At 46.0% G+C, this 57,671-nt stretch carries 44 protein-coding genes and 1 tRNA gene (1 of these 45 running past the window's edge); 33 read left to right on the forward strand and 12 right to left on the reverse strand.

The genetic code is table 11. The features are described from left to right. Positions 1–168: 168 nt before the first annotated feature. The 5 genes from JWH17_RS12445 to JWH17_RS12465 all read right to left on the reverse strand — a co-directional run bounded on the left by JWH17_RS12445 (position 169) and on the right by JWH17_RS12465 (position 4,718). Complete coding sequence (locus JWH17_RS12445) at positions 169–1,506, reverse strand: aldehyde dehydrogenase family protein (RefSeq protein WP_205222955.1); 1,338 nt, start codon at positions 1,504–1,506, stop codon at positions 169–171. A 38-nt stretch (positions 1,507–1,544) separates the two neighbouring features. Further along, positions 1,545–2,168: a hypothetical protein gene (locus JWH17_RS12450; RefSeq protein ID WP_205222956.1), complete on the reverse strand. Its 624-nt coding sequence runs from the start codon at positions 2,166–2,168 to the stop codon at positions 1,545–1,547. A gap of 97 nt (positions 2,169–2,265) precedes the next feature. Beyond that, positions 2,266–3,420 (reverse strand): radical SAM protein, encoded by a 1,155-nt coding sequence (locus tag JWH17_RS12455; RefSeq protein WP_205222957.1) that lies wholly within the window; start codon positions 3,418–3,420, stop codon positions 2,266–2,268. A 246-nt stretch (positions 3,421–3,666) separates the two neighbouring features. After that, on the reverse strand, positions 3,667–4,230 hold the full coding sequence (locus tag JWH17_RS12460; RefSeq protein WP_205222958.1) for a TetR/AcrR family transcriptional regulator: 564 nt from the start codon (positions 4,228–4,230) through the stop codon (positions 3,667–3,669). A gap of 158 nt (positions 4,231–4,388) precedes the next feature. Further along, entirely contained in the window at positions 4,389–4,718 is a 330-nt protein-coding gene (locus JWH17_RS12465; RefSeq protein WP_205222959.1) for a PilZ domain-containing protein, read from the reverse strand. A 284-nt stretch (positions 4,719–5,002) separates the two neighbouring features. On the opposite strand from JWH17_RS12465, the gene JWH17_RS24370 reads away from it, so the two are divergent. The 9 genes from JWH17_RS24370 to JWH17_RS12510 all read left to right on the forward strand — a co-directional run bounded on the left by JWH17_RS24370 (position 5,003) and on the right by JWH17_RS12510 (position 13,614). Then, positions 5,003–5,707 carry a FadR/GntR family transcriptional regulator gene (locus JWH17_RS24370; RefSeq protein WP_205222960.1) on the forward strand — a complete coding sequence of 235 codons (705 nt, stop codon included), beginning with the start codon at positions 5,003–5,005 and terminating at the stop codon, positions 5,705–5,707. Positions 5,708–5,849: 142 nt separating this feature from the next. Continuing rightward, positions 5,850–6,653: a sulfite exporter TauE/SafE family protein gene (locus JWH17_RS12475; RefSeq protein ID WP_205222961.1), complete on the forward strand. Its 804-nt coding sequence runs from the start codon at positions 5,850–5,852 to the stop codon at positions 6,651–6,653. A gap of 118 nt (positions 6,654–6,771) precedes the next feature. Continuing rightward, positions 6,772–7,710 carry an AEC family transporter gene (locus JWH17_RS12480; RefSeq protein WP_205222962.1) on the forward strand — a complete coding sequence of 313 codons (939 nt, stop codon included), beginning with the start codon at positions 6,772–6,774 and terminating at the stop codon, positions 7,708–7,710. Positions 7,711–7,976: 266 nt separating this feature from the next. Further along, on the forward strand, positions 7,977–9,083 hold the full coding sequence (gene mnmH / locus JWH17_RS12485) for a tRNA 2-selenouridine(34) synthase MnmH (RefSeq protein ID WP_205222963.1): 1,107 nt from the start codon (positions 7,977–7,979) through the stop codon (positions 9,081–9,083). A gap of 93 nt (positions 9,084–9,176) precedes the next feature. Next, on the forward strand, positions 9,177–9,365 hold the full coding sequence (locus tag JWH17_RS12490; protein WP_205222964.1) for a hypothetical protein: 189 nt from the start codon (positions 9,177–9,179) through the stop codon (positions 9,363–9,365). Between the two features lie 16 nt (positions 9,366–9,381). Beyond that, complete coding sequence (locus tag JWH17_RS12495; protein WP_205222965.1) at positions 9,382–11,733, forward strand: fatty acid cis/trans isomerase; 2,352 nt, start codon at positions 9,382–9,384, stop codon at positions 11,731–11,733. Between the two features lie 12 nt (positions 11,734–11,745). Next, positions 11,746–12,189: a thioredoxin TrxC gene (trxC, locus tag JWH17_RS12500; RefSeq protein WP_205222966.1), complete on the forward strand. Its 444-nt coding sequence runs from the start codon at positions 11,746–11,748 to the stop codon at positions 12,187–12,189. A gap of 92 nt (positions 12,190–12,281) precedes the next feature. After that, entirely contained in the window at positions 12,282–12,980 is a 699-nt protein-coding gene (locus JWH17_RS12505) for a hypothetical protein (protein WP_205222967.1), read from the forward strand. Beyond that, positions 12,973–13,614, forward strand: coding sequence for a FlgO family outer membrane protein (locus JWH17_RS12510; RefSeq protein WP_205222968.1), 642 nt, complete (start codon positions 12,973–12,975; stop codon positions 13,612–13,614). Before JWH17_RS12505 ends, JWH17_RS12510 begins: the two co-directional genes overlap by 8 nt. Before the next feature lie 431 nt (positions 13,615–14,045). On the opposite strand, the gene JWH17_RS12515 is transcribed toward JWH17_RS12510, so the two are convergent. Continuing rightward, positions 14,046–14,495, reverse strand: a complete 450-nt coding sequence (locus JWH17_RS12515; protein ID WP_205222969.1) for a CBS domain-containing protein — start codon at positions 14,493–14,495, stop codon at positions 14,046–14,048. A gap of 83 nt (positions 14,496–14,578) precedes the next feature. After that, positions 14,579–14,959: a regulatory protein GemA gene (locus JWH17_RS12520; protein ID WP_205222970.1), complete on the reverse strand. Its 381-nt coding sequence runs from the start codon at positions 14,957–14,959 to the stop codon at positions 14,579–14,581. A 203-nt stretch (positions 14,960–15,162) separates the two neighbouring features. On the opposite strand from JWH17_RS12520, the gene JWH17_RS12525 reads away from it, so the two are divergent. From JWH17_RS12525 to JWH17_RS12540, 4 genes are all read left to right on the forward strand, one after another. Beyond that, on the forward strand, positions 15,163–15,924 hold the full coding sequence (locus JWH17_RS12525) for a protein-L-isoaspartate(D-aspartate) O-methyltransferase (RefSeq protein WP_205222971.1): 762 nt from the start codon (positions 15,163–15,165) through the stop codon (positions 15,922–15,924). Further along, a complete protein-coding gene (locus JWH17_RS12530; protein ID WP_205222972.1) occupies positions 15,921–18,323 on the forward strand; it encodes a hypothetical protein in 2,403 nt (800 codons plus the stop codon). Before JWH17_RS12525 ends, JWH17_RS12530 begins: the two co-directional genes overlap by 4 nt. An 89-nt stretch (positions 18,324–18,412) precedes the next feature. Continuing rightward, a complete protein-coding gene (locus JWH17_RS12535; protein WP_205222973.1) occupies positions 18,413–19,078 on the forward strand; it encodes a DUF2459 domain-containing protein in 666 nt (221 codons plus the stop codon). A gap of 719 nt (positions 19,079–19,797) precedes the next feature. Next, entirely contained in the window at positions 19,798–21,339 is a 1,542-nt protein-coding gene (locus tag JWH17_RS12540; RefSeq protein ID WP_205222974.1) for an FMN-binding glutamate synthase family protein, read from the forward strand. Between the two features lie 100 nt (positions 21,340–21,439). Here the strand turns inward: JWH17_RS12540 and JWH17_RS12545 are convergent, their stop codons facing one another. Both JWH17_RS12545 and JWH17_RS12550 read right to left on the reverse strand, forming a co-directional pair. After that, positions 21,440–22,237, reverse strand: coding sequence for a hypothetical protein (locus JWH17_RS12545; RefSeq protein ID WP_205222975.1), 798 nt, complete (start codon positions 22,235–22,237; stop codon positions 21,440–21,442). Between the two features lie 316 nt (positions 22,238–22,553). Beyond that, positions 22,554–25,385, reverse strand: coding sequence for an FAD-binding and (Fe-S)-binding domain-containing protein (locus JWH17_RS12550; protein ID WP_205222976.1), 2,832 nt, complete (start codon positions 25,383–25,385; stop codon positions 22,554–22,556). An 821-nt stretch (positions 25,386–26,206) separates the two neighbouring features. Between JWH17_RS12550 and JWH17_RS12555 the strand changes: the two genes are divergently transcribed. The 6 genes from JWH17_RS12555 to JWH17_RS12580 all read left to right on the forward strand — a co-directional run bounded on the left by JWH17_RS12555 (position 26,207) and on the right by JWH17_RS12580 (position 36,276). Beyond that, positions 26,207–28,891: a hybrid sensor histidine kinase/response regulator gene (locus JWH17_RS12555; RefSeq protein ID WP_205222977.1), complete on the forward strand. Its 2,685-nt coding sequence runs from the start codon at positions 26,207–26,209 to the stop codon at positions 28,889–28,891. A gap of 87 nt (positions 28,892–28,978) precedes the next feature. Next, positions 28,979–30,421: a sigma-54-dependent transcriptional regulator gene (locus JWH17_RS12560; protein ID WP_205222978.1), complete on the forward strand. Its 1,443-nt coding sequence runs from the start codon at positions 28,979–28,981 to the stop codon at positions 30,419–30,421. A gap of 760 nt (positions 30,422–31,181) precedes the next feature. After that, a complete protein-coding gene (locus JWH17_RS12565) occupies positions 31,182–32,894 on the forward strand; it encodes an L-lactate permease (protein ID WP_205222979.1) in 1,713 nt (570 codons plus the stop codon). Between the two features lie 126 nt (positions 32,895–33,020). Next, the gene (locus JWH17_RS12570; protein WP_205222980.1) at positions 33,021–33,584 is read left to right on the forward strand and encodes a LutC/YkgG family protein; all 564 of its coding nucleotides are present in this window, start codon (positions 33,021–33,023) and stop codon (positions 33,582–33,584) included. Between the two features lie 26 nt (positions 33,585–33,610). After that, positions 33,611–35,788 (forward strand): L-lactate dehydrogenase (quinone) large subunit LdhH, encoded by a 2,178-nt coding sequence (ldhH, locus tag JWH17_RS12575; RefSeq protein ID WP_205222981.1) that lies wholly within the window; start codon positions 33,611–33,613, stop codon positions 35,786–35,788. A gap of 257 nt (positions 35,789–36,045) precedes the next feature. After that, entirely contained in the window at positions 36,046–36,276 is a 231-nt protein-coding gene (locus tag JWH17_RS12580; protein ID WP_205222982.1) for a hypothetical protein, read from the forward strand. Between the two features lie 839 nt (positions 36,277–37,115). Here the strand turns inward: JWH17_RS12580 and JWH17_RS12585 are convergent. Beyond that, positions 37,116–38,336, reverse strand: coding sequence for a TDT family transporter (locus tag JWH17_RS12585; RefSeq protein WP_205222983.1), 1,221 nt, complete (start codon positions 38,334–38,336; stop codon positions 37,116–37,118). 1,112 nt (positions 38,337–39,448) lie between these two features. On the opposite strand from JWH17_RS12585, the gene JWH17_RS12590 reads away from it, so the two are divergent. The 5 genes from JWH17_RS12590 (at position 39,449) to JWH17_RS12610 (ending at position 44,043) form a co-directional block, all read left to right on the forward strand. Continuing rightward, on the forward strand, positions 39,449–41,149 hold the full coding sequence (locus JWH17_RS12590; RefSeq protein WP_205222984.1) for a potassium channel family protein: 1,701 nt from the start codon (positions 39,449–39,451) through the stop codon (positions 41,147–41,149). Between the two features lie 89 nt (positions 41,150–41,238). Beyond that, a complete protein-coding gene (locus JWH17_RS12595; RefSeq protein ID WP_205222985.1) occupies positions 41,239–41,547 on the forward strand; it encodes a hypothetical protein in 309 nt (102 codons plus the stop codon). Between the two features lie 36 nt (positions 41,548–41,583). Further along, positions 41,584–41,814 (forward strand): hypothetical protein, encoded by a 231-nt coding sequence (locus JWH17_RS12600; RefSeq protein WP_205222986.1) that lies wholly within the window; start codon positions 41,584–41,586, stop codon positions 41,812–41,814. Between the two features lie 65 nt (positions 41,815–41,879). Next, positions 41,880–42,782 carry a nucleoside recognition protein gene (locus tag JWH17_RS12605; protein ID WP_232371070.1) on the forward strand — a complete coding sequence of 301 codons (903 nt, stop codon included), beginning with the start codon at positions 41,880–41,882 and terminating at the stop codon, positions 42,780–42,782. A gap of 64 nt (positions 42,783–42,846) precedes the next feature. Continuing rightward, positions 42,847–44,043: an MFS transporter gene (locus JWH17_RS12610; protein WP_332468413.1), complete on the forward strand. Its 1,197-nt coding sequence runs from the start codon at positions 42,847–42,849 to the stop codon at positions 44,041–44,043. A 27-nt stretch (positions 44,044–44,070) separates the two neighbouring features. On the opposite strand, the gene JWH17_RS12615 is transcribed toward JWH17_RS12610, so the two are convergent. Beyond that, the gene (locus tag JWH17_RS12615) at positions 44,071–44,817 is read right to left on the reverse strand and encodes an SDR family oxidoreductase (protein ID WP_205222987.1); all 747 of its coding nucleotides are present in this window, start codon (positions 44,815–44,817) and stop codon (positions 44,071–44,073) included. Positions 44,818–45,050: 233 nt separating this feature from the next. After that, positions 45,051–45,689, reverse strand: coding sequence for a pyridoxamine 5'-phosphate oxidase (gene pdxH, locus JWH17_RS12620; protein WP_205222988.1), 639 nt, complete (start codon positions 45,687–45,689; stop codon positions 45,051–45,053). A 207-nt stretch (positions 45,690–45,896) separates the two neighbouring features. Here pdxH and JWH17_RS12625 point away from each other — a divergent pair, with 207 nt between their 5' ends. From JWH17_RS12625 to lon, 9 genes are all read left to right on the forward strand, one after another. Then, a complete protein-coding gene (locus JWH17_RS12625; RefSeq protein ID WP_205222989.1) occupies positions 45,897–46,502 on the forward strand; it encodes a TetR/AcrR family transcriptional regulator in 606 nt (201 codons plus the stop codon). Positions 46,503–46,519: 17 nt separating this feature from the next. After that, positions 46,520–47,683 carry an efflux RND transporter periplasmic adaptor subunit gene (locus tag JWH17_RS12630; protein WP_205222990.1) on the forward strand — a complete coding sequence of 388 codons (1,164 nt, stop codon included), beginning with the start codon at positions 46,520–46,522 and terminating at the stop codon, positions 47,681–47,683. Then, positions 47,680–50,976 (forward strand): efflux RND transporter permease subunit, encoded by a 3,297-nt coding sequence (locus JWH17_RS12635; protein WP_205222991.1) that lies wholly within the window; start codon positions 47,680–47,682, stop codon positions 50,974–50,976. Before JWH17_RS12630 ends, JWH17_RS12635 begins: the two co-directional genes overlap by 4 nt. 409 nt (positions 50,977–51,385) lie before the next feature. Next, positions 51,386–52,543, forward strand: coding sequence for an MFS transporter (locus JWH17_RS12640; protein WP_205222992.1), 1,158 nt, complete (start codon positions 51,386–51,388; stop codon positions 52,541–52,543). A 389-nt stretch (positions 52,544–52,932) separates the two neighbouring features. After that, positions 52,933–53,018 (forward strand) — tRNA-Leu (locus JWH17_RS12645). An 87-nt stretch (positions 53,019–53,105) separates the two neighbouring features. After that, on the forward strand, positions 53,106–54,446 hold the full coding sequence (gene tig / locus JWH17_RS12650; RefSeq protein ID WP_205222993.1) for a trigger factor: 1,341 nt from the start codon (positions 53,106–53,108) through the stop codon (positions 54,444–54,446). Between the two features lie 202 nt (positions 54,447–54,648). Next, positions 54,649–55,251 (forward strand): ATP-dependent Clp endopeptidase proteolytic subunit ClpP, encoded by a 603-nt coding sequence (gene clpP / locus JWH17_RS12655; RefSeq protein WP_205222994.1) that lies wholly within the window; start codon positions 54,649–54,651, stop codon positions 55,249–55,251. 2 nt (positions 55,252–55,253) lie between these two features. Continuing rightward, positions 55,254–56,525, forward strand: a complete 1,272-nt coding sequence (clpX, locus tag JWH17_RS12660) for an ATP-dependent Clp protease ATP-binding subunit ClpX (RefSeq protein WP_205222995.1) — start codon at positions 55,254–55,256, stop codon at positions 56,523–56,525. 8 nt (positions 56,526–56,533) lie between these two features. Continuing rightward, on the forward strand, positions 56,534–57,671 hold the start of the coding sequence (gene lon, locus JWH17_RS12665; RefSeq protein WP_205222996.1) for an endopeptidase La. It continues 1,280 nt past the right edge of the window; the window shows 1,138 of its 2,418 coding nt (coding positions 1–1,138); its start codon is at positions 56,534–56,536; its stop codon lies beyond the right edge, outside the window.

The following is a 57,671-nucleotide window of genomic DNA, read 5'->3' on the forward strand; positions in this document are numbered from 1 at the left end:
ACCTCCGCCACGGATTGCAGCAGACAAAGCGGCCTGTAAAAAAGCCGTGTAGTGCCGACCTAAAATTGTCGATTATGGAAAAACAGCAAGTTACACGTCCACATGGTCGCGAATTGCGAAAGTCGGGTTAGGTCTGTTCGTTATTAATTTTTAGTTTAATTGTACTTTTTACTTATTTATTACTGTGGTCTGAGCAAACTGCCTATGCCCTTCGGGAGAGCCGTGGAAACCGAACCCGCTTTGCTTGGCGCCAACCCAAGGGGCATCTCCACCACCACCAACCCCTTGATTGATACCGATCATTCCTGCCTCAAATTGATCAGCCACGTGCTGTGCATCTTTGTTGCCGAACACAACCGCACCCAGACCGTAACTGGTATCATTTGCCTGGTGGATAGCCTCGTCAAGGTTGGTGAACCTGCTGATGCAAACCACTGGGCCGAATGTCTCTTCCCGCATGATACGCATTTCCGGCGTCAGGTCAGCAAGTACTGTGGGCGTAATAAAGGGTGCTGTTTGATCGACTGAGCCATAGAGCAGCCTGCAATTTTTCTCTACGGCCTCCTGAATATGTTCCGAAATTTTCTTGTGTTGCCTATGATTGATAATGGGGCCGATATTGACTCCTTCCAGGTTCCAGGGACCAACTTTATAGTGTTTGGCATACTCAACTACCTTCCGTTCAAAGGTATCCGCTATTGCAGCATCAACATATATCCGCTCAGTGGATGTACACATCTGGCCCGCATTCTCAAAGCTGCTCGCCACTGCAAACCTGGCCGCAGCATCGAGATTCGCATCGTGTAAAACGATCATCGGGTCGTTGCCGCCAAGCTCCATAACAAGCCTTTTTAGATCTTTGCCGGCCCTTTGCATAATATCTTTACCAACGATCTGGGAGCCGGTGAAGGCGATCATATCTACATCGCTTTCAACTAACATTAGGCCCTGTTCTCCTGTACCATGGATGAGCTGAAGAACATTTGGTGGCAATTCTTTTTTTATGAGATCAAAAAATGTCTGGGCAACAAGCGGTGTTTCTTCCGATGGCTTCCAGATAACACAGTTTCCTGCAATCAGAGCGGGAATAATAAGGTTATTGGCCATGGCTAGAGGATAATTCCAGGGGGAGATCACCGCCACTGTTCCCAAAGGTCTATATTCCAGGGTGCTTCCGTTGAGGTGCTGTGGCTGTAAAGCCTGCAAGGCGGCTTCAGCAATGTATGGTCCGCCCATAACTGTGCCGTGTACCTCTCCGGTAGAGCGGCGGATGTCCTTGCCCATCTCACGGCTGAGCAGCTCTGCCAGTGTCTCCATTTCCGGCTCAGCAGCGGCATAAGCAGCATGGATGTGATGTAAACGCTTTTCCGGGGTTAGAGCTTGCCACTGTTTTGCCGCGTCATGACTTGCTGCTACAGTGTGCTGCAGCTGCGCAGGAGAGGTAATCGCAACTTCATCAATCAGTTCCCCTGTAAAAGGATCAAAGGACTGTAGCATGGGTGTCATTGGAGACTCCTTTTCCCGGTTGTTGAGTGTGTCTATTATTAATTTGTTAAACTGAGATGAGCCCGCTCAGTGTTACGAAGCGTGTCCACCAGAGAATCAGTATTGGCAGCGGGATCGTCGTTAATGGTGACTGCCTGTATATGGTCAACCAGCCAAGGTCGTGTCTGTAAAAATGTCAACATGGTGGATGCCTTCAACGTTACGCCTTGTCTGAGCATCTCGGCACCCCGATCTCTTGCGATAGAATTAAAGAGTTTGAGGTAAATCGATATTGTTTTTTCGTCGACCTTTGTCGTATCATACTGGTGATGTACTGAGCGAAGGGGCGAGTGGATACTGTTTTTTCTGTAAATGGCACCGGAAAGACCGGGCATGGCAGCTGAAAGAGCGATAACAGTTTCTGTGTCAGTCAATGGAGCATGTACATCATCGATTGCTGTACCATCGAGAAAAATAGTTTGTATCTCGTTGTCAATATACTCTGGGGTAAATCCCGGTATCTTTTCAAGGAATTGTAGGAGCGGTTCCCCGGCGTTGGTTTCGATCTCCACGCCAGACTGGAGAAGCGCGGTGAATTTGTCTATTCCCTCCTCAGAAAGTTGAAGCGTTATGGCTGGCATGGTGTCTTTGGGAATGGCCTTTGTAGCGGGACTGTGAGTCATCGTTTTATCTCTTTCTGTGGGATTTACGAGAAGAACAGTCAAAGAACAGGGGCTGTCCCTTGTTCTTGGACTGTTCTTTGCTGTTGTTAATCTGTTTTTATATAAAACGCTGCATAAGCGCCTCTGTAACTTGATCCATATTGTCGACCGTTACCCCGAACTCAGAGCACATTTTCAGGGCATGGCCACGGAGAACAGGATCATCCAAATCGCTGATACGCGATAGGCGGTGAGTGCGTCTGCCGATGCAAAAAATCATTTGCTGATCACGCTCAAGTGCGAGAAATTTTTGTACCGGTTGCAGCATTTTCTCACGGTCAGTCGGTAGTACGCCATCTACCTCAGGAAACAGGTTCAACACGTGATCACTTTTCACTGTACTGGTAATTCCGTGGAGGTTTTCAAGAAAAAGCAGCAGCTCTTCGGCTGTATCGACCTCTCCCATTTTATCAAAATGACCCTGGCGAAACTGTTCCGTGAGCGGGGTAGATTCGGGTAGTGCGAGGGTTCGCAGCCGTATGTAATCAGGGTTGATTTGATTTAAGGCATCAGCGGTTTCCAGTGCGTTTTCTTTGGACAGGGCCTTGCCGCCTAGACCGGGCATGTAATATTCAGACAACTGGATTCCTGCCTTTTTTACCTTTTTCCCTGCAAGCACCTGCGTTGCCTTGTCGGCACCCTTTTTTACCATCTTCAGTACCTTGTCTGAACCTGATTCCATCCCAATATGGATTCTGTTCAACCCTGCTTCAGCCATTTGCAGCAAGTGATCGTCGCTGATTTTGGCAATGGTTTGGGACCTGCCGTAAGAGGTGATACGTTCCACTTTTGGAAAAGCATCTTTTAGGTGGTTCAGGATGCGGATCATGTCTTCGGGCTTAATGATTAAGCTGTTTCCATCTTGAAGAAAAATTGATTTCATGCCGCCGGCAACAAACGCGTATGCAGCGTGGAGTGCCTGCATGTCGTTTTCGTTTCCATCCTGTGTCAACTCTTTTAATTTGTGATGAGAGAGCTGATCACCAGATTGTCGAGCATGATTGATAGCGTCGACAAATAAACGGACAGTGTCAATATCCTGCAGTACATGTTCAATTGGACGTCTGCTGAACTGAGCACCTTTGTAGACCGGGCAGAAGGTACATTTGTTCCATGGACAATTCCTGGTTATGCGAATCAAAAGACTTTCCGCCTCGCTGGGAGGACGTATGGGGCCTTGTTCAAATCCTTTGTATTGTTCTTTATTAGCCATGATAATTGTTGTTAGTCAGTGTTGATGGCGTCGTAAAAAGTCCGGTCTACGGTGTTGCAGGTTTTGCCCGAGGCTTTGACATACCAAATGTATAGTCAACGCTTCGAGCAAAACACTGCGCCTTGTATATCGAACTTTTGTACCTAGCCATCTTTAGTGTGTGATGGACTTTTTACGAGTCCATCAGTGTTGAGAGTGTGGAAATATATCTGTTACCCTTGGAGCGATTTCATTCCCAAGAGAGTATCATTTTTCAAGCGCGTCTATTATTATTTGTGCAGCTTTGTGGAAAAACTCTGTGCCTCCACACGATCTGGCAACGATCTGGGTGCCGACCAAAAAGGAGAAAAAGGCAAAGGCTGCATCTTCAGCAGTTTCTGTAAACGACAGGGAACATTCTTTTTTTCCCTGAATAAAGACGGTGGCAAATATAGTAACTGTATTTTGAATGCTCTGTTCAAGAATTCTGCAGGAATGCTCCTGAAGGGTGCTGCTGTCTGTACTTATCGACCCAACCAGACAGAGCTTTTGATTGCTCAGCCCATTTTCAAAAACTGTAGCAAGTTTTCTTAACTTTTCCGGAGCAGAGTCACTCCCTCTCACGATATCATTGTAGTATGCACCGTAGGAGAGCTGACAGCGTTTCAGCAACTCATCGACCAAATTTTCTTTTTTAGGGAAATGGTGATGGATAGAGGCCTTACGAATTCCTACCGTATCGCTGATATGCTTGTAGCTCATCGCATTGACACCAACACGTTGTACCAGGTCTTGTGCGGCGTCAAGTATTTTTATTCGTGTGTCTTTCATAATTAAAAACCTACTAGTAGGTAGGGTAGGTGTCAAGCGTGTTTTCACTGTTGGTGCAGTCAGTTGCGTAACTCAAAATGATAATGGAAGAGGCAAGGTGAAGAGAGAAAAAATGGAGAGAAGAGTTTTTGATGTACTATGAACAGCTTAAGGGGAGTTTATGGTTTCATTTTATGAAAATAGATAGGGACCAATGCTATCCATTCCAGTCGATCATCAAAGCGAATGGCCATGCCACTGTTTACATGGCGCACGATTGTTCCTTTCAGCTTATCGATGACCAGACGGCTGCTTGACCCCTGAAGAGCAATCTCCAATTCGCAAACGCTCCCAACTGGGGGAGGATCACTTGCTTCAATAAACACTCCCAATGCACTAATGTCCTTGAGTCTTCCCTGGTAGGCGATACCTGTTTTTTTATCCCGACAAACAACGTCGGCATTGAAGGGCATTCGAAATGCTTTTCTGCGGTCTTCTGGTGCTGTCAATGTGGATACCGGAGTAGGGGCTGAAATGGTGTGTAGTATTTGCCAGATACCCTTCAATAGGGTGGGCTATTTTGCCAACCTGCGAAAACATTGGTTAAAACTTTTAATTCTATCACTTTGCAAAGAGTTTTCAAGCGAAGATTGTTTGTGGCCACCAGAAATATTGTTTTTGTGTAATTGGTCACCCAATTGTAAATGAGAAACATTGTTTTATTTTGGCATACAATGTATGAAACATTTCTTTGTGATATATTGGTTAACCAATTGTTGATTCTGGAGGGATTGTGACCGACCTAGGCAAGCCTGTTGAGAATGTTCAAGGGTATCTTGGTGTTATCGAACAGATCCGTACGCTGGTTGTCGACGGGCAGCTGCGCCCGGGAGATAGATTATTGCCTGAAAGAAAACTAGCAGAATCTCTTGGTGTATCCCGCAGTATCCTTCGCAGGGCTTTGCAGGCCCTTGGCGAAAGAAAAATTATTGAAAGCCGGCAGGGGAACGGGACCTATCTGATAGCTGATAGTGATGCATTCACGCCGGTTGATTCTCTCCTCAGTGCCATTAGCAGGCAGGATCAAAATCTGGGTTACGTCATTGAACTTCGACAATTGATAGAACCGCAAATTGCAGCTCTGGCAGCTCGGAGAGTAACACCCGAGCTTTTAGATAAACTGAAGATACTCGTTTGCGATCAACAGAATGTAATGTTGCAGGGAAAAGATTGCGATGCCCTTGATGCTGAATTCCATCGGTTACTGACAAAATGTTGCGCAAATCCCGTTCTTACCCAAGTGATGAATACTATTCAATCGTTGATGGATGCGACCCGTTCCACCTGGCTGCAAAGCAACGAGCGGACTGTAACATCAGTTAATGGACATCTGCGCATTATCCAGGCCCTTGAGAATAGAGATGCTGGTGCTGCGTATAGGGCAATGCAATCGCACATTACCGATATTGAGGAACATGTTTTAGGAGAAGAGATATAACTACTCACTGGGTTGATAGCATCTTTGACGCATTATACCTAAAACCTTTGACTAGTTGAGAAGAAACATAACCCGTCTGTTATAGGCGTTTCTATTTTTTTATCCGGCTTTTCTTTCAAGCTAGAGTCGGTAAGGAGGACACATGTCAGTAGAAATTGTATTAATGTATTTGCCTGTTGGGCTCATCGCTGGGCTGCTTGCCGGCTTGCTCGGCGTAGGCGGTGGCTTGGTCATTGTTCCGATGTTGGTGTTTTGTTTTATAAAGCAGGATATCGGCTCAGAGGTGATAATGCATTTAGCCCTTGGGACTTCTTTGGCAAGCATTATTTTTACCTCTATTTCCAGTTTTATGTCGCATCACCGAAGAGGAGCGGTAGACTGGTCTATCGTAAAGGAAATTATTCCGGGAATCCTTATCGGTACCTTTATGGGGACGCTTGTAGCCTCACGACTGTCCACCGGCTTTCTTAAAGTTTTTTTCTGTATTTTTCTTTACAGTGTTGCTACCCAGATGATTTTGAGTAAAAAACCCAAAGCTTCGAGGGAGTTACCCCATAAACCAGGCATGTTCGGAGTGGGGAATATCATAGGCGTTGCCTCGAGTCTGGTTGGTATTGGAGGCGGGTCGCTGTCTGTTCCGTTTATGCTCTGGTGTAACGTGCCTGCTCACCGGGCTATCGGCACCTCTGCCGCTATCGGCTTTCCCATTGCCATTGCCGGGGCGTTTGGGTATGTAGTTAATAATCTGCACGCCAGTGGCTTGCCTCCTTACAGTATCGGTTATGTGTACCTGCCGGCACTGGTTTTTATTGTCAGTCTCAGTGTGCTCACCGCACCTCTGGGGGCGAAACTGGCACATTCACTACCGGTGGATAAACTAAAGCGTATCTTTGCTCTTTTCCTTTATGCTGTAGCCACCAAGATGGTTTGGGGGTTGATCAGTTAATCGATTGTAGCCTTTTTCTGTAGCTGTATCAAAGACCTGTCCGGAGAAGACGGTAAAAGAGGATCAACCCACATAGCGGCGTAATGATGAACTTTCTTTTTGTAATAAGGCTCATGTTGTGAGTGTTTTTTTTGTTCTACTGGGGAAGATCCTCCCCCTTTACGCCAATATCGTATTGGGCTACCTGGCCTCCCGTTACCTCCGGGTTAATAAAGAGGCAATAGCCACTGTCTTATTTTATGTTGTTGGTCCCATGGTGGTTTTCAGTGCCACTTTGAGTGTAACTATAAATCCTGCTGTCCTTTTTTTACCTGTTTTTTTCTATCTGCTCGGCTCCTTGCTTGCTTTTATCCATCTCAAACTTTTTGAAAAAACCTGGCCGGATGCTACCAGCAATATCCTTGGCTTTACTGCCGGTACCGGTAATTCAGGATACTACGGAATCGCCCTGGCTCTGGTTTTGTTTGAGCCTGCAATAGCTGATATTTTTATCTTTACGGTATTAGCCTCTTTTTTTTATGAGGCGACAACCGGTTTTTACATCACTGCCAAGGGGACATTTACGGCTCTGGAGAGCTTTAAAAAGGTTTGCAGGCTGCCGACGGTTTATGCATTTTTAGCGGCGCTTGTGTTAAACCTCACTGGAATTGGACTGCCGGAATCCATTACCGCATATGCTGGTCAATTTAAGGTGGTGTTTTCCATCCTCGGCATGATGGTTATCGGGATGGGACTGGATGGCATGCGGAAAGGAGGTGGGGTGGATGTAACGTTTTTAAAAATATCCCTGACTGCCAAACACCTCCTTTGGCCCACATTAGTTTGCCTGGTTATCCTGCTGGATACAACTTTTACCCATCTGCTGTATGGTGAGCTGTATAAGGTAATGTTTGTTTTTTCTATTGTGCCCATGGCAGGCAACACCGTTACCCTGGCAGTATTGTTGAACGCAAAGCCCGAAAAGGCAGCCTTGGCAGTGCTGCTTTCCAATCTGCTTTCCATTGTCTATGTTCCGGTGATGTTAGCGATATATGCGTATGTTTCCGGCTTGTTCTGATCCCCATCGGTGATAGTCTTCGTCCATTTCTTTCTAAGCTGGCTCCAGGATGAGCTGGAATACGTTTCAAAAAACCACTTGAAACTCTCACTCGGAGGCGCTTTTATGTGTGTGCCTAACGAGCAGCACATTCATTTTTAAGGTAGCTCTAAAATTATTTCTTACCTTTATCTATAACGAACAGGTCATTTCCGGATTGAGCAAGAATGTAAAGTCTGTTTCCTTTGCATAATGCTTTTTTTCAGAGTGTCTTGACAAAGGACTCGATGCAAGCAACACAAATTGTAAGTGATTATCAGCAGATTATAGCAACACAACGACCATTGATTGATGTCCGTGCTCCTCTTGAGTATCAAGGCGCCACCTTGCCGGGTGCAGTGAACCTACCTTTGATGGATGATGATGAGAGGCACAAGGTCGGTATTTGTTATAAGAAAAAAGGGAGAGAGGCCGCACTTGAACTGGGGCACGAATTGGTCAATGGAGCTATTAAAAAGAAGAGAATTCAGGCCTGGGCTGATTTTATTGCTGCGCATCCCGATGCTCTGTTGTTTTGCTCCCGTGGCGGACTGCGGTCCCAGATTTCTCAACAGTGGATCAATGACCAAACCGGCCTATCTGTCCCTCGCATAGATGGCGGCTACAAGGCCTTTAGGAGGTATCTCTTAGAACAGTTGGAGCCTGGTAAGCTTACCAGTTTGCCGATTATCCTTAACGGGCGAACCGGAGCGGGAAAAACCATCTTGTTGCAGCACCTTGATAACGCCATAGACCTGGAAAAAATTGCCAATCATCGCGGATCTTCCTTTGGAAATTTTATCGACCCTCAGCCTGGTCAGGCAAATTTTGAGAACCTACTGGCCTTTGCTTTGGTCAAACACGCCAGTGAAGGGCATTCGACCATGGTGCTTGAAGCGGAAGGAACCCATGTCGGCCGTTGTTATCTGCCGGGTCCTTTGGCTGCCCATTTTAACACCTGTCCGCTGGTTTTACTCGAAGCGTCATTGGCACAACGGGTACAAATAACCTTTGATGAGTATGTGGTCAAGGAACAGGCAGATTATAGACAGGCATTTGGCGAGGAAAACGGCTTGGTTCGTTGGTTGGAAAGCATGCAGCATAAGGTGGATAAAATATCCCGGCGTCTTGGTGGGCAACGTGTAGCCGTTGTAAAACAGTTGCAGCTTGAAGCCCACAACAAGCAGTTGGAAGAGGGGCGCCCCGACGGGCACAAGATGTGGATAGAAAAATTGCTTGGTGATTATTATGACCCAATGTATGACTATAAAATAAAAAAGAAGGCCCCATTGCTCCTTTTTTCAGGGGATTATGATGCCGTCCTCTCTTTTTTGCAAGAATATAAAGGGGCGTAAGAAAAGCTGTTAGGGGAAAGAGGCGGGTGAAGTTGTAGGCTGATTGATCACCTAAATTCACCAAAATGAACAACCTGCATAAAAGAGACTCTTATGGCATATGATATTATATCCATCGATATGGAAGATGAGTTCAAGATTTGTCCCAGCTGCGGCTACAAAGACGGCTTTCATTCAATGTTCAAGAAAGAAGAGAGCATAACCCGGTGGCTCTTTATTTGTCCAGCCTGTCATGATGTGTTTGATATCGGCTATACCATTCCAACTATCGGCAAACAGTAGGCAAAAGGAATAGAATATGAACAAATGGCTGCTGTTGCCCTGTTTACTGGTTGTCATCATCGGTGGTTGTGCGCAAAAGCCTTTGCCGCCTGTTGCGATAAGCATCCCCTCACACAAGGTAGACTATCTGCAAGAGGTTAAGCCAATCCTGGACAAGCGATGTGTGGTTTGTCACTCCTGTTATAACTCTCCTTGCCAGTTAAAGTTGAGCTCCTTTGAAGGGGCTGATAGAGGGGCTAGTAAAAAGGCGATTTACGACTCTTCCCGCTTACAGACCATGGATCCGAGCAGACTTTTTATTGATGCGCAAACCACTGAGCAGTGGCGGGAAAAAGAGTTTTTCAGCGTCACACAAAACCGTGCCGCAGATGGATTCAGCGATTCCCTCATGCTGCAGTTGCTTAACCATAAAATGGAGCATCCGAAAAGTACCGGGAGCTATTTTTCAGAAGCCAATGACCTGACCTGTTCTAAAGATAGTGCCGAACTTGGCAGCTATCTGCAAAAACACCCTAACCGCGGAATGCCGTTTGGTTTTCCTCCCCTTAAAAAAGAAGAATATTCGATTATTGCCGGGTGGATTGTTCAAGGGGCCCATGGACCAAGCGTTGCCGAGCAAAGGATTCTTACCGCAATTGATGGTCTGGATAAGCAATTGGTAGAGCAATGGGAAACATTTCTAAACAATCCCAAGCTCAAGTACGTGGTAACGGCCCGTTATTTGTATGAGCATCTGTTCCTGGCCCACATTACATTTAAAACCGGTTCAGATGCTTTTTATGAATTGGTTCGTTCTCGCACACCTTTTGGCCGGCCTGTCGATGTCATTCCAACGGTTCGCCCTTACGACGATCCTGGCACGGCACCGTTTTATTACCGATTTCGAAGGATTCATTCTACCATTGTCCATAAAACCCATATGGTCTTTCCGTTAGACGGAGAGCAATATACCCGGATAAATGCACTCTTTATAGAGCCCAAATGGCTGCAGGAACCGCACGCTGTTAGCTTCGATCCTGTTGTCAGCGCTAATCCTTTTGCAGCTTTTGAGCAGATTCCCCCTCGTTCCCGCTACCAGTTTCTCCTTGATAATGCCAACTACATTATCATGACTTTTATTCGCGGACCTGTGTGCAAGGGACAAGTTGCGCTCAATGTGATTAACGACCATTTCTGGGTCATGTTTCTTGATCCGGATCATGATTTGACCGTACGCCATCCCGGTTTTTTGAAACTGCACAGCAGTGATTTAACAATGCCCTCCGAAGAGGGTAGCGGTTACCGGTTGTTTAATGCTTTGGGCAACAGGTACAGTCAGGGTGCTGTCCGGTTTTATAAGGCGCGTCAGGATTTTTACGCCTCCTATCTGTACCAGGGGCAGGGGATGGATTCTATTTGGAAAGGAAACAGGCCGGCAGATACACCACTGCTCACAGTGTTTCGTCATTTTGACAGTGCTTCAGTCCATAAAGGAGTTCTCGGTGGGCTGCCCCATACTGCATGGGTGATGGATTTTCCGTTACTTGAAAGAATTTATTATTCATTGGTAGCAGGTTTCGATGTTTACGGAACTGTGGGCCACCAGCTGGCAACTCGCTTGTACATGGATAGATTGCGGATAGAAGGGGAAAGTTATTTCCTTGATTTTTTACCGCAAGCAGACCGCGAAGAGCTTATGCGCCAGTGGTACCATGGTGTCAGTTTTGATGAGGTGAACTATTACCCTGCCGGAATGGGAACAACTGTGGAGTATACGACCTCTGACCCTCAGCGAGAGTTTATTGAGCGTCTTGTGTCTAAGCACGTGCTGCCGGAAACCGGTATCGACTTTGACAATAATTATCTCAAGGCTGGTGAAACGTACCCGGCTCTTCCACAAAACTATACAACCACAGAAGACTATCTACGGGGCTTTCATGCTGTTTCCGCGCCTGGAACGGCTTTTTTTCGATTTGTACAGGACCAGAATGTTAATGTAGCACATATGCGCATTCGCATTCCTGATCGCGAAGATGCCGTGGTATCCATTGTCATTCATCGTTGGCATGACAATGTTACTTTTTTGTTCAGTGAAAAAAGGACGTTGAATCCGGAAAAAGACCAGGCTGATTTTATCAGTGGTTTTGTCGGCTCCTATCCCAATAATTATATTGACTTGAGTGTTGAGGAGTTGCCTGCCTTTTTGTCTCTGCTTGCTCATTTTGACGGCAGCGTAGAGGATATACAAAAAATGGAGAAGTTCAGTGTAAATCGTGCAGACGACAACTTTTGGGAAGTGCATGATTGGTTTCAAGAAAGATTTAGCAGAGATAACCCGGAAACGGCAGGATTGTTTGATTTGAACCGTTACTATTATGAAGCCAGATAGGAGGGAGACAGCATGCAAAATACGATTGTAGTATGTTCGGGCTGTGGTGCGAAAAATCGCGTTCCAGTTGCTAAACAGCAGCTTAAAGCAAAATGCGGACGTTGTGGAGAGAGCCTGGAAGGTGCCCCTGTGACCGGCGTGGTTGTTGCCTTGACCGATGATACCTTTACGCAGATTGTGGAAAAATCACCATTGCCGGTTTTGGTAGATTTTTATTCACCTACCTGCGGCCCCTGTCAGATGGTGGCCCCTGTTATAGAGAATATCGCTGCAGCCTATGCCGGCAAGGCTGTGGTCTGTAAACTAAACACTGCTGCCCACAATATGATAGCCTCTCGTTTTCAGATACGGGGAGTGCCGACCATCCTTTATTTTAAAGACGGTAAAATGGTCGACCAGTTAGTGGGTGCGGCACCTCAGGCTGACATCGAGGCTAGACTCAATAACTGCCTGTAGGCAAGCTGTGCAAAAAAGTCCTATATTTTGAAAGGCATACAGCCGACATAGAAATAGAGTCTTCCATTGAGATTGTTTTTTTCGGAGGTGTAATGAGCAGATACGCTCTAGTTGCAGCCCTGCTGGTTGCAGTCACTATGTTTGCTGGATGCCTGCGCATTCCCCAACCCACGGGATATGCCTACACCAAACAGCAGAAAATGCAGGCTGCCCACCATTGGCAAGTATTGGCCAATGATGTTGCCAGTCAAATAAATACGGAGTTGATAAACCGTGAATATCTGGTCACCCCTGTGTATGTTCGCCATTCATGCGGGCTGCCCGATACCTGCGGAAAAGGAGAAACCTTTCCCTTTGATGAAGGGTTCAATGATCTGCTCGTCTCCCAATTAGTCAAGTTTGGAGTACCAACCAGAGCGGCTAAGGAAGAGGATGCACTGGTCGTGGATTATAAGGTGCAGGTCCTCTATCACCAGGCAAACAGGCACCAATGGCTCCAGCCGGGTGTGCTTACTGCGCTGACCGCAGGGATAGTTGTCTTTAGAAATGCGCCAGGGGAAATTTTAGCACTAGCCACCGCCGGTGCGGTCGATGCGGCGCTGGCCACCACTGTGGTTAACGGCCATTACGAGGTTATCATCACCACCTCTATCGTTGATGACAATCGGTACATCATGCGCAGTTCCAATATCTACTACATAAACGATGCTGATTTCTGGCATTATCAGCAGGCTTCTCCTGCCCCGGAACTTGAGTTGACGAGTTCACACTATTCAGGGAGTAATGATTAATATGGGCTTGGTTCGTTTTTTTTTCTTGTTACCCAGTTTGCTTGTTTGCACTCTCCTGTTGAATGGTTGTTCAAGCCTCAACGGAACCAGGCTTGAACCTTTGATGGGAGCAGATGTTAATCTGGTTAAATTAGGCGACAAAATAGCCCAGACATTGATTGAGCAGGCTGTACCACCGTTGTTCCCGCGTCAACCTGAGCAGCCGATTATTGTTACCACTTTGGTGGACAATCAACAGCTTAACCAGACATCTGATTTCGGCCGTAATCTGCAGAATACCATTACCAGTGGGTTTGTGAAAAAAGGATATATTTCCAGGGAAATAAAGCTAAGAGGTAATGTGCTGGTTCAAGCCAATGTCGGCGAATTCATGCTATCGCGAGACTTAAACGAAATAGCAGACAAGCAAAATGCGCAGGCCGTCGTGGTGGGAACCTATACCATGACCAATCGTATGATGTACCTTTCCATACGCCTGGTCACTCCCCAGGACCGTACCATCCGCGCAGCGTATGATGATCGTTTATACCTGGATGAAAATACGCTTCGTATGCTCAACCTTCAGTTTAAAAGCCAGGACAGCAGTATGGTTAAACCGCCGGAGGAATCCTTTATCGACAAGATATTTTATTAAATGTATAAATGAGTCTGTTGATTTACGAGGGTTTTCGTTCAAGGTCAGGTAAGCGAAGACTCCGAGGCATGCCGAAAAAATAAACACAGGCATATAGTTGATATCGGAGTCTTCGCTTACCTCCGAGGATTATTTTTTTCAGCATAACGAGGTAAGCGCTAGACTCCGAGAGATTGGGCGAAAAGACAGTAAATCAACGGGCTCATAAATGTTTCCTGTTTTTTTAAGCTCCTCAAGCTACGGTGACACTCGACTGCAGAGGAAGTGATCTTTTTTGCAGTGTGTGCCACGCCGATCGCAAAAGACTATTTCATTTTCCCTGACACGAACATTCCACACTTGCTCAATCGTATCTTTTTGTGGCAATGCGGTTCTCAGCTATATTGTAGCAGATTGTACTGTTGCTACTGTGTTATAGGCTCCTTCAGTAATTAATCTCGTGTTTTTTGCTCCTGTTCCCGGCTACGTCCTGAAATGGCGGCGAGCATGGATAACTCGTCAGCAAGGAGCTCAATGATATCGTCTACCGTCAAAATACCCTCAAGGCTTCCAGCGTCATTAACAACCGGCATGCGTCGAATGCCTCTACGGCGCATACGTTGCAAGGCGTCCCAGATGCTCTCCGTATCCAGGCCTGTTACCAGCTCGCGACTTATGAGGTCATTGGCAGTTACAGAAGCAAGATCTTGTTCTGCAGCTACGAGTTCTACAACAATATCACGATCAGTAATAACTCCAATCGGTACGACCTTTTCTCCTTGTTTGTCAACAACAACTACATCGCCAACATGATGTTTGCGCATGAGTTGGGCCAATGTAATAATTTCTGTGCTCCGTTCAGCGATCACCACTTCCCTGTTACAAAATGCTCCAGTGGACATGAGTTCCTCCTTTCTTGTAATGATTGCCGATGATCAGCTCTGTAGACAATCGCATAGTGGTAATTCTTCCCCGATTTTTCCGGTCAAGAACTTACAGTACGCTGGTGTATGCTTTTCAGCGCTTCTATCACCTTGCTCGCTTCCTTTTTATTGAGCTGCGTCACGGCAGGTTTTTTAAAGTATTTTGCAATAAAGTTATTGAGGTGCTGCTCTTCCCATCCAAGCTCTGCTGCCAAGTGATTGATATACGCTTTTTGCCTGAAGGTGAGGCCGTATTGGTTGATACGATAATAGCCGCTGCGGGTGAAGTAGCGCATAAGACGTTGGAAGCTTTGCGGGTCGAGATCCTTTGCCGAGCGGACGCCTGTTTCACGCTCAAGAATGTCTCGGTAATCTTCGTCAGAGAGTCCCAGTTCCTTTTTGACGATATGGATAACGGCTAATTTTTTTCTGTCGATCGGCATTGGATGCTCCTTGCTGCGGACACACAAAAATCAGCGAGTCATGGAGGTGTTTTTTTTTAGTTCACTACATTTTTTTTATTTCTCCATCTCTAAAAAGAGTATAATTATTCTAAGAGCATTGTCATCTATATCCTCGGCCCAGCAGGAAAAATACAAGATACAGGGCAAACCTGTTTTTTTTCTATAATCGAAGAGAGGTGAGTATGAATGCCGGGATTGACCTTTTAAATGTGCTGAAAAGCAGAGCCGTAACGGTTGCGTTTCTATGGGCTGTTGCGGCGGTTGTCTTTACGTTGATTGCAGAAATATCACCTTGTAGAAGCGAGCCCGCCAACGGATTCGAGCAGGAACGTCGACACATGGTAACCACCCAGCTGCGCGAACGGGGGGTCGAAGACGTGGCAACGCTTCGCGCGATGGCCACTGTTCCACGTCACCTCTTTGTTCCTGATTCGCTTCAGCGAAGTGCTTATGCAGACACGCCTCTGCCCATTGGTCATGGTCAGACCATTTCTCAACCCTACATTGTTGCCTATATGACAGCTATGCTGGCGCTCGAGCCACACCATAAGGTGCTTGAGATTGGTACTGGTTCCGGGTATCAGGCCGCAGTGCTTGCCGAATTGACCGACCATGTCTATACGATGGAAATTATACCTGAATTGGCTACCTCCGCTGACAACCGTTTGAAAGCTGCTGGATATACCAGCGTGCAGCTGCGGCAGGGGGATGGATATAACGGATGGCCTTCGGCAGCACCTTTTGATGCTGTGATCGTGACCGCTGCCGCTGAATTTATTCCTCCACCGCTGCTCAAGCAATTACGGGAAGGTGGACGCATGATTATACCCGTCGGCTCTCCCTTTTTCGTTCAGCACCTCATGCTGGTAGAGAAAAAAAACGATGAGATCACCACCCGCAGTCTAATGCCGGTCCGCTTTGTCCCGTTTAGGAGAAAAGAGTGAGCAAAAGTATAATCGCACCTGGTATGAGGCTGCATATGGCCCTGGTGCTGATTTCTGCTGCCTTGATCGGGTTTCAACTGGAGCAGATGCAGTTATTGGCCATGATACAATGGCACCACTTCGCTTATTTGGTTATCTCGGTTGCTTTGCTTGGTTTTGGTGCAAGCGGTACATGTATAGCTCTCTTTCGTCCTTTTTTGTTGCGTAACCTGGATTGGCTGCTGCCTGTTTTACTCTTTGTTTGCGCTTTGCTCATGGCTTGTGCGCTACCCTTTTCAAAGGGGATGATTGAGACGTTCGATATTTTTTTTGTTGTGGTGGAACCTGTACAGTCCATCTCTCTTCTGCTCAGCCAGGCTATCTATTTGCTGGTCTTTTTTTTCGGTGCCTTGCCCATAGGCCTGGTTTTTATTGCCCATAGCCACCGGATTAACAGTCTCTATAGTGCGAACCTGGTTGGATCCGGGCTCGGCGGTGTGGGAGCGGTATTTTTCATGGGGTTTCTTTGGCCGCTGGATCTTCCAGCCGTGACAGCCTTCCTGCCCTGGGCGGCGGGGTGCCTGGTGGCTACAGAAGTCAGGCGCATACTCGTCTGCAGTACCGGTTTGCTCAGCTTGGTAGGTATTGTCGTATTGCTCGTTCAGCCCCAGCAAACTCGATTCTCCGAGTACAAGGATATCAGGCGTATTCTGGATATCCCTGGTGCTGCAATAGTGGCTGCGCAGCCCGATCCGCAAGGGCAAGTGCATTTGGTACGCGCTCCGACTCTGCGCTATGCTCCAGGACTAAGCTTGACCTATACCAAAGAAATACCGGAAGTCAGCGGCGTTGTCCTCATCAATGGAGATTGGTTTGGCGTGGTTAACGATGCTCCTCCTCGTTTTTACCAGGCAACCACTACTGCTCTTCCTTACGCCATCTCTATGCGAGAACGAGTACTCCTTTTGCAGGCTGGAACAGGAGCAGAGATTACGCTGGCTCAAGAGAAGGGAGCAACAACGATTACGGCGGTAGAACCGCACCAGAAGGCCGCCAGACTTTCATGGTCGGGTTTTGGGTTGAATAGCCCATTTACGAATCAAGAGCATCAGCAGGAATACGTGTTTGTCCAGCCTCGAACGTGGCTTGCCCGAAACCAGACAAAGTATGATTTAATAACACTGCCCGTCGTAGGCCGTTTTGGAGGGGGATCAGGGGTAATGGCGCTGCAGGAGCAGTACCTCCTTACCAAAGAGGCTATAACAGAAATGTGGCATAGTCTCTCAGTTAAAGGCGTTCTTCAGATATCCACCTGGGTCGATACGCCAAGCCGCAACACACTGCGTTTGGCAGCAACAATCCGCGAAGTGTTGGAAGAACAGGGAGTGAACCCGGCCCTGCATACAGTGGCTCTTCGTAGCTGGAACCTGGTGACGTTTATTGTGAAACGCTCAAAGCTTACCAGCGGTGAGATAGAACAGGTTCGAGTCTTTTGCAATGATCTGCAATTTGATCCAATACTTTTACCCGGTCTGCAGACTGAAGAGCGGCAACGCTATCATACCATTGCGGATCCTGATTTTTTTTCAAACCTGGATATGCTCTCCTCCCCCTCCTTGCGACAGATATTGTATGCGGGGTATGCGTATGATATCCAGCCAACCAGCGATGGAAGGCCGTTTTTTTCCCAGTTTCTTCGCTGGCAATCACTACCGGATCTTACTCGCCTGTTTGGTGAGCGATCAGTCTCTTTTTTAGAACTGGGATATCTCGTAGTGCTCGTCAGCTTCCTCCAGGCGACGGTGGCGGCGATTGTACTGATTCTTTTGCCGTTACTCCATGTCGGAAGACCTGGGGATAGAAGGTTACAGGGATGGGCTGTACTTTATTTCGGCGCCCTGGGGCTGGGGTATATGTTTTTTGAGATTATGTTGATATATAAACTGACCCTGTTTTTCGGTCATCCGCTCTATGCTGCTGCAGCAGGAATCAGCAGTCTTTTAATTTTCTCCGGTGTAGGCAGCCGTCTCTCGTCATGGGTTTCGAGCCAGGGTGTTGGCCTGGCTCCGATTGCTCTGGTCGCCGGCATACTGCTTTTGCTATACAGCCGGATTCTGTCGCCAATACTTTCTTGGGCCATGGTCGGCTCAGCGGTCTGGAAATCTATTGTTTTTTTACTGGTTATTACCCCGCCTGGTATCATCATGGGGATGCCGTTTCCCCTTGGTCTCGCGCAGCTGGCAGGGCAGAGTAAAAGGCAGGCAGCATGGGCCTGGGGGATAAATGGGTGTTCTTCAGTTGTGTCTGCCGGGCTGGCAACCATCGTGGCTGTGGAATTCGGGTTTTCGGTAGTCCTGGTCATGGCCGGTTGTGCATATGTGTTGGCTGCGGTGGCAGCTCTCTTGAAAAGTCAGCCATAATGCGGATTTGTTCAATTTACTATTGTAAGCGAAGTCTGGGTACTATGAATCTATTAAGGCTGCTATTTGCATCATTTCGGAGGAAAGATGTGAGGAAGCTGTTAGCCAAAGTACTGCCTTTCGTTATAGTAATACTGGTAAATGGCTGCGCAGTGCAACCTAATGCATTATTCCCTCCCCAAGAGGATGAGGAGAAAAAGATAATATTTCTGGTCAATCATGGCTGGCACGCAGGGATTGTTGTAAAACGTAGCGATATTATGCACTCAGACTGGCCAAAAACCGATGTATTCGCTGATATGGATTATGTAGAAATCGGCTGGGGAGATAGAGCATATTATACCTCTCCCGACCCCGGATCGGGACTTGCTGCCAAGGCTTTGTTGTTGCCGACCTCAAGTGTTGTGCACCTGGTTGGTTTTCGAGGACAACCTGAGAACTATTTTCCATACAGCGAGATCGTCAAGTTACAGCTTTCCGTACCGGGATTCGAGAAAATGATCCGCTGTATATCAAAAAGCTTCTCGCGTGATAAATCTGGTTCGGCAGTTGCTTTGGGTCATGGAAATTACGGCACCAGTCAGTTCTATGCATCAGAGGAAACCTATCATCTTTTCAAGACATGCAACACCTGGACAGAAACTATCCTGCAGAGCGCTGGGTGCCCTGTCAACTCTTCTATAACGGTGAACGGTCTAATGTCTCAGGTACGCCGATTTGGAGAAGTTATACAGGTAAAATCTGAACCACGGTAAAGAAAATGAATAGATAATAGTCTATGCCTGTTTGGGCAGAAAAATAGAGAATGGTATTGGCATATTTTTCTATGAGTCCACAGAGTAGAGGTGCTTACAGCAGGTTTATCCAGATTCCCATATTTGTGTTTAATAACTGTGATTAGGGGTATCTTGAATCATTCTATTTTTGGCACAAGCTTGAGGCATGCCCAAAAAAATACCGCAAGCATATCATTCATATTGGAGTCTTATTTCGAGGATATTTTTTTTGGGCATAACGAGGGAAGCGCTACACTCCGAGAGATCGGGCGAAAAAGTAATTATGCAAGATGGTCTATAGCTTTCGGCACAATGGGTGCTGTGGGCAGCTCAATGGGGGCAGGCCTGGACGATGGTCCAGGCGGGTGGTTTGGCGAAACTGCCGTTTCACCATAAGTGTGTGTAAGGTGTTTTTTCTCTGGAACTGTTCGTAAATAAATTGAATATTGCGCTCATGTATAGGTTGGATTTTGACGATCTAATTGAACAAAGCCGCAGGTGTAGTTGTGCTAGGTTGAGGATTTTGTGAGTGAAGATCAGTCAAAGATGACCTGAAGATGCGATGTGAGCGATTCAAGTTGTTTCAGCACAACTCCTTAGGCCTGACACCTTGCAAGCAACGTCGCACATGAAATTACGCTGCCCTCTCTATAATCCGTCCGCGATACGTTGTCGCTAATTCGAAAGGATAGACACCCATGTGGTTTTGGATATTTGTTGGCATAGGGCTTTTTCTACTCCTCATAGTCATCTACGACTTGGTGCAAACCAAGCACTCAATTCTTCGCAATTTTCCCATTGTCGGCCATTGCAGGTATTTGCTCGAAACAGTCGGGCCGGAGTTAAGGCAATACATTGTGACCGACAACGATGAAGAACGACCGTTTTCGCGCGATCAGCGGCGCTGGATCTATGCGTCCTCGAAAAACGCCAACAACTATTTTGGATTCGGAACGGATAATGACCTGGAGCAGTCGCCAAATTACCTGATTATCAAACAGGCCATGTTTCCGTTGCCTACTCCTAAGAGTAGTGACCCAGGTTTTGATCCGCAGTATCCGTTACCGTGTGCCAAAGTGATGGGTGGGCGACGTGGAAGAAAACACGCCTTTCGTCCCGCTTCGGTCGTGAATATCTCGGCGATGAGTTTTGGAGCGCTCAGCGCCCCAGCGATCGAAGCGCTGAATCGCGGTGCAAAGATAGTTCAGTGTCTCCATAATACGGGTGAGGGGGGTGTCTCGCCATATCATTTGCATGGAGGGGACTTGATTTGGCAAATCGGTACAGGGTATTTTGGATGTCGTGACTCGCACGGCAATTTTGATCTCAATAGACTGGTGGAGACCGTTCACGCAAGCCCTATCCGTGCGATCGAAATCAAGCTGAGTCAAGGCGCAAAGCCCGGCTTGGGCGGGTTGTTGCCTGCCGCTAAAATTACTCCCGAGATTGCAGCTATTCGCGGCATTCCAATAGGCATCGACTGCGCCAGCCCCAACTACCACAGTGCATTTCAAGATGTTGACAGCATGCTCGATTTTGTGGAATTGATCGCTGACAAGACGGGCCTGCCGGTAGGCATCAAAGCAGCGGTTGGCGAATCGGTTTTCTGGCAAGAGTTGGCTGAGGCTATGTCAACAACTGATCGCGGCGTCGACTTTATCACTATCGATGGTGGCGAAGGGGGCACCGGTGCAGCACCGTTGACATTCAGCGATCACGTCGCGCTACCTTTTAAAATAGGCATGAGCAAGGTTTATAGCGTGTTTGCCGAATCCGATCTCCATCATGACCTTGTGTTCATCGGTTCAGGTAAACTGGGGCTTCCCGAATCGGCACTGTTTGCTTTTGCATTGGGGTGCGACATGATCAACGTTGCCCGCGAAGCAATGCTGTCGATTGGTTGCATACAGGCACAGCGGTGTCATACCGGACATTGTCCTACAGGTATAGCCACCCAAAATCGCTGGTTGATGAGAGGCTTGGAACCGACATCCAAAGCGGCCCGAATGGCGAATTATGTTGTGACACTCCGCAAGGAGCTAACATATCTCTCCCGTGCCTGTGGCATTTGCCATCCCGGCCTGATCACCTGCGACCATTTAGAAATCCTCGATAACAGCTTCAGGTCTACAGCTTTGCAAGAACTCTTTGGATACCAACCCAACTGGGGGCTGCCCGATGAGACAGACACAGAGGCAATTATACGGTTGGTTTTGGATGATGGGCATCGAAGCGCATAAACTAAGACATATGGAAGGAAAAGAATAATCATCTGAAAATATTCTCCTGTGCAGCTTGTTTTGTGCTAGCCTCCAAATATCGGCGTGTTATGGATTAAAATTACTTATGTTCTGACGTTAAGTTACGGTCAACATTTTTTCTTTTTTGCAGCATTAGAAGAATGCTGTAACAGCTGACAGCAGCCAGTAGATGTTTGAGTGAATGACCACTAATAAATCCTTGAGTCATTCGAAATAGTGGTATGTCGTAGAACTCTGCCACTTTGGCCAGGATGTACCAACCAAGAGCGGCAAGCAAAAGCCACTGATGCGAGTATTTCTTCTGAAACAAGGTTATCACCGCTGGAATGGTCAGCAAGGGGACAAGTTGAACCCACAAGTAAGGCCGTAGGTCATCTGTCCAGTGCCAATACATAACAGAGGCAAGACCAATTATTACTGCAGGTGCAAGTGAAAGCGTGGCTAGTCGGTTGTCTATATATTCCCCTAAAAGAGCAACAAATAGCCCCATGAATCCAATGGTCATTAATAATCTATCCCAAGCCAAAGAATCATTGGTAGGGTTCAGGTGATAGTATGCAGAGCCAACGCTCACTAAACCAACGCCAGCAAAAAAAACGGTCCACGCGTGGCGAACTGCACCTGCGTCTTTTTGCATACAAAACCGCAAGCCTAGAATCCCAATGGTTAAAAATGGTAGATTAGACACAACGTTAAAACCGTTTGGTATACCAATGATGTTGCGGGTGTCTGCAAATAAATGGTATTCGGTGTTTTGGGCAATGGGGGGCAAGCTCAACAACCAGAGAAGTGAGCCAAAAATAAGAATTAATAAAATGACATGACGCCAACTAAAATTTCTTGAAACGAGGGGGCGAATAGACTTCGATGAATTCATCGCTTCTCTCCAAGTGGTCTAACAATCCTGATGGATCACTTGTAAATAGAGCAGGGACCTGAGTTAGGTGGTCAATATAATGAAATGAGTAGTGATAGAGCTTTTCTGGATTGGGTACAATTATCTGAAAAAAGGGTTGTCGCTCATTTCGACCGCCCTATTGTGATGAGAGCTATACATTCTGGATATGAAATATTGATTTTGCCCACGCTACCCGAACGTACTTGTTATCAAGCAAAAAGATCTCTGAAATTACTAGAGCACAGCAATGGGCAGACGTAGTCCCCGCTTTCACGGGGACCACGTCTTATACACTTTAATTTTTGCCTGTTGTTACTTCATCTACCAGGTACATGATCGACATGTAGGGGATACCGAGCTCAGATGTGCAGCCGATTTCACACGTACGGCTGTTTGAATACCCGGCCACAGGGCCCTCCTGTTTGATCACCGGAACCGCTTTTCTCAGTCCATGAGCGTTCAGATCAGGGATGTGAAAACCTTTGTCTCCGGCAAATCCGCAACAGTTTACATCAGGAGGTAAAACTACCTTTTCTGCACACATTGAGGCAACATCTTTCAAAAGTGCGGCAATGCCCATTTTTTTTGTTGAGCAGGTTTGGTGGATGGCTACGGTCTCCTTTTTAGGAGTAAAATCTAATTTGTCCAACAGAAATTTATGTACAAATTCGATCGGTTCGTAGAGTTCCAGCTTGCTGTCCATGACTTTACGCATTCGATATAAACAGGGAGATGTGTCACACAGTACTGGATACTTGCCCTGTTCGGAAGCGATAAGCAGTGCCTTTTCAAGTTCGCTGGACTTCATGTCTGCTGTTTCGATAAAGCCCTTAGACTCCCAAGGTGTACCGCAACAGAGGTTTTTCATACCTTCTGGAAAAATGATGCCATAACCCGCTTTTTTGAGTACCCGAATGGTTACCTCGGTCACTGAATCGTTCACCGGGTCATCCTTTGCCGGTCCCATGGAGCGTGTAATACAAGCAGGAAAATAGACGACTTTTTTCTCAGCGTGGGCGTTGATCGGGGTCGCTTTTGGTGCTGATGCGCCTTTAGGCATGGCAGGTGTCCATTGTGGAATGCGATTGCCGCTCACACTACGGGCAGTATCGCATATCTTACCAAAATTTTTGGTACCCAGAAGACTATGCATACCTCCGACCACCCCAAGTGCCAAGGAAGCACTGCTGCAAACCAGGTCAAGATGATCTCCAGTGAATTTGCCGATTTTTTTGCTAAGCTTACTGCGATTGGCAGCCCGTATTTGCTTTATATATTTTCCAGTATCAATAGATACCGGGCATGAAGTTTGGCAAAGTCCGTCACCAGCGCAGCTCTCATCGCCCTCGAAGATAAAACCTTTTTCAAGCTCTGCAAGGCGCTCTGGGTTTTTTCCACTTTTCTTCAGTCTCGTAATCTCTCGCTGGATGACAATACGTTGGCGGGCGGTGAGGCTGAAATTGTTTGACATGCAGTTAACTTCACAAAAACCACATTCAATACATTTATCAATTATTGGATCGCACTGGGGCAGCGGTTTGAAATTTTTTAAATAGCACTCAGGATCATCATTAATGATTACACCCGGATTAAGGATAGTATCCGGATCAAAGAGTTGCTTGATTTCCCGCATCAGTTCGTAGCCTTTCTCGCCCCATTCTTTTTTGACGAATGGTGCCATATTACGACCTGTGCCGTGTTCCGCCTTTAAAGAACCGTCATATTTATCAACAGTCATCTCAATGACTGCGTGCATCATTTTTTCGTAACGTTCTACTTCTTTGGGGTCACTGAAGTCCTGATTGAGGATGAAATGGAAATTTCCCTCGAGAGCGTGGCCATAAATAACTGCGTCAGTGTACCCATATTCAGCGACGATATCCTGCAGCTCTTTAGTTGCCTCGGCCAGGGTATCCATGTGGTAGGCGACGTCTTCAATCAGACAGGTCGTGCCGATTTCACGCATGCCGCCGACAGCAGGAAAGACCCCTTTACGGATATTCCACAACTGTGCGTTTTCAGCGGGGTCAGAAGTGAATTCCACGGGACGAAGTGTTGTAAAGTCGTCCAGAATATTTTTGATTTGGGCAATATTTTCAGCGAGTGTATCGTCATCCAAGGCCATGGTCTCTAAAAGGACCGCAGTGGTTGTTTCATCAAATTGTTTGATGAAATCAGGAATACCCTTTTCGTTCTCCACTGATTTTAATGCCAGTCGGTCAAGTAGCTCTGCGCCATCTACCGGTCCTTCTTTGAGTGCTACTGTTGCCCGGCATGCAGTCATGATGTCTGGAAAATAAACCATGGAACTTGCCTTGCAAGGGTAGTTGGGCACGGAACGCATCACCACTTCAGAGATGAATGCCAATGCTCCTTCTGAGCCGATCATCAGGTTAATGATAATCTGGAAAGGGTCATCGTAGTCGACAAAAGGATTAATGGAAAAGCCGGTGGTGTTCTTGATGGAATATTTTTTGCGTATTCGAGCGGCAAATGCTTCATCTGCACGGACCCTGTCACGAATTTCCTCAATTTTTTCAATAAATCCCGGGCGTGTTCGTCGAAACGATTCACGGCTGTCGGCATCTGCGGTATCAAGAAGGGTGCCGTCTGCGAAAATAATTTTAGCAGATTCAATAGTTTGGTAGGCATTTTCATGGGTGCCGCAGTTCATGCCTGAAGCGTTGTTAATAATGATACCGCCAACCATGGCAGAGTTTATGGAAGCAGGATCCGGACCAAATTTGCGACCATACGGAGCCAGAATGGTGTTCACCTTTGCTCCTATAATCCCTGGTTGTAGACGAATCTTTTGTCCTTCTTCCAATACTTCGTAGTCTTCCCACCCATCACTGGCCATGAGCAAAATAGAATCAGAGATGGTTTGGCCGGAAAGAGAGGTACCCGCTGCTTTGAAGGTTACCGGGAGTTTTCTGGACGATGCTTCGCGTAGACAAAGCTGCATTTCCTTTTCGTTTGCAACTCGTACCACTACCTGTGGTTCCAATCGGTAAAAACCGCCGTCTGTACCATAGGCGAGGCGGTGAAGCGTATCGGTAAAGATTCGTTCTTCAGGAATTTGCGTGGATATTGCCTTTACATATTTTTGATATTCAACGTCGATCATGGCTGCCTCTCCATAAATATTGGATAAATTTCAGCGTGTTGCGGTGTGCTAAATGTATTGATAAATCATCGATTGATAGTCAGATTTTGTAAAAAAAACTTCCATTGTTCGATGAGATCACCCGAATCTGACCTAAATGTTTAATGTGGTAAATACTAAGCACGATGCATGCCAGTGAGGGAAAAATGTTAGTGGTTATGTAAAAAAAAGGAGGTGTAAGGGGAGGGTGGAGATCCGCTAACCCTTTATTATATTTTAATGTAATTCAAGTGGGTTATATTTTTTGCTAAGAAGTTCGGGGTAGAGCGCGATGATTATTGAGGCAATAAAAAAATACTATGGCAGAATGATATGATGTATTTATCCGAAATATCAGACAGCAGTGTTAGCCGCCTTTCCAATACTAAATGATTTGTATGGAAAATAGGACGGCCATTTTTTGGTAATTTGTAGAAAATGTTAATTTTTTACAGTTAGTTATCGTTACTAGTATTAGTGTGCCGGCAAGGAAGATGTCCCTGTTAATCACAAAATCCTAAAAATGAGACACGAGAGCTCGAAATTTTTTTCCTGTAAGCAGGAGCCTATGGACTATGTCAGCTCAACCCCACTTGTATGCACTCAATGATGTCATTGGCCCAAACCTGCAACAACTGAATCTGAGCACCCTTTTTTTTGGGGTGAGTACCGCGTAAGATTGCCAAAATGACATGCAGAGACTAATTTGAGAAGAAGCCGGAGGGCTTTTGGCTTAACATTTGCAAGCTGCTTCCAAGGGATAATATCGTCTGGATTCACTCTATCAACGGAAAAGTGCCTTTATGGGAAAAATTGCTCTTATTACAACGCTCATTCTGCAGATACTTCTCAGTACATGTTTTTTAGCACATGCCAAAGAAAAAAAGCATGTACTGTATCTTAACTCCTATCATTATGGCTATCGTTGGTCGGACAGACTTCTGCAAGGTATCCTTTCCATATTCGATGAAAGTGAATATAAAGTGGACCTTCAGATAGAGTACATGGATGCAAAAAAATATAACTATGAGTATATCAGCAGTCGTTTACTGACTCTGTATCGTGAGAAATTTAAGGACGAAACTTTTGAAGCCATAATCGTCTCGGATAATGATGCCCTTAATTTTATCCAAAGTTATGGTGAAGTTCTGTTTGGCGATGTTCCTGTTGTTTTTTGCGGGATTAATGATATCAGTTCGGTTGAGCTTACCCGTAAAAATATTACGGGTGTTGCAGAGACTTTCGATCTTATTTCAACAATTGACGTTGCTAGGCGCCTTCATCCTGAAAAAAGAAGAATGATTTTTATTGGTGATCAGGCAACTGCAGGCGGCAGAGCCATTAAGCGCCAGATCACAGGCCAGTTGGCCACGTATAATAAAGAACTTCTGGTTGAATTCTGGTCCCACCTTACTCTTGAAGAAACACTGGAGCGCATCGAAAATTTGCCGGAAGACACTTTTTTGTTTTTCACCCCCTGGTATCAGACCGTCCAGGATAAGTTCTATACAACAGAGGAGGTTATGCAGGCGATCTATGCCCACTCTTCGGTTCCCATTTATACCGCCTGGGAGTTCCTGCTCGGGTATGGGGCCATTGGCGGTAAATTGCTTTCAGCTTTTAAACATGGCCAGGATGGTGCCAAGATTGCTCTGCGTATTTTGCAAGGTGAACCGGTTGAGACTATCCCAATTGTTTATGAGTCTCCAAGTGAATATATGTTTGATTACCGTGTCATGCAGCGATTACAGGTAGATATGAGCTTACTCCCAACGTCATCAAAGGTGATAAACAGCCCAAGAGCTTTTTATGAGCTGTCCAAGGAGCTTTTTTGGACAATCATGGTGAGTTTTATTCTCCTGGTCATCGCCTTTATTTTCCTGGGGACAACCATGATCAGCCGGCGAAGGATAGAGCGTAAAGTAATAGAGCAACTCTCTTTTCAGGGAACGCTCATGGATACTCTTCCCCAGCTTGTTTCATGGAAAGATACCAAAGGGAACTATCTTGGCGCGAATAGGACTTTTCTGGAGTTTTTTGGTATTGATGATCTTGAAGACATGGTCGGAAAAACAATCAAAGATGTAGCAGACAATGATGCTTATGTCCAATGGTCAGCCAGTGCAGATACCGCCGTTGTCAGTAACCGGAATGCATTTCTCAAGACTCGAAGGAAAATTATTCAATACAACGGTACCCATAGTTGGCTTGAGGTCCACAAGGTGCCTTTACGTGATCAAGCCGGACGAGTTGTGGGTATCCTCACGACTGCGGAAAATGTAACCAAGGAACACAACCTGGAAAAACAGCTTCTGCAATCACAAAAATTGGAAGCTATCGGTACCCTGGCCGGTGGAATTGCACATGATTTCAACAATATCCTCACCTCTATCATCAATTCCACTGAACTGGCAATTGGCGATGTACCGGCGGATTCCCAAACAGCTAAAGACTTGCGGCGTGTTCTCAAGGCCGCCAGACGCGGGGCTGGGGTGGTAAAACAGATACTTTCTTTCAGTAGACCTTCAAAAGGGAAATTCAGGGCCACCGATATCGGCATGGTGGTTAAAGAGGTCTTAAGTTTGATGGATGTTTCCTTGCCGGCAACAATTTCGGTTAAATCGAAATTAGATACTCCCAATATGTTCGTCAATGCGGATCCAAGCCAGATTCATCAAGTGATCCTTAATCTCTGTACGAATGCATTCCACTCACTTCGCGATAATGGCGGACAGCTCGAGGTGCAGGTGAATGAGGAGGTTATTCATGAGGAAAGAGCAGCAGTTCTAAATGTTACACCAGGAAGATATGTCTCAATCAAAGTAGGAGACAACGGTCCAGGGATCAATCCCGAAATCCTGGATAAAATTTTTGATCCCTTTTTCACTACCAAGGATATCACGGATGGAACAGGGTTGGGACTGTCTGTGGTTCTTGGAATAGTAAAAGGACACCATGGTGGGATTGAGGTACAGAGCGACCTTGGTAAAGGTACTGTTATTACCGTGTATCTTCCTCAGAGTGAAAAACCTTTTGCTTTTGCTGACAGGAATAGAATGTATTCGGCATCTGGTCAACTATCCATTCTTTTTGTGGAGGATGATGAAGATCAGTTGAACACGACGCCCCGGATTTTGACTGACATGGGACATCGGGTCGAGGCTGTTCGCAATCCAATGACCGCCCTGGAGATGGTTAAAAGGGATCCTAACTGGTTTGATTTGATTATTTCTGACTATGATATGCCCAAAATGAGTGGCATTGAACTGGCGAAAGCGCTGCATTATTTACCGGTGATTATTGTTTCCGGAAGAGAGGATGCTGTCAAAGCTGCTGCCACCTGTGACAATATCGTTGCTGTTCTTGTGAAACCCTATGCTAGAAATGATTTGCAAAAAACTATTAGCGCTGTAACCATTCAGGCCCGCCGGCATACTGATGTAGAACTCAACAACCTATTATTGAATATGGGGGACCTTGAACAATAATTTTTTTTGTAGGTAAACCTGTAGGCCTAGTTTTTGGCGGATTTGTTTTTTTTATTGCCTCATACCTTTTACCAGGAATGTTTTGAAATGGAACAGATGCTCATTATCGACGACGATAAGGAAACCTGCGAGACCATGGAGAGTCTGATTTCCAGGCTAGGATACCAGTGCGATATGGCATATGATTTAAAAACAGGCTTGCCTTTGCTGAAGCAGAAAAACTATGCCATTCTTTTTCTCGATGTGTGCCTCCCAGATGGCAATGGTTTGGAGATCTTACCTGATATAATGGCCGGACCAGAACCGCCGGAGGTGGTTATTCTGACGGGAAGAGGAGATCCTGATGGCGCTGAACTCGCCATTAAAGGTGGTGTGTGGGATTATCTGCTTAAACCCTCGAGTGTAAAAGAGATACGGCTTACGCTGGATAGGGCACTCAAGTATCACAAAGAGAAAAAGACACGGGCTGAACAGAGTAAACTGGAATTTAACCAGGTGATCGGGAAAAGTCAGAGAATACAGGCGAGTTTGCAACTGACCGCCAAGGCTGCCCGTTCAGACGCCTACGTCCTTATAACTGGGGAGACCGGGACCGGAAAAGAACTCTTTGCCTCCACCATCCATCAGAACAGTCAAAGGGCATCGGGGCAGTTTGTGGTGGTTGATTGCGCTTCGCTCACTGAATCACTGGTAGAGTCAACATTGTTTGGTTATCGTAAAGGTGCCTTTACCGGCGCTCAATCAGATCGCCTGGGTTTAATCAAATTGGCCGATGGCGGCACTCTTTTTCTGGATGAAGTCGGCGAAATGCCGCTTTCCATTCAAAAGGTTTTTTTGAGGGTCCTACAGGAACAGCATTTTCGACCGGTTGGCGATAATCAACAACTGTCCAGCAATTTTCGCCTTATTGCCGCTACCAACCGTGATCTTGACACAATGGTAGAGCAGGGAACTTTTCGTCGTGATCTTCTCTTTCGTATTAAAACCATACGAATTCACCTTCCTGCATTACGCAATCGAACTGAAGACATTGAGGATTTGTTGCATGCCCGCATGGATTATCTCGGTGAGAAATTCGGCTTGTCTCCCAAAAAATTGGGACAGGATTTTTTAGACACTCTTTTAAGATATTCTTGGCCGGGAAACGTGAGAGAGCTCTTCAATATCCTGGAAAGGGCGATGATAGATGCTGGTGAGGAAGACACCCTTTATGCCGTTCATTTATCACGCGATCTTCGTATAAAAGTGGCTAAATCTCAAATACAGCAGATGACCGGCTCTGGGGAACTGAGTGAGGCGGATGACCGCACCGGCAATGATGGTGTCTTGAAAATAGGACAACGGATTTTTGAAGATATCTTTGACAGTCCTCTGCCGTCGCTCAAAGAGTTCAAAGGGACTGCCGAAAAGGTTTATCTAAGTGAATTGATCCGTCAATGCGATGGTAATGTACCAGAAATATTGAAAAAGTCTGGTTTGTCCCGGTCGCATTTCTATCTTCTCCTGAAAAAAAATAGCCTTACTCTGTGAAAGAGTAAGGACCTGTCCGAAAATAGATTTTTTTTCACCTCTCGACCTTTTGCAAAAATAAGCGCTGTCGTGTTTCTTGCATAACTTCTATTTTTTCCAGATAAAATGATTGATTGATTGGGTAGAAATTGTGTATTTAAACGGTGTCCTCGATCATTCCTTTTGTGTGTCTTTTTTTTGGGAGTCCTCACCTCTGTCCTGTTTTTAGGACAATCTATTGCCTTTGCTGTTTTCAAGAAGAGGCACTTTTCTTTTTTTATTTTTAAAAATGTAAAAACAGAGGGTTAGCTCTCTGTAGAGAACTTGATTTCCTGGTGTGTAGCCGGTTCTACAAGTTATTTACCCAAAACAGCCTAGCTTGAATCCTTTTTTTGAGACTCTGGGGCACTTGGAATTATCAGGGTTGGTAGGTGAATGTGCCTGCAATATATAGATTTGATTGAGAAAATTACGATTTATCTGGTTTGGCACAGTTAGTGCTAATAGTAGACCAGTTGCATGGGGAAGCAAGCCGATATTGTTCGCCTGTTTCTTGTATGCCCTTTGTCACCATGTGAGTCTGTACTGCCACCTATAACTTTATTTTGGAGGAAATCTTGAGGAAAAACAGGGAGACAACAGTTGCTCCTGCCCGGTCATTGCTCTTTGTAGCGAGCAGTGCCAGGCAACCAAAAGGGTAAAAAAAACCGGTGTTGATGATTAGAAATATTTTTTTTTAAAATGTTATGCTTAACCACAAATCCTACAAAGTGGGGAAAACATGCCTGTACAAATTTTAGCGCTTGTAGCACTTGTCCCAATAGCTCTCGCCCTTATTCTGATGGTCGGCCTACGCTGGCCCGCAACAAAAGCAATGCCTACTGCCTGGTTATCATGTGCGGTCGGCGCAATGGCCTTCTGGAAGCTTCCTGTAGCATATATAGCAGCCTTGACCACCCAGGGTGCTGTGACTGCGCTCGGTATTCTGATTATTGTGTTTGGAGCGATTATTATTCTCTATACCCTGCAGTACAGTGGCGGTATGGAAACTATTCAACACGGTTTTCAAAATATCAGTCGTGACCGCCGTGTTCAGGTGCTCATCATCGGCTTCATGTTTCCCGCATTCATAGAAGGCGCAGCAGGTTTTGGAACCCCGGCAGCGTTAGCCGCACCGCTTCTTTTGAGCCTCGGTTTTCCTCCCCTGGCAGCCGTGATCATGTGTCTTGTCTTTAATTCTTTCCCGGTAACTTTCGGTGCTGTAGGTACGCCTGTGATCTTAGGGTTTAAATATCTTACAGGTCTGGTCGAGGCAGCTGTTGTTTCCGGTGCTCCCGGTGTGAATTTTGATTCCATGGAATCTTTTAACACCGTGGTAGGTCAGTGGGCGACTTTGATGCATTTACCCATGATCTATATCTTGCCGATTTTTATGCTTGGCTTCATGACCAAATTTTTCGGCCAGAACCGTAAATGGTCTGAAGGTTTTGGCGCATGGAAGTTCAGTTTGTTCGCATCTACTGCCTTCTCAGTTCCTTATCTCCTGACAGCCTGGTTTATCGGTCCTGAGTTCCCGTCGCTCATCGGCGGTCTTGTCGGTCTTGCTATTATTATTGTAGGGGCAAAAAAGAATTTCTGTATACCTTCCACAATTTGGGATTTCGGCCCAGCTTCTGAATGGGACAAGGAATGGACCGGTACGGTCAGCGCAGACAGCAGTGGCAAATTTAAAGCAAATATGAGTCAGTTTCGCGCATGGACCCCTTATATTCTCATAGGTTTGATCCTTGTTGTTACCCGTATCCCTGAACTTGGCCTCAAGTCCATGCTTGCCGGCGTCTCTGTTTCCTTCACGAATATTTTCGGTTTTGAGGGGGTCAATGGTTCTATAAAATATTTATATCTTCCAGGTACTATTCCTTTTGCCCTTGTTGCAATTCTTACCATTTTCATCCACAAAATGCCGATAGGGAAAGCTGCAATAGCGTGGAAGGAAGCTATTGTAAAAATGAAAAGTCCGGCAATCGCCTTGTTCTTCTCGGTTGCCATCGTTTCAATCTTCCGTGGATCCGGTGTTGCCGACGCTGCTCTTAATCCCAATGGATACCTGTCTATGCCTCTGGCCCTGGCACAAGCTGTTTCCAGCATCGCAGGGCAGACATGGCCTCTATTTGCCTCCTTTGTCGGTGGTCTCGGTTCTTTTATAACCGGTTCTAACACGGTTTCGGATCTTCTGTTTGCCGAGTTCCAATGGGGCGTAGCTGCTTCTCTTGCGCTGCCTCACCAAATTATCGTTGCTTCGCAGGCAGTTGGCGGCGCAATGGGCAACATGGTTTGTATTCACAACATTGTTGCGGCATGTGCTGTTGTAGGCCTCTCCGGTATGGAAGGTGCGATCCTCAGACGTACAGTGTGGCCTTTCCTGCTTTATGGTCTTGTGGTCGGTACTGTTACTGCCCTTATGGCTTTTGTTTTTCTACCTCATCTGTTTTAGTCCCCTTTAATTTGTTTTTGAATAGCAGGGTTAAATTGTTTTTAACCCTGCTATTTCATTATGCGCCCTTTACAACAGTCCGTTGTGGAAGCAAGGGAAATGGAAATTAATAAATGGAGTTGGTTCATGACCCCTAACACTCATCTCTCATGCTTTGTTGAAGCTGCCCGTCGAGTTGGTACAGAAGTAACCCAGGTTGACAGTCTACAGGATGCGGCTGCCTACATTGCTGAAAAAACAAGTGGAATAGCACTCGTTCCTGAGACTGTACTGGCTGATAAGCACGACTTAAAAACTCTTCTCGGAGCTGCAGGTGTCGACGTATACGAAGGCGACTTTCGAAAAGCCGGACATGTTCCGAATGCGGGTATCACCTTCAGTAATTTTGCCATGGCAGATACTGGTACAGTAGTGCTTGAGAGCACAATGGAAAACATTCGACTCGCCACTACTCTCCCGGAAATTCATTTTGTTTTGGTTGATCCGAAAACAATACTGGAAGACAATCTCTCTGCCGTCAAACCAATGACGGAGATGCATAAGGGCTCAGAACCAAGGTTTGTTGCCTATATAACAGGCCCCAGCCGTACTGCCGATATTGAGCGTGTGCTCACCATTGGCTGCCATGGCCCTAGAGAATTGCATATCCTGTTGGTTGAAGGAATCTCCAGCGATCTCATGGAAATTTAAAAGAAAAAAGTACAGGGAGAGCTGCTATGGCCACCGACCAGACATATAAAAAGAAAGTTGAATCCGCAATAAACAACCCGAAATTGAGTGAAGCCCTGCACCTGTTTGGTGACGCATACCTTACCTCCAGGGAAAATGCTTTTCAGGGCCGCCTTGACTTTGAGGCAATGCGCAAGGATCTGGCAGAGATCAAGGACGATGTCAGGATAAGACGCAAAGAGCTTTTGGCTGAATTTATAAAAAATGCTGAGGCTGCAGGCTCGACAGTTTTTATTGCAAAGGATACCCAAGAGGCAAACGAATATGTGATCAATCTTGCGAAAAAGAAAAATGCAAAACTGATTGCTAAATCAAAGTCCATGGTATCAGAGGAGGCGCACTTCAACGCAGCGCTTGAAGCTGAAGGCATCAAAACCTCTGAAACGGATCTTGGCGAGTGGATCATCCAGCTTGCCGGGCAACGTCCTAGTCACATGGTCATGCCGGCTATCCATATGTTCAAAGAGGAAGTGGCGGAATTATTTAGCAAAGAAACAGGACAGCAACTTTCTCCAGATATCAAGAGCCTGGTAAACGTTGCCAGAGAACAGTTGCGAAAAGGATATTTCGATGCTGATATTGGTCTTACCGGCGCAAACTTTCTCGTTGCTGATACAGGCGGGATAGGTCTTGTCACCAATGAAGGGAATGCCAGACTCTGTGCAACGTTACCGGAAGTGCATGTTGTTTTTTCAGGCATTCATAAATTAGTGCGAAGTATGGAAGACGCCGTAAAAATTACCAGACTTCTGCCGCGTAATGCAACCGGCCAGCTGCTTACCTCCTATATCACCTGGATTCGTGGTGCCGTACCAACGGATGGAAAAGCAAAGGAGCAACATATTGTCTTGATTGACGGTGGTCGTGAGGCTCTTTATGAGTCCAAAGCCTGCCGCGATGCTCTTCGCTGCATCCAGTGCGGGGCATGTGCAAATGTATGTCCTGTCTATCAGACCGTGGGTGGGCATGTCTTTGGTTCCACCTATATATCCGCCATCGGTGTTATACTCACCGCCTTTTATGAAGGGCTTGACAAGGCTAAAGAAATTACCCGGGCCTGCATTGGTTGCCGTTCATGCAGTGCCGTTTGTCCTTCCAACATCGATTTGGAAGAGATTATTCTTCACCTCCGCACTCAAGTTACCCAAGAGTACGGGATGGGAATGATCAAAAATGTTGCCTTCAAGGCGGTGATGAAAAACCGCGGCCTCTTCCACTCTATGATCCGCGCCGCGTCTAAGCTGCAGCGTCCGGTGACGCATAAAAATGCGGTTGATGGTGAGCGGCCGATTATCCGCCATTTGCCTATGCATTTCATGGATAGGGATTTTACAGAGTGGCGTGATCTGCCATCTGTTGCAGAAAAATCCTTTCGGGACCAGTTCAAAGGTATCGTCCAGAACGTCAAAAATTCAAGATACAAGGTCGGGTTTTTCGTTGGTTGTGGGGCGGATTTTGTTTATCCGGAAGTTGGTACCAGCCTCATCAAGGTGCTTAATGCACTTGATGTAGAAGTGGTTTTTCCACAGAAACAGAACTGTTGCGGTATTCCGGCGCTCTACTCCGGTGATACGGAAACCGGTGTGGACCTTGCCAGGCAAAATGTAGAGGCTTTTACGGAAGCCGAAGTTGATTACATCCTCTGCGTCTGCCCGACATGTACCATGGGAGTCAAGCGGGATTTTGTTAAGCGCCTTGCCGATTCCCCAGACTGGTCAGCCAAGGCAAGAGCCTTGAGTGAAAAAACCATGGATGCATCAGATTTTCTTGAAAATGTACTGCACGCTTCGGAAAAACTGACAGGCTTCAAACCACAAGGAACGGTAACGTACCATGATTCCTGTCATCTCAAGCGTGGTAATAAGGTTTTTAAAGAACCACGTGCCTTGCTGAATGCCGGCGGATATTCGGTTGAAGAAATGAAGAATAGTGACCGCTGTTGTGGTTTTGGCGGTACCTACTCCTTTCTTAGTCATCCCCAGATTTCTAAACAAATTACAACTGACAAGGTGCAGACTATCAAGGCCGTAAACAGTAAAACCGTGGCTATGGATTGTCCCGGATGCATGATTATGCTCAAGGGGGCTATGGGCAAGGCTGACCCAAATGTCCGCTGCGCTCATACCATTGAGTTGATGGCAGAGGCACTCGACGGAAAAGAGTAATTTCCTCTTGGCACCCCCCGGCTTTGCCGGGGGATAGTTACTCAAGATATCCCACTATTAGCATCGCTTGAATTCTCTACAAAAAAGGTTAGTTATATGTGTGTTTTTTGCAGTGGAACCGATGCGTCAAATTATAACATCGTTCTAACCTCTTCCTATACATTTCAAAACATCCGCTAAGTAAGTTCTTACGCTTCTCGGAATCGAGGGTGGCAGCATTATATTGATTATACTCAACAGACTTAAGTGCTTTCGTCATGAATCATACACAAATGCAGGGGGAAGCTTCCTGGAGACAATTTGAGCCAAGAGTCTTGCAAGAAGCAATTGATCTGTACCAAGAACTTGTAGAAAGTGGGGTCTTTAAAATATCATGGGACGAGTTCTTTTTTTTCTGGCAGCAATGGCAACACGATAAAGCATCTCCAAACGAGATGACCCCGGAAAAACGAAGCGATGGCCTGGAAAAATATTTTGCCTCAATGTAATGGTTACTTACTATTACCTAAATCTTGCACGTCAAACATGACAAAAACGCTTTTAGTTATTTTTTTCCAGACTGTTATCGGTTTTATCAACAAGAAATCAGTTCACTTTTAATGTGAGTTAGGTTTAAGAGCATTTTTCTCATGCTTGCCACCCTTCGGGATTGCCGATTTTACCGAATCTGCTTTGTTTGCGCACACTTGAAGTACTACAGTACGTCTGCGTGTACGCAGCCTCGCACCTTCGGCAAACTTGGCAATTGCAGGATTTAGGTTCTACTTTAAAAAAACAACATATTGATCAGACAATTGATTTGAAGTTCTATTCACTGTTTGAGTGAACCTATTTTTTCTCACCTTCAACGCCCTTCGGGATCGGCAATTTCGCCAAATCTGCTACGTTACCGAAGGCTTGAAGTATTTTTATACGTCTGCGCCTCCGGTGCCTCACATCTTCGGCAGGTAGCGTAGACTCCGAAATTTCCAATTGCAGGATTTAGGTATTATGTAACTGGCGAGGCTAGTTACAGTTCGATGGATTGGGTGTTTTTAGACCTTCGCTGAACAGCGTAGAATCATGCGTAGTACAGCGCAGAAAAAGTGAAAAAAATACTGCGATTTTCTTTTCCCTTTCTTATTAAATACAAAACTCTGCCATTTATCTATCGAAGCAGACAGTGGACTGATTTTATTTCTCTTGTAAACCCGGGAGACAGATCGAAGTCTTCGCTTACCTAAATTTCTCAGTACTGAGGTAGGTGACTGATTTTTTTAATGGCTTTTTATGAAAATCAGATAGCGGAGACTTCGATCTGTCTCCCGAGTCAAAAAAAGGCTGCGTTTCATGGGTAATCAGATTTTTTTTCTATATCATCAAGTATATCGCCCTGGAAATGTGGTTCTTTCAAAGATACAATAGCTTTTGCCGGCGGTGGTGGCCGAAATAGATGCCCGGTTATCATGCCTCTTGTTGTTCCAAAAGCAGCAACAGACCAAGCTCCGAGTAAGCCTATGAAGTAGAGAATACTTGTCCACTCAAATAACGGCAATCCTGTGTGGTTTGCCAACTGCGCGATACCGGTCACACACGTACCGACTGGAAATGTAAAGGCCCAATAAGTAAGCGCAAATTTCATTTGCCTATAGTGGGCTCGAATTGATAACAGTATTGCCATACAGGTCCAGAGCAACACAAAACCCAGAACCGGAACACTATACAGTACAGCAAAAAGCTCAAATCCGGATGCAATCTCAAGAGGGACGGCGCCCTTGGCAACGGTACCAAGTATACCCGCAGCTGTCATTGATTGTCCAAGCGGCCCCAGGACAATCCAGAGCGTGGGGACACGGGAAGTACCTGACGTTCCATGATGAGCCAAGCGGCTCCATATCATAGATATAATAATCATTGCTGCTATCAGGCTGAGGCCAAACATAGAGAAGCAGACGTAGAACATTGTTTCCCTGAAGACACCTTCCGGGACATACGGAACAAGCATGGCGCCTATGGCGGCCGATACCATAGGAGGAACCACCGGCATGAGCCAGCCACCAAAGGCGGAGTCCGGTCGGACCCTGAAAGTAGTAAACAAGCGGTAAGGAATGACAAGAGCTGAGCCAAGCCCTGTCATTGTACCAAGAAACCAGAGGCCCCAGGCAATGTTTTGCGCCACTGAGTGACCAAGCACGCTTTCTCCGATTAATAAAGTCCCCCCTGCTACTGTGAGCATAGCCATAGGTGGTGCTCCATAGAACTGGGCCATCATCGGGTCTCTAAAATGCTTTTTCCAAACACTATGCCCTGTTACCAGGAAAACGAATGTCCAGGCGACGAGTCCAAGTAACATGATGGAGGCAAGGCACCACGTTACCAAGGCGAAGGAGTGAAGCCTTTCCGAAAATAGCGGCAAAGAGGCAGCTGCATTGGCGATAATGCCAGTCCCCATAACCGAAGCAAACCAGTTCGGGCCTAATTCATAATCACCATTAGCCCCAGTGACTGAATAAAAAAAACGCTTCCACCAAAACCCTTTTGAACTTGTATTTTTAAGGTCTTTGTCCAATTTTATCGTCCTGTTTTTGGGTATAAGGTTTCAATAGATTTTTCCTGTAGTGGAGAAGATCACCTCGAAAAAATGCTATTTCGCCCAGCCTCTCGGAGTCTTGCACTCAGCTTGTTATGCTTAAAAAAATATCCACAGAGATACAGCGATAGATGCCGATATTATTTATATGCCTGTGGTCGTTTTTTGCGCATGCCTCGAAGTCATTGCTTACCTGACCTTTTTGATCTTCAGCATTTGGAATTTCTTTTAAGCTCTTTCTGTCTATTTTCATAGGGTCATTATGAATATGTTAAGGAAAGTTTAAAATCCAGATGGCTCTGAAAAAAGAACCCTTGTGTCTTTAACTGCTACCCTTCCGGACAGGCGCCCAACCCGAATTTCTCATATTTTTTTTTGACTTTCGACTTAAGTTTTTGATATTTATAGAAAATACAGTAGCGCTAAAAAACAGACTGTTTTTTCGTCGATAATCAAAAAAGCTCACCCTCCGGGTCAGCGGATTTTTCCGCAGACTCTTTGTTGCAGGCCATTTGCGGTAGCTTGCTACCGGAGCCTTCGCTTACCTGCTGCGTGCCCTGCACCTCGATCTGCAAAAAACTTCACTGATGAGAAATCCGGGCTAATCGAAAGTAATTATGCTTCCAGTCACATTTGATGCTACATGGAGTTTTAAATGACTAGAAAGGTCTCGAACTACAGTTACTGGTAATCTTGAAATTGCCGGCAGCCAACTGTAAGGTACTCCTGCACGGAAGGATCTTGAAACCGACTTTGTTCGAATAGTGACGTCGAGGTATCTTTGGTATTGTTAGTAAAGTATATACCAAGATAGAGCTGGAGAAACTGTCGATTTTTTCTGCATTGAAAGCAAGGTTGTCAGGTAACATTACAAGGTATCCCCAGTTGTTTCAAATGCCTATAAAAACATTGTAAAGTTAAATAGCTCAGAGAAATTTAGAATTTGCAGTGTTTGGCAATTTTCTGGCTAAAAGTGTCTGCCCTGTCTACTCCATGGATAATTTAACCAAAAACGGCTAACCTTTACGCGTGGGAATATTACGCTTGGTATGTTCCTAAGCCGGTAATTATAACACAGTCTTCAGCAATCGATGAAAACCCTAGCAAGCCAACTTATTTTTTTCTTTCGCCATAGAAAGGTACAGCGAAATTTTGCCGTGCTGTGGAAGTTTTTCACCTCTCTTTTTTTTGTTATTTGCCTCTACTCGGCGTTGTTCCACGTGTTGATGATTTATGAAGGGCGTAACTTTAGCTGGATCACCGGCGTCTATTGGACCATGACCGTCATGTCCACCCTCGGTTTTGGCGACATCACCTTTCACAGTGACCTTGGCCTACTTTTTACAATGGTTGTTCTTTTTTCGGGAGTGTTGTTTCTCCTGATTATGTTGCCTTTTATCTTTATCCAGTTTTTTTACACTCCTTGGCTGGAAGCCCAGGAACGTGCTAAGATCCCCAGGGCTTTACCTGCGCATATACACAACCACGTCATCCTGACCAGCTATGATCCTATCACCGCCCGTCTGATTGAGCGGATGGTAAAATATAATATCCCCTATGCCCTGGTGACGCCCGATCATCAGTTGGCCAACGAGCTGCATGATCTTGACTGCCTGGTGGTGATCGGCGAGCCCGACAAACCGAGTACCTACGAAGCACTGCGGATTGCCGATGCCTCTCTGGTGGTGGTCACAAATGACGACCTTATTTCCACCAATATCTGTTTTACTATCAGAGAAGTGGACAAGGTGGTGCCCATCGTTACCAACGCTGACAGGGAACACTCCATCGATATCCTCGAGTTTTCCGGGAACAACAGTGTTTATCAGTTTACGAACATGCTCGGGATCCATTTGGCGAAGAGGACCCAGGGCGTGTGTATGACCGCCAATGTCATAGGCCGATTTGAAGAACTCATGATAACGGAAATGCCGGTCAAGGACAGTGAACTGATTGGCAAGACACTGCTTGAGGCAAACATAAGGAGTCGGACCGGCGTGACGGTGATTGGATTAATGCAAAAAGGCATTTTTAGCCCATCAGCGCCCAGCACCGTCATGTCAAGGGGGACGATACTGGTGCTCTCCGGTACGGTCAATCAACTCAAGGCCTTTGAAGATCTTTTCGGCGGCGAACACCCCCAGACCGCTGAAAACAATCATGTATTGATTCTTGGCGGGGGACGGGTCGGCCTGTCTGCCGCCAAGACTCTGGCTGAACATGGAATTAACTACCGAATAGTGGAAAAACGTCCTCTCAAGATAACTCATCAGCAGGAAGAGCAATTTATTGTCGGCGACGCAGCAGACATTAAGACACTGGAAGCTGCGGGTATTAAAACAGCAAGGTCGGTTATCGTGACCACCCACAGTGACGATATGAATATCTACCTGACATTTTATTGCCGACAGCTGCGGCCGGATATTCAGATAATCAGCCGTTCCATCCTCGAACGTAATGTTTCCAAGCTCCATTCGGCAGGTGCCGATCAGGTTATGTCTTATGCTTCCTTGGGGGCAGGAACCATTTTCCAGTTACTCAGACCCAATGAGGTCTCCTTGTTTATTGAGGGGCTTATTGTGTTCAACAGGACCGCCGGTAGCTATTTCCAGGGTCGTTCAATAATGGAGAGCGGGGTAAGGGACAAGACCGGCTGCAGTATCGTTGCCCTCAGGCGAAACGACACTCTCCTCGTCAATCCAGCCCCTGAGACCATTCTCGAAGCAAACGACGAATTGATATTTATAGGTACTGCGGAGAATGAGGAACTATTCCTGAAGCTCACGCGGTAGATATGTTTACCACTATAACCGAACAGAGCAATGAAAATGGTACCTCTTCATAAGAACGTAATACTATCCATCGGCTCTCTGACAAAACCATGGCATTGATCAACATTAGTGCTGTTCGCAAAAAAACAATTACCACTCTGATGAAGACCACTCCACCGGGAGGGGTGGCTTTGTTTTCCTATAAGCGGAATAGGTCTGTTGCTCTCATAAGGCAAGATGAAGAGATTTTTTTAATAAAAGAGCATGGTTATATTGTGCAGGAAGTGGTATCCCGTACTGATGGTTTGTCACGTCTGTTGAAGGAAATGATCAAACGAGAATTTCCCCGTAGTCGTAAGGTAAGGCTGGTGAAGTTTAAAGATCCCGCTGAATTGGAAAATCCGCGCCGGAAAATTTAGCGCTTGCTTTTGTAATCATCCGTTTGAAAAAAAGTCATGCTGATAATCCGATGTGCAGCCTGCAAAAGAAAGCTGTGGAGATATGACAAGATAGGGCCCGGTGAAGTCCTTCGTTGTCATAAGGCAAGAATTGAGAGAACCTATGCATTTGTGGAAAAGGAAGGCAAGTTGCGATGTGTGTGCGGCAAGCCCATTGGGATTGACAAAGGAAGTTTTTACAAGATGATTGCAAAGGCCTTTACCTACAGTGGCACGAAAAGAAGGTAGATTGCACCAAAAGGCAGCAGCCGGCAGGTATATTCTATATTATTGATTTTACAGTACCGTGTGTTTTGAAAATATTATTCATTGAAAGCCTGCGCTCCTCCATGAGCAGTGCCTGGTTGATTCTTAAGCTGGTGGTTCCCCTTTATATCCTGTCGGATTTTCTGCTTTATTATGACCTTCTCCGCCATATAAGTTTTCTTTTCACACCACTGACGGAGCTACTTCATTTGCCCGCAGAAGCTGCCGTTGCGGTTGCCGGCGGCATGTTACTTAATGTGTACGCTGCAATTGCCTTTGCTGCACCTCTTGGCTTGACAGCCTACCAATGGACAATTCTCGGTATCTTTCTTGGTGTCTGTCACGCGCTGGTAGTTGAAAGTGCAATAATGGCCAAGCTTGGGGTGTCGTACGGTTATTCGATTGTGCTTCGAATTGTCGGTGCTTTTCTTGCGGTGTTGCCTGTTTTATTCCTGCCGCCTTCTTTTTTTGCTGATACTGCTGTTCGCCAGGCGCCGGCTGCCAAGGTGTTGCCTGAGAGTGTGGGGCAGATGCTTGGCGAATCTATTCTGCAAGCCGGGATTCTTTCGCTGAAGATCATTGTGCTTATCAGTGCGATTATTATTTGTATGGATCTACTCAAGGCATCCAAAGTGATCAAAGACCATATGGACAAAGTCAACACTTCGTTTTCCATCATTGTCGGTCAGTTGCTGGGGATAACGTACGGTGCAACCATTTTAATCAGGGAGGCAAGCCAGGGGAACTTATCTCAGCGGGATATATTTTTTATCTCGACTTTTTTGATGATATGTCACTCGTTGATAGAAGACGTGCTGCTTTTTGTTATTTTTGGCGCAAACTTGTGGGTTATTGTTATCGCTCGTTTGTTCACAGCTGTAGTTTTGAGTTATGTATTATTATTTTTAACTCCCAGGTTGTTTTCTTTGGACAGGGTTGTTCGTGCTTGAAAACCGAGGGGTGTGGCCAATTCTCGGCTGGTAAAAGAACCTGGAGAAAATCAGGAGGAGCTTGGTGTACCTGTTAAACAAAATGCGGCTATCCAGTCCGCTACCGGCAATTTATTTTTGTACTGTTGTCACCTTTTGTTCTTTGTATGCGGCCCAGCCGATTCAACCTGTTTTTCAGCAGGAGTTCGGGCTTACTTCCCTGCAGGCTATTTTGTTTACTACCTTGATGATGATGCCCCTTGGCATTGCCCCTTTGTTTTATGGCATTCTTTTGGAGTCGTTTTCCGCTCGACTCCTTGTTCGGTCGGCTATTTTAATTCTGGGCCTACTGGAATTCGTCTTCTGTATAACAGATAGCTATCTGCTGCTGCTCTCCATCCGAGGGGTGCAAGGGATGGTGATTCCAGCTATTTTGACCTCTCTTGTAAGCTATATATCATTTACTTCAACAGCCGAACAGATGCAGGCTGCGATTGCCCGCTATATTGCGGCGACAATTATCGGTGGTTTTCTTGGTCGCCTTTTATCTGGTTTTTTTACGGATCTCTTTGGTTGGCGTTTTTTTTTCTTTGTCCTTGGGGTCCTGTTAGTGTGGGGCTTTTACCTGCTTCGTGGGCTGGAAAAAGATGCTAACCTGCAGTATTCAAAGCCGAACTTGGGTGAGGCACTTGGAATTATGCGCCAGGCACGTTATTTCTGGCTGTATAGCGCCATTTTTTGTGTGTTTTTTGTTTTTGCCGGAGCGCTGAACTTTCTCCCTTTTGCCCTAAAGAGTATTAATCCTGCATTTCGGGAAACGGGTATCGGCGTTATGTATAGCGGGTATGTGATGGGGGTGGTCGTTTCCTTAAATGTACGGCGGATTATCCGGTTTTTTGGTAGCGAGACCAGAGCTGTCAGTGCCGGGATAGTGTTGTACGGGGTAGGGGCTGCCGGGTTTATGATTACCAATTACCAGAGTATGTTCCTCTGTATGTTTGTCTTTTGTACCGGGATGTTTACCGCACATTCCATTTTGTCCGGTTATGTCAACACGCTTTCTCAAGGGAAAAAAGGGATTGCCAACGGCCTTTATATCTCTTTCTATTACATGGGAGGGACCATAGGCTCTTTTGCCCCGGGAATCATTTACAGTTATTTCGGGTGGCAGGTATTTTTGGGCAATCTCTTGTTGGTACTATGTTTTTGTCTGTTTTGTGTGTTCAAACTCCAGCAGAGTGTGGCCAACTTTCAGGAAGAGCAGCTGACCCTGTCTCCCTGAACACAGAATATACTTGTTGGTAAGGCATCAGCCTGCTATGCCACCGTTTACGTAGAGGTTTTGCCCGGTAATCCATGCCGCATCATCACTCACAAGCAGGGCCACGGCACCGGCAACATCTGCTGGAGTACCTATTCGGTTAAAAGGTGACATTCCTGCCATCTGCGCAATCTGTTCTTTGCTCTTGCCTGCTCTAAAAAGCTCTGTATCAACCGGGCCGGGAGAAATGGCGTTGACGGTAATGTTTTTTTCGCCCAGTTCCCTGGAAAGAACTCGCGTTACCTGGTCCACAGCCCCTTTGCTTGCAGCATACAAGCCATACCCCGGCATCATGATTTTGGTGACCGTGGTTGAGATGTTGATGATCCTGCCGCCGGGAGATAGTTTTTTTGCTGCCTGTTGGCAGGCAAAAAAGACACTCTTAACATTGGCGGCAAATAAAAGGTCGTATTCCTCTTCGCTGACCTGTTCAATCGGTTTGGTAAGCAGGATGCCTGCGTTGTTGACCAGGATGTCGATTTTTTCCAGTTTCTCCAGGGTCTGGTCAAAGAGGTGCTCCAGTTGCCCCACATCTCTCACATCTGCCTGGATTGCGATAGCCTTACCTCCGGCCGTGTTTATCAGGCTGCAGACTTCTTGAGCTTTTGTTTTGCTTTGGTTGTAGTTGATAACCACTGCGGCGCCCATTTGTGCCAGCTTGCAGGCTATCTCCCGGCCAATGCCGCGTGAGGATCCGGTGATGAGGGCGATTTTTCCAGCAAGGGGTGTGTCCATGAGCATCCTCCAGTTATGAGCCTGATTTACTTTCTTTTTGTCCAATCTTTCTGTTCAATCTCTGAGCCTGTTGATTTACGGCCTTTTTGCCCGATCTCCGTGTTATATGAAAAAATAATTCTTAGAGCCCCACTATCAATTACATGCCTGTGTTTATGGTGTCGCTATGCCTCGATCTTGAACGAAAATCCCAGCCAATCAATAGGTTCGGTTGTAGGGGGGCAGGGGGGAAGTTATGGAGCCAGGCGATCTATCGTCCACAATCCTGCTTCATCTTTTGTATACAGGAACCTGTCGTGCAAGCGGCTGGTTCTTCCCTGCCAAAATTCTATACTTTGCGGCTCAACCCGGTAACCTCCCCAGAAATCGGGGAGCGGTATTTCACCCTGCAGGAATTTGTTTTTTGCTTTTTCCAGTTCTGCCAGTAAGAGGTTACGCGAGGTGATGATGGAGCTCTGGTTGCTGATCCAGGCTCCGAGCTGGCTCTCTCTGGGGCGGCCGGCAAAATATCTTGCCGATTCAGCAGGGGATACTTTTGCAGCAACGCCAATGATGGTAACCTGCCGTTCTAGCGGTATCCATGGGAAAAGCAAAGATACGTGGGGGTTTTCAGCCAATTCTTTTGCCTTTCTGCTTTTGTAATTCGTAAAAAAAACAAAGCCATTCATGTCAAAAAACTTGAGCAACACTGTTCGTAGGCTTGGGTGGCCTGCAGCGTTTGCAGTAGCAAGCGACATCGCATTGGGTTCCGCAATGTTCTTGTTACATGCATCATTGAACCAGAGCTCAAATTGTTTAAACGGGTCCGGATGAAGCATGTGTTTTTGTAACACCGGACTTTTGTAATCTTTGCGGAAGCCTTTGATATCCATGGTAAGCCTTTTTATTCGTTGTCTTTTTCTCACTGATAGGTCTTTTCTTGAGAGCGGTCAACTGAAATGTTGCTTTTGAAGTGAGTAACAGCCTAATTTTGTATGCAAATTAAAATTTCGACCGCGGTCGAAATTTGCTTGCTCTTTTGTTGACATGTGGTATTACAGCGACCTAAAACGTCACGATACCTTAAAACAGAAGAGACTATGTCTGGACGACGAGAAGAAAAAAAGCAGTTAACCCGTCAGGCAATCCTGGATGCCGGTATGCGGCTCTTTAGCGTTAAAGGGTATAAGAATACAAGTATTACCGATTTGGCTGTTGAGGCAGGAATTGGTAAAGGTACCATTTACTCCTACTTTACAACCAAGCAGGAGATCTTTTTAGCATTCTGCCGAGAACAACTCTATCTGATCAACCAGGATATAGTCCGTTCTGCAAGCTGTGAAGACCATGTGGTCGACCAGATGATGGCGGTTTTTACCGGCACCTTTCACTTTATAAAACAGGATAGGGAATTTGGACGGCTTATGCTGCGTGAGTCTTTTTTCCCAACTGAACATAATCTGGAACAATCTCAAAAAATAGAAAACCTCTATATAGATATGCTTGTTCCTATCCTTCAACGTGGCCAGGAACGTGGTGAATTACGCTCTGAACTCGATCTCATTCTGGTTATAGGTCATTTTTACGGTCTATTTCTTATCACCATATCAGCGTGGTTTACTGAGCGGCTCGCATCAGGTGATGATTTTCTCGAGACATTAAAAACAATGTTTTATCAAACCATGTATGGCCTTGCACCTGCATGAGTAATGGAGAGTGATGCATGGATAGTAAAAAGAATCCCAAAACATTGTCTGCAGATCCCAAACGATCCGGGCTCCTTTTCTTCATATGGAATAATTTGCCCCGGCTTGCATTGGTTATCTTTATTGCAGTCATTTTTTCCCTTTTTGGCACCATAGGCGAGAAAAAAGCCAAACTGGAAGCCGCAAAAAAAGAGGAGCATGTTGACCGGAAAAAATTAGTTAACGCTATTTTGCTGCAGCTTCAACCGCGTACCATTCATGATGTGATTAACCTGCCGGGGACGATTGAGCCGTGGTCCACGTTAGAGCTTATGGCCAAGGTCCAGGGGGCCATTGTTGAGGTGTTGGTGGAAGAGGGTGACTCGGTGCAGGTCGGCGATGTGCTGGCACGGATAGAGGAAGATGACTACCGTATCGCCCTTGATGCTGCTAAGGCCGCATATACCCTGGCAAAGTCCGAGTTTACCAGGAACCAGGCCATGCTGAAAAAGCGAGTCATCCCTTCGGCGAGCCTGGAAACCAGTGAAACGGCACTGCTCAAGGCGAAAACGGACCTTGAAAGGGCTGAACTGGAGTTGTCCCGTTGTACTATTACGGCCCCTATTGACTGTGTGGTCAAGCGAATAGATGCTAAGGTCGGCGCCTTTTTGAATGTTGGCGATCCTTTGGCCCAGTTGCTTCAGCTGGACCGGTTAAAAGGGGTGGTAGGGATACCCGAATCTGATGTGGCGGCCGTACGAAAAGTGCAACAAGTGGATATAACCATCAGCGCACTGGACAATAAGCATTTCATGGGTAAAGCCCATTTTTTCGCACCAGCGCCTGAGACAACAGCCTATCTTTATCGGTTTGAACTAGCCCTGGAAAATGCAGAGCATGAAATTTTACCCGGCATGTTCCTCCGGGCTAATATCATTAAAGAACAGGTTGATAATGCCATTATGGTTCCTCTGTATGCAATAATAAGCCGCAGTGACGCCCAGTATGTCTATGTGGTTGATGGTGACGAGGTGCGCAGGCAACCTGTGGAACTGGGAATTATCGAGGGATGGCAGATTCAAGTGACCAAGGGATTATCGAGCGGTGATAAAATACTTATTGAGGGGCACCGTGACGTGGAAGATGGACAGCAGATCAACATCGTGAAAGTAATTACTGATCCTGCCGAGCGTTTGTTATGATCATATCTGATACTGCCGTAAAAAAGAGCATAACGGTTGTCGTTCTGGGCGTACTGATTTTAGTGTTCGGTACCTACTGTTATAAAGTGTTACCCCGTGAAAGTGACCCTGATATCACCATTCCCAATGTATTTGTTTCTACCAACTACAGGGGCGTATCTTCCACGGATATTGAAACCTCGGTTACCATTGAGATTGAAAAGAAGCTCAAAGGGTTGGACGGATTAAAAAAGCTGCAATCGGTGAGTACCGAAGGCGCCTCCAATATAAATGTTGAATTTGTGACAGGGACTGATATTGATCAGGCCCTGCAGGATGTTAAAGATAAGGTTGACGAGGCCATGGGCGATTTGCCCACTGACCTGGACGAGGATCCCTCGGTTTTTGAGGTCAACTTCTCCGAAATGCCTATCGTGGTTTTTTCTCTTTCGGGAACCTGTGGTCTTCCTTGCCTGAAAAAAATTGCTGATGACCTGGAAGATGATATCGAGGCCGTTACCGGTGTGCTCGAAGTGGATGTTACCGGTGGGTTGGAGCGTGAAATCAGAGTTGAGGTTTTTCCGGAAAAGCTTGGATATTATGGTCTCACTTTTAATACGCTGCAGCAGGTCGTTCAGAGCGAGAATAAAAATACCTCCGGCGGCGCTATTCGGCTGGGTTCAGGTCGTTTCCTGTTGCGGGTACCTGGAGAATTCAAAACACCTGAAGAAATATATTGGCTGGTGGTAGGGATTCATAACGGTGAACCTGTTTACTTAAAAGATGTGGCCAGAGTGGTCGACAGTTTTAAGGAGGAGGCCAGCCGCGCTCGCCTGGACGGTAGAAGTGCCGTTAACATAGCTATAAAAAAGCGTTCTGGTGAAAATATTATAGATATCAGCCGCGAGGTTGATCGAATAATCACTGAACGGCAGCAGACCTGGCCTCTGGGAACCCAGATAACCAAGGTCATGGACAAGGCCAAAGATATTGAACAAATGGTTGCCGACCTGGAAAATAATATTTTATCCGGTCTTGTTTTGGTGGTAATTGTTATTTTTTTTGCCATGGGGATTCGTAATGCCATTCTGGTCAGTATGGCTATTCCGTTTTCCATGCTACTGACCTTCATTGTGCTCTATGTTATGGGAGTGACGCTGAATATGGTTGTATTGTTCAGCCTGACCCTGGCACTGGGGATGTTGGTTGACAATGCGATCGTCATTGTTGAAAATATTTATCGTTTTATGGAGCAGGGCGCCTCGCGGGTTGAGGCGGCAATGAAAGCCACCTCAGAAGTTGCTTACCCTGTGATTGGCTCGACATTGACAACCCTGGCAGCTTTTTCGCCAATGCTTTTCTGGCCTGGCATTATGGGTGAGTTTATGAGTTATCTGCCACTCACCCTCATTGTGACGCTTAGCTCAAGCCTTTTTGTTGCCCTGGTCATCAATCCGGCACTAGCTTCTCTTTTCATTAAAGTAAAGGGTGATATAAAGCAACCGGCAGCAAACGGCGCTTCTTTTGAGCAGCCTGTGTCGCTGGATTCCCCATTGTTGAAGGGATATTCAAAGGTACTTCGATTTGCACTGCACAAGCCGTTTGTTATTATTGGATTTTCCATCTGTGTTTTGATTCTAATGGTGCAGGGCTGGCTGTTGGTGATAGGGCTTGAAAAACCGGTGGAGTTTTTTCCAGAGATAGATCCCAAGGGGATGTATGTCAATGTTGATGTGCCTGAAGGGGCGGACCTGGATTACATTGACCGGGTGATGAAGCGGGTTGAAATGGTGGTGGCCGGTGCTGATCAGCAAGCTATTGCTGCCGATAGCTTTAATCATGACGATTATGTGCAATCCCTGGAACCCAAGGAATATGTGGACGCTTCAGGAAAAAAATACTTTGGCCCCAGTGATCTGGAAAATATTAAAAACCTTTACATCAAAGGTGTGGTGACCGCTGGGCCTGGATCAGCCTTTGATCCAAATTCACCCAACCATGTAGGGGTTCGGTTTATCGATTTAAAGGATCGGCACCGCTCTACCCACGAAACCGTGGATGATATTCGAGAGCGGGTCAATGACATTGCCGGAGGGAAAATTACCATTGCCATGGAGGAGGAGGGGCCTCCGACCGGGGCGCCCATTAATATAGAGATTGCCGGTGATAATTTTCAGGTGCTTGGAGGGCTGGCCAAAAAAATTAAAAATATTCTTGCCGATGTTCCCAACGTCAAAGATGTCCGGGATGATTTTAGTGAGGGAACACCATCTGTAAAAGTGGTCATTGATCGGCAAAAGGCAGCCCTGTTTGGGTTAACAACCGATGCCATTGGGTTTGCCTTGAAAACCGCTTATAACGGACTTGATGTATCGTCTTACAGGGAAGGAAGTGATGATTACGATATTACTGTTCAGCTGGCTGAAGGTGATCGGAAGGTAGTCGATGTGCTCAACGAGCTGATTATTCCCGCTCCAACGGGTGTGTTGGTGCCGCTATCAACCCTTGCCAAATTTCAATTTGCAGGTTCTTTCGGCGATATTACGCGAATAAATAACGAAAGGGTGGTCACTGTAAAGGCCAATGTTGATGAAACCAAGACCACCGGCCCCGTTATACGGGCAAAGGCCGAGGAGCTGTTGGCGGCACTCCATTTGCCTTCAGGATATTCGGTAAAGTTTACCGGAGAATTTGAGTTTCAACAGGAGTCGGAAGCATTCCTGACCAAGGCTTTTATTATTGCCCTGCTGCTTATTTTTCTTATCCTGGTGGCGATGTTCAACTCGGTTGGTCAGCCGTTTTTGATAATGAGCTCGGTTATGCTCTCCCTGGGAGGTGCATTTCTCGGCCTGATGCTGTTTAAGCAGCCTTTCGGCATCATCATGACCGGTGTCGGTGTTATTTCTCTTGCCGGCGTAGTGGTTAATAATGCTATTGTTCTTATTGATTACACTAACAAGTTGTTGGAAAGAGGCTTTTCACTCAAAGATGCCGTTATCTCTGCAGGTGCAACCCGATTACGACCAGTCTTGTTAACCGCTGTAACAACGATTCTCGGCCTGGTGCCGATGGTTACCGGTGTCTCTTTTGATTTTCACCTGTTGGCTATCTCATGGGTGAGTGAATCGAGCCAGTGGTGGCGTTCCATGGCTGTGGTGGTCATTTTTGGTCTGGTTGTGGCTACCTTTTTGACCTTGATTGTGGTTCCGACCCTCTATTATCTGCAAAAGCGTATCATTGCCCTGTCCGGCGAGTTTCGACAGGTCGTGCATGATAAATATTGGGGTGTGTTTGATAAACTGACTGGACACTAACCCGGCTTTCTCATGAAATTTTCGATTTTAAACTCAAATAATTGATATTATTGCTTAATGAGTAATTGCATAATTGAAAGTCTGTTTTTTGTTTTAAATCAAAAATTTCCCCCTTCGGGTCAATAGATTTTTCCGCAGGATCTGCGTTACAAACCACTTGTGGTAGTTTACTACCGGAGTCTTCGCTTACCTGCTGCGCGGCTTGTGCCTTGCCCTGCGAAAAACTTTATTGATGAGAAATCCGGGCTAAGACCTGAGCTTCATTCAGCGCTATTGGGACAGGGCTTTTTTTTGAGTATCCCTTATTACACGGTCTCGCAGTTAAATATTTATAATAAATAACAAAAGTGGTATCCTCTCTCTGTATAGAGTCTGGAGTAGCCGATTGCAAAATGCTTACGAGGTGGTAGTGGAAAAACAAATTCTGGTAACAGTACTGTTTACCGTCTTTACCGCCATGCTGGGGGTTGGAATCATTATTCCGGTGATGCCTCTTTTTGCCACCGATCTGGGCGCAACCGGTTTTACCCTAGGTTTTATCATTGCTGCTTTTTCAGTAACCAGAGGGGTGCTGCAGCCTGTAGTCGGCAATTGGTCTGATGCGTGGGGTCGCAAGGGGTTTCTGATGGCCGGCCTTGCAATTTTTGCCATTGTCGGCCTACTGGTCCCCAAGGCGACCAGTGTTCTCGATCTTATTTTTATTCGATCTTTTCAGGGAGTAGGCTCTGCTATGATTATCCCCATTGCCATGGCCTACATGGGGTCGTTAGCTCCAGAAGGCCATGAAGGTCGTTACATGGGGTATTTGAATATAGCCTTGTTCTGCGGGATAGGATGCGGCCCTGTTATCGGTGGGGCCGTTGCCGATCAGTGGGGTTTATCTTCGGTTTTTTATGTAATGGCGGCGCTAAGCGGCTGTGCCCTTACTTTGGTAATCGTCAATATGCCGTATAACACGCAGCATGAGACAACCGGTCCGCTTGGCCTCTTTCGTAGTCTTGGCAAGATGGTTGGGCGTCGAAAAACCATGGGTATGTTGATTGCCAGATTTTCTACGATGATTATGATGGTACCTACAATGGCTTTTTTACCACTTCTTGTGAGCAGCCAGCACAAGGCAACGGGCATGCAGATCGGGCTGATTATTGCCTGTCGAACACTGGTAAATGCTCTGTTGCAGGTGCCTTTTGGTAAATTGGCTGACCGCCACAGCAAGGTTTTACTGTTGGTGATCGGCTGTTCGTGTATGGGCGCTGTTATCCTCGCCATTCCTTCGGGCCGGTCAGTATCCATGATGGTGGTACTGTATATGCTTCTTGGTTTAGGAGAAGCTGTTATCTGGCCTGTTCTAGGAGCACTAGCCACAGAAGAAGGACGTGCCCATTATGGGCAGGGAACGATGATGGGGGTTTTTAATCTGGCCATGAGTGCAGGTGTTTTCTCCGGCGCTATCTTGGCCGGAGTTTCCATGGATGTATGGGGAATACAGTGGGCTTTTTACGTCAGCGGTGCAGCTGTTCTTATTTTCACCTATCTTGGGGCCTATATGATAAGCACGGCCACCTGATACGGAATTCGGCACCGACCCGATTGTCGCATGGCCATTGTGTGACTTTACTACATTGGTTGCTTTTTTTTTGTTATGCGAAGTCAAAGAGAGCTGCATGTTTTCGCATGGTTGCTGAATGTTAGTGAGATCCGCTAAGTCTTTCTGGCTATGAATAGAGGTTTATTGGTGTAAACATTGAAGCTGACGCAGCCTGAACTGATGAAAAATACGGGTTAAAACGTTGGCAACGCTTTTTTACCGGAAAGTATATCGTAACTCTTTATCACGTCTAAATTTAACCAGCGGAATTTACAGCCTAACTTCTTAAAGTTGTTGTGAAACTATATTTTTTTGATAATGCACTACTTGACGTGTGCAACTATGTTGATTATTAGTACTCGGTTAACGCGAAAGTGGCGGAATTGGTAGACGCACTGGATTTAGGATCCAGCGAGCATAGCTTGTGGGGGTTCGACTCCCCCCTTTCGCACCATCTGTAAATAACGCGAACAAAATATCGCTGATCATTATAAATTATCCTGTGAACTAATATGACAGGACAACAAAGGAACTGCAGTCCATGGAAATCGTAGTCGAAAATGTCTCTGATTTGACCAAAAAACTGACCATTACCCTGCCTAAGGAACTCGTACGTAAGAACCTTGACAAGGCCTATAACAAGGTAAATAAGGACGTTTCACTCAAAGGGTTTCGTAAGGGTAAGGTGCCACGGACTGTATTGGAGAAAAATTTTAAAGAGCAGGTTCAGGCTGAAGTCGGCGAACAACTTGTACAGGAAACCTACTTTGACGCTATTGAGCAGGAAAAAATAGAACCCGTAGTACATCCTGAAATTACAGAGCATTCCTTCCCGGAAAGCGGAACATTTGTTTATGTGGCAATGGTTGATGTAAAACCGGAATTCGATCTTTCCCAGTATAAAGGGATTGATGTCGAAAAGCCCGTGACCAAGGTTTCGGACGAAGAAGTCGATATCGAGATTAAAAAGTTGCAGCGTGAAAATGCGGCTCTGCAAACAGCTGAAGAAGGACACGGTATAGCTGTGGACGACATGGCTGTTGTCGATTTCCAAGGTTTTCATAATGGCAAAGCCATGCCGCAGGTACGTAATGAGGACTACAGTGTAGATGTAGGACTTAATAAACTTGGAGAAGAGTTTGAAGAGAAATTGATCGGCCTGAAGAAGGGCGATAAAACACTCTATGAAATTGACTTTCCCGGAGATTACCCGAATCCAATCCTTGCTGGTAAAAAAGTAGAGTTCAAGGTTGAAGTGAAAGAGGTGAAAGTGCGGTTGATGCCTGAACTCGATGATGAGTTTGCTAAAGATATCGACGAGAAACATGCTACCATCGCTGACTTGAAAGCTGAGATCAGGAAAAATCTTGAAAAGGCCAAGGAAGAGACCATGCAGGGAGATCTCGATGACCGGCTCATGAATAAACTTATAGAACTCAATGAGTTTGAAGTTCCTGAGCGCCTTGTTAAATTCGAGATTCAGGAAATGCTCAAGCAGACCGAGGAAAATCTCAAGCGAAGCGGCCTTAGTTTCGAATCGGCTGGAATTAATCTGGAACAACTGGTCGAGTCGAATCGTGAAATTGCAGTGAAAAGAGTGAAAGGCGATTTCTTGCTTAAAAAAATAGCGGAAGTTGAGGATATTAAGGTCGTAGATGAAGACATTCAGCGCGGATATCAGCGTATTGCTGATCAGTACAACATGACCGTTGATGAGGTTAAGGGGTACTTCAAACGCCGTGAGGAAATCCTGCCTTTTATGAATGAACTGCTGAATGAAAAAATTCTTGGCTACTTGCGTGACGCAGCTAACCTGATTGAGGTGGATGAAGTCACTGACGGAAAGGCAGAGGAAGCTGTTGAGGTAAAAACAGCAGAATAAATGAGTCTGTTAATTTACTAGGGTTTTCGTTCAAGGTCAAGGCATGCTTAAAAAATAACCACAGGCATATGGTTGATATTCCGAGGATTATTTTTTCAGCATAACGAAGAGATAGGGCGAAAAGACAGTAAATCAACGGGCTCATAAATTGGCCTTTTGCTTCTGCCTCTAAACAGATGTACCGTATTTTGGAGATACTCGTATGAATTTGGTTCCAATGGTTGTGGAACAAAGCCCACGTGGTGAGCGGGCTTTTGATATATATTCACGCCTCTTAAAAGAGCGTATTATTTTTTTGGGATCACAGGTAAACGATGAAGTTGCCAGTGTTATCATTGCACAGTTACTTTTTCTTGAGGCAGATGATCCGGATAAGGATGTAACTTTTTATATCAACTCACCCGGTGGTGTCGTCACCGCCGGGATGGCTATCTATGATACAATGCAATACATTCGTTGTGATGTGGCAACTCTCTGCATGGGACAGGCCGCTTCAATGGGTGCGCTGCTGCTTGCCGCTGGGGCGGCGGGTAAGCGCTTTGCATTGCCTAATTCCCGCATTATGATTCATCAGCCCATGGGTGGCTTTCAAGGGCAGGCAACTGATATTGATATCCATGCCAGGGAGATCCTGCGCATGCGAAAGGATCTCAACTCTATTTTGGCTCACCATACCGGTAGGACAATGAAAAAAGTTGAGGCTGATACAGAAAGAGATAATTTCATGAGTGCTGAAGAAGCATGTAAATATGGGATTATTGATAAAGTGTTGACCAGTCGTGAGGAAATCGACGGGGAGAAATAATAGTGAGTGAAGAATTCCATGATGAGCATGGAGGCAACTGTACCTGTTCGTTCTGTGGAAAAAGCCAGGAGGAAGTAGGTAAGCTGATTGCAGGGCCTAATGTCTATATCTGCGATGAGTGCATTGACCTCTGTAATGAAATAATTGTTGATTCCGCTGGTGAGGAAGAAATCACCACGGACGCAGAAAAGGTAGTGCTTAAGCCAAAGGAAATAAAAGCACACCTTGATGATTACGTCATCGGCCAGGACTATGCTAAGCGAGTGTTGTCAGTGGCTGTGCATAATCACTACAAGCGTATTGATGTGGGTCCGGTTAATGAGAAGGACAGTGTTGAGTTGCAAAAATCAAATATTATACTCATTGGCCCGACCGGTAGCGGTAAAACTCTTGTTGCGCAAACTTTGGCCAGGGTCCTTAATGTTCCTTTCACTATAGCTGATGCGACCACGCTGACAGAAGCCGGCTATGTGGGTGATGATGTCGAAAATATCCTGGTCAGTCTCCTTCAGGCAGCTGATTACGACATTGATCAGGCAGAGCGCGGTATTATTTATATCGATGAAATTGATAAAATTGCCCGAAAGTCTGATTCCGCATCTCTTACCCGTGATGTTTCCGGTGAAGGCGTGCAGCAGGCACTGTTGAAAATCATCGAAGGTACAACCGCTTCAGTTCCTCCTAAGGGAGGAAGGAAACATCCTCAGCAGGAATTGGTACGTATTGATACCACTAATATACTTTTTATTGTTGGCGGAGCCTTTGTCGGTCTGGATACAGTGATAAAAAGGCGCACCGGCACGAAGGCAATCGGCTTTGGTGCTAAAGTCGTCAGCGATTCTCATAAGAGTGTTGGGGAAATTTTAAGCGGTATCCAACCTGAAGATCTGCTTAAATTTGGTCTGATTCCAGAACTTGTCGGTCGGCTGCCCGTTATTGCCACCATGGAAGAATTGGTTGAAGAAGACCTGATACGTATTTTAAAGGAACCTAAAAATGCCCTGACCAAGCAGTATATGAAACTGTTTGACCTGGAAGGGGTTAAACTGAGATTTACCGAAGGGGCTTTGGATGCTATTGCTAAAAAGGCCTTGGAGCGAAAATCAGGGGCCCGAGGGTTACGTTCTGTTATGGAGGAAGCCATGTTGGAAGTCATGTATGAACTCCCCTCTGATAAGAACGCTATAGAATGTGTGATTAACGAACAGGTGATTACCGAAGGTGAGTATCCTGTTATCTTGTACGATAATTCAGAAAATAAAAAGAGTGCCTGAGCAGTTTTATGGATCAATTTACCACTGAAAGACTTCCTCTCATGCCCTTGAGAGATATTGTGCTGTTTCCGGGCATGGTTGCTCCGCTTGTTGTTGGCAGAAAAAAGTCCATTCTGGCATTGGAAACTGCCATGGAAGACAACAGTCTGGTCTTCTTGGTCACTCAAAAGGACGCTCTTGTTGATGAGCCCGAGCAACGTCATTTGTATACAATCGGTACCATAGCATCGGTGATGCAATTGTTGCGTTTGCCTGACGGTACAATTAAGGCATTGGTCGAAGGGAAGAGTAGGGCCCGTATTGTTGATTCCAAACTTGAGGGGAGTGGAGAAGACGTTTACTATTCTACTGCCTTGGAGATGATTGAAGATGTCGATGCGCAGAGCCAAGAGGTTTATGCATACGTACGCGAATTGAAAAAAACCTTTGGCCTGTTTGCCCAGGATAATAAAAAGCTTCCCAGGGAGGTCTATAACACTGTTACCGCTATCGAAGACCCCTCCAGGTTGGTTGACCTGGTCATTTCCCATATCCAGCTGAAAACCGAAGAAAAACAAAATGTTTTACAGGAAGCCTCTGTACCGCAAAGGATTTCAATGGTTCTTGAAATCCTTAACAGGGAGATGGAGCTCTCTGCCTTGGAAAAGGATATTCATACCAAGGTAAAGAAAAAGATGAGCGCTACACAGCGCAACTATTATCTTTCTGAAAAAATGCGCGTTATTCAAGATGAGGTCGGCCAGGGTGAGGGCGGCGACGATCTGACTGAACTTGAAGCGACGGTAGACAGGAAGAAATTACCTAAAATTGCCAAAGACAAGGTTGCCAAAGAATTAAAAAAACTTCGTCAGATGCCCCCTATGTCTGCCGAAACTACAGTGGTGCGCAACTATATCGATACTATCCTTGATTTGCCGTGGAGAAAGAAGTCGCGGTCGAAAATAGATATCGATAAAGCGGAAGTTGTCCTTGATGAGGACCACTACGGTCTTGAAAAACCAAAAGAACGTATTTTGGAATACCTTGCTGTGCAAACGCAGGTTAAAAAACTTAGAGGCCCGATTCTTTGCCTGGTCGGTCCTCCCGGCGTTGGAAAGACATCTGTATGCAAATCCATTGCCCGTGCAATGGGGCGCCGGTTTATCA

It is taken from the genome of Desulfogranum marinum, assembly GCF_016918565.1.
In the GTDB taxonomy this organism is placed as follows: domain Bacteria; phylum Desulfobacterota; class Desulfobulbia; order Desulfobulbales; family Desulfobulbaceae; genus Desulfogranum; species Desulfogranum marinum.

Bases quoted from the DNA above. Each gene is read 5' to 3' on its own strand.
- JWH17_RS12445 (WP_205222955.1), bottom strand. From the start codon at position 1,506: ATGACACCCATGCTACAGTCCTTTGATCCTTTTACAGGGGAACTGATT.
- JWH17_RS12450 (WP_205222956.1), bottom strand. From the start codon at position 2,168: ATGACTCACAGTCCCGCTACAAAGGCCATTCCCAAAGACACCATGCCA.
- JWH17_RS12455 (WP_205222957.1), bottom strand. From the start codon at position 3,420: ATGGCTAATAAAGAACAATACAAAGGATTTGAACAAGGCCCCATACGT.
- JWH17_RS12460 (WP_205222958.1), bottom strand. From the start codon at position 4,230: ATGAAAGACACACGAATAAAAATACTTGACGCCGCACAAGACCTGGTA.
- JWH17_RS12475 (WP_205222961.1), top strand. From the start codon at position 5,850: ATGTCAGTAGAAATTGTATTAATGTATTTGCCTGTTGGGCTCATCGCT.
- mnmH (WP_205222963.1), top strand. From the start codon at position 7,977: ATGCAAGCAACACAAATTGTAAGTGATTATCAGCAGATTATAGCAACA.
- JWH17_RS12490 (WP_205222964.1), top strand. From the start codon at position 9,177: ATGGCATATGATATTATATCCATCGATATGGAAGATGAGTTCAAGATT.
- JWH17_RS12495 (WP_205222965.1), top strand. From the start codon at position 9,382: ATGAACAAATGGCTGCTGTTGCCCTGTTTACTGGTTGTCATCATCGGT.
- trxC (WP_205222966.1), top strand. From the start codon at position 11,746: ATGCAAAATACGATTGTAGTATGTTCGGGCTGTGGTGCGAAAAATCGC.
- JWH17_RS12505 (WP_205222967.1), top strand. From the start codon at position 12,282: ATGAGCAGATACGCTCTAGTTGCAGCCCTGCTGGTTGCAGTCACTATG.
- JWH17_RS12510 (WP_205222968.1), top strand. From the start codon at position 12,973: ATGATTAATATGGGCTTGGTTCGTTTTTTTTTCTTGTTACCCAGTTTG.
- JWH17_RS12515 (WP_205222969.1), bottom strand. From the start codon at position 14,495: ATGTCCACTGGAGCATTTTGTAACAGGGAAGTGGTGATCGCTGAACGG.
- JWH17_RS12520 (WP_205222970.1), bottom strand. From the start codon at position 14,959: ATGCCGATCGACAGAAAAAAATTAGCCGTTATCCATATCGTCAAAAAG.
- JWH17_RS12525 (WP_205222971.1), top strand. From the start codon at position 15,163: ATGAATGCCGGGATTGACCTTTTAAATGTGCTGAAAAGCAGAGCCGTA.
- JWH17_RS12540 (WP_205222974.1), top strand. From the start codon at position 19,798: ATGTGGTTTTGGATATTTGTTGGCATAGGGCTTTTTCTACTCCTCATA.
- JWH17_RS12545 (WP_205222975.1), bottom strand. From the start codon at position 22,237: ATGAATTCATCGAAGTCTATTCGCCCCCTCGTTTCAAGAAATTTTAGT.
- JWH17_RS12550 (WP_205222976.1), bottom strand. From the start codon at position 25,385: ATGATCGACGTTGAATATCAAAAATATGTAAAGGCAATATCCACGCAA.
- JWH17_RS12555 (WP_205222977.1), top strand. From the start codon at position 26,207: ATGGGAAAAATTGCTCTTATTACAACGCTCATTCTGCAGATACTTCTC.
- JWH17_RS12560 (WP_205222978.1), top strand. From the start codon at position 28,979: ATGGAACAGATGCTCATTATCGACGACGATAAGGAAACCTGCGAGACC.
- JWH17_RS12565 (WP_205222979.1), top strand. From the start codon at position 31,182: ATGCCTGTACAAATTTTAGCGCTTGTAGCACTTGTCCCAATAGCTCTC.
- JWH17_RS12570 (WP_205222980.1), top strand. From the start codon at position 33,021: ATGACCCCTAACACTCATCTCTCATGCTTTGTTGAAGCTGCCCGTCGA.
- ldhH (WP_205222981.1), top strand. From the start codon at position 33,611: ATGGCCACCGACCAGACATATAAAAAGAAAGTTGAATCCGCAATAAAC.
- JWH17_RS12580 (WP_205222982.1), top strand. From the start codon at position 36,046: ATGAATCATACACAAATGCAGGGGGAAGCTTCCTGGAGACAATTTGAG.
- JWH17_RS12590 (WP_205222984.1), top strand. From the start codon at position 39,449: ATGAAAACCCTAGCAAGCCAACTTATTTTTTTCTTTCGCCATAGAAAG.
- JWH17_RS12595 (WP_205222985.1), top strand. From the start codon at position 41,239: ATGGCATTGATCAACATTAGTGCTGTTCGCAAAAAAACAATTACCACT.
- JWH17_RS12600 (WP_205222986.1), top strand. From the start codon at position 41,584: ATGCTGATAATCCGATGTGCAGCCTGCAAAAGAAAGCTGTGGAGATAT.
- JWH17_RS12615 (WP_205222987.1), bottom strand. From the start codon at position 44,817: ATGGACACACCCCTTGCTGGAAAAATCGCCCTCATCACCGGATCCTCA.
- pdxH (WP_205222988.1), bottom strand. From the start codon at position 45,689: ATGGATATCAAAGGCTTCCGCAAAGATTACAAAAGTCCGGTGTTACAA.
- JWH17_RS12625 (WP_205222989.1), top strand. From the start codon at position 45,897: ATGTCTGGACGACGAGAAGAAAAAAAGCAGTTAACCCGTCAGGCAATC.
- JWH17_RS12630 (WP_205222990.1), top strand. From the start codon at position 46,520: ATGGATAGTAAAAAGAATCCCAAAACATTGTCTGCAGATCCCAAACGA.
- JWH17_RS12635 (WP_205222991.1), top strand. From the start codon at position 47,680: ATGATCATATCTGATACTGCCGTAAAAAAGAGCATAACGGTTGTCGTT.
- tig (WP_205222993.1), top strand. From the start codon at position 53,106: ATGGAAATCGTAGTCGAAAATGTCTCTGATTTGACCAAAAAACTGACC.
- clpP (WP_205222994.1), top strand. From the start codon at position 54,649: ATGAATTTGGTTCCAATGGTTGTGGAACAAAGCCCACGTGGTGAGCGG.